Raw genomic sequence first — 57,671 nt, 5'->3', positions numbered from 1 at the left:
ACTTGTACAAGCAAGAGTAATCAAAGATTCATATTCTCTCGAAGATATCGGATATCTGGTTGTTAATGTAAAACCTGATTTATTGGATCAGATTTTCTGGGAAGCAGCAACCCTTAAGAAGGGGGATATTTTGCTGGTCAACAAGCTAGGAAATATCGTTTTTAATAAATCCGGTGAACATATTGGACAACGCACAGATTTCCCCTTTTTACAAAATGATTATGCTAAAGAACATGACTATTACATCGACAACTATCAGGGGGAAAAATCACTTATAACCTTCCTACCTTCTCATAATGCAGCCTGGTATTTAGTAGCCATTACACCTATGAATCTAATCTCGTCAGAATCTGTATCCATCCGGAATATTGCGATTATTTTAAGTACTGTTTCGCTGTTGTCCGCCATTTTGTTCGACCGCTATTTCGTACGGAGGCTCGTTCATAGTATTAATAGTGCGGTTAACGGGATGAAGCGGGTGAAGCAGGGGATATTTACACCGATCACTACACCCTATCGTGCTGATGATGAAAGTGATTTGCTGATTGATGGCTTTAATCGGATGAGCACGCAGATCAATGAGCTGCTTGTGCAGGTGGAGACTGAGCAGGGACGCAAGAAGGAAGCAGAAATGCAAGCGCTAATGGCGCAGATTAACCCTCATTTTATTTATAATTCACTCGAATCGATTAATTCGATGGCAGTGCTGCAAGGCAATAAAGATATTAGCAAAATGGTCATCTCACTCGGCAAGCTGCTGCGAATCAGCATCAGTCAGAATCAGGAGCTGATTCCGCTGCATATGGAGTTCGAACATGTCCGTCATTATTTGGATATCCAGAAGTTTCGTTTTGAAGATAAATTCTCGTATATCATAGATCTTTCGGATGGTCTTAAGACGTTCATGACACAAAAGCTGATTGTTCAGCCGATTGTTGAGAATGCGCTGTATCATGCGATTGAGCAGATGGAGGACCCAGGGATCATTGAGATTACGGCCTATGAAATGGGCACGGATATGATCATTATCGTAAAAGATAACGGCCCCGGCTTTGACCTTGCCAAGATGATGAGTCTTTGGGATAACGAGGGAAGTGCTCAGAAGAAATACAGTGATAGCGGCGTGGGGCTTAAAAATGTGCATGAACGCTTGAATATTCGATTCGGCAGTCCATACGGCATACTAGTGTGTTCTTCCCCCGGCTTTGGTTCAACCATCCGAATCCGAATACCAAAAATACTGCCGTAATCGACCGTGCGGAAAGAAGGGGGAGATTGTTATCAAAAAATGGTTATTGAAATGGGGCTGGATGTGGTTATATCTAGTGCTGATTTCGGGTGCTGTTTTATTTATAACTTTAGGAAAGCAAGAACCCATTGAAGATGATTCACCAGAAAAAATCACATTAACTTTCCGTCATTTCTGGATTAAAGAGCATGATCGGCCATTGTTGACTATTTATGAAGATATCGTGGACAAATATCAGTCAGAACATCCAAATGTGAAAGTTAACTTTGAAGGTTTAGATCAGACGTTGCACCGTGATCAAAAGCTGAAGAACGAGATGGTTACTGGCACCCCGCCAGATATGTTTGTTTTGTTCGGTGGAGCGGAAATTGAGCCATATGTGCGCTCTAAGCGCCTGATTGATCTGACTGATTTCGTCAGGGAGAATGCGCTGACCAATCAATTCAAGGATCTGGATCTCTGGACCTTTGACAACCATATTTATGGCTTGCCTATTGAAGGGAATGCTGAACCCTTATATTTTAATAAAACCATATTCGAAAAGCTGGGTTTGAAGCCGCCAGAAACGCTGCAAGAGCTTGATGCTGCCATACTAAAGCTGAAGTCGGCAGGGTATATTCCATTTGCACTTGGCAACGAGGATCGTTGGCCCGCAGGAATTTTTGCACATTATTTAATGGATCGTTATGCCGGCGCCGAGTTGATCGAGAAGCTGATCACTGGTGAAGATCAAGCCAGCTTTCAGAATGAGGCCTATTTAAAGGCTTTTCAGCACTTGGAGCAATGGATTAAAGAAGGTGCCTTCAGCACGAAATCGAATGTGTTATCCACAGAAAATGCGGTGGGACTATTTACGAGCGGCAAGGCTGCGATGTATCTAAACGGAAACTGGGATATCAATTTATTTGCCGGCGCAGCTGCTCCTACGGATTTTCAAAATGAGGTAGGTGTTATTCCGTTTCCCACATTGAAGAAGGGGGAACAACCTTCGATAGCCGGCGGTTATACATTTGGCATCGGCCTTTCCTCCGAACTAAGCGGAGCGAAGCGGGAGGCTGCGCTCGATCTCATGAAAGCTTTTTACACCCAGGAGGTTCAGACACGGATTGTATATGAAGGGTTGAGAATTCCGTCCATGCGCATCGCCTTTGATCCTGAGAAGACAGGACCCGTATTCGCGCAAGTCATGAATATGATGGAAGTTAACCGCAAGAGCTTTGTCCCTTATGATAATGTATTGTCACCAGAAGTGAAAAAAACGTTCCTGAGTGTTATAGAACAGATGATTAATGGAGAAATGTCTGCTGAGCAAGCGTTAAAGCAAGTGCAGGCATCCTCCATTCAATATTGGAATTTGATCCAAAGCTCAAGTGTACAATAATCCTGGAGGTGCAGGGAATGGATGAGTTACAAGAGAAATATAAAGTAATAATCGTGGATGATGAGCCGATTATTCTTCGTAGCTTAAAAGCAGCCATTCCATGGAATGATCTTCAGATGGAGATTGTGGGAGAGGCACGAAATGGAGAATTAGCTCTTCGCTTAATAGAAGACACTTCACCACATATCGTGATTAGTGATATTCGCATGCCCGTAATTGACGGGATTACGTTGATGAAGGAAGTATTGTCTAAAAATCCGAAGCTGGTGTTTATTTTTATAAGCGGGTACGGAGAGTTCGAATATGCAAGAGAAGCATTACGTCAAGGCGCTTTTGATTATTTATTGAAGCCGATCGATCATGATGAACTGGTTGAAATGTTAAACCGCGCGAGAACCAAGCTGGATGAACAGAAGCAAAATGATCAGCTGATTCATTCTGTGCAGATGCTGTCACTGCTTGCACGTGAACGTCTGTTTGCAGAAATCACTTTGGGAAATGCAAGGCCGCTTGAGCATCTGAAATGGCTGGAGAACAGTGAACTGGAGAGCGGATATTTCATGGCTGTTGTCCAGTTAGATGATTACTCCACACTGAGCAATCAATGGAGTGTAGAAGAAAAACGGCTATGGCTGTTTGCAATCCGCAATATTGTGGAAGAATGGTCACTGGAACATGGAGTGCTGACGGTTTTCCCGTTTCATAATGGAGAGTGGATACTACTGTTCCCTGGATCTTTAAGCGCCAGCAGGAGAGAACTTGGTGAACATTTGATAGCGGGGATCAAGAGATACTCCAAGCAGTCTTGTTCCGTAGGCATCAGCCGCACCACACAAGGCATTGATCAATTAAGTACGGTTTACCCTCTGGCTGCGAAGGCCTTATATCAACGGTTCTATTCGGGTCTTGCCGGGGTCTTTATTGATGAAGAGATATCGTTCCCTAGCAGTAAAGAGGTGAAATACCCAAAAGAGCTGGAAACCGCGTTGATTGAAAGTATACGTACCTTAAATAGAGACCGGATGTGGTCTTTATTTGATGAGCTTGCTTTATTTATTGAGTCACAAGCTGTTCCTAAGGATATGGCTGAACGTCTTCTTGTTGAAATGATCGTTGTGTTGTACAGAAATTATGAGTATTTGAATATAAATTCAGATTGGTCTTTACATGGATTGCTTAGCAAGATGCACAATCTTGGCACTTTAAATGAAGTGATCTCTGCTCTGAAAGAAGAATTTGGTGTGCGATTGGAGCAAGGGAACAAGCCTGTGAATCGCGAGGATACGCGTAGCGCCATCGAGAAAGCGAAACGTTATATTGAGAGTAATTACCATAAAGATTTGAGTATTGAGGAAGTAGCGGAGCTGGCTGATCTCAGTATCAGTCATTTCTGTACTTTATATAAACAAATAACGGGCTATACCTTTTTGGAGTATGTTACACACTGCCGGATGGAGAGGGCGAAGTATATTTTGCAGAGCAGCAACGTAAAAGTGTATCAGATAGCTCCTCTCGTCGGTTATCAGGACCCGCGTTATTTTACACAGGTTTTTAAAAAGGCTAGTGGTCAAACACCAACAGAATACCGAGAAGAGCATACTAAGCAGATCCATTAACAAGGAGGTAAGGGATGGAATTTCATTTGGAGATGATTGTTAAGTGTTTAACGAACCACAAGCTGCAGAAATATTGGAAAGGATTCGAGGCTGTTTCTTTTGCATTTTATAATAAGGATAACGTGTATCTGTACAATCATCCCAAATTTAAAACGGTAGGATATCATCCACATTTGCTTCCTTGGAGTAATGAATTCTCAGGAGATACAATCATTTTATATGAGGATCACCCTACAGCCATCGTTAATCTGGAATTACATGAAGAATTCGAAGACTTGTACGCCATTTGTGTACACGAATTATTTCACGGTTATCAATTCCTGATGGGAGATGAACGTTATGCAGATGAATTATTGATGATTACCTACCCTTTATCCCTCGAAAATATGGAATTGCGGATTCAAGAAAGACATCATTTATATCTTAGTGTAATGGCAGCTACTATTGAAGAGCGTAATCAAGCAATGTACAGATTTATTGCCTTACGTCAACAAAGAGAACAGCTGCTCGGGGAGTACGTGCTAAATGAATATCTTATTGAAACGCTGGAAGGACCCGCTTGGTATGTTGAATTAAATGCCTATGCCGAGAAATCCACACTTCCTAATGAGGAGGTATTGCAGAAGTTCAGTTCGTATTTAATAGATGAACTTGAATCATCGGCAAATATTAGAAGAAGCTGCTATGGTTCTGGACTGTTTATATGTTTGCTGCTGGATGAGCTTCGCACCGATTGGAAAGAAGAGTTTATGAAGTCGGAGTTAAGTTTATATGCGTTTTTTAAGCAATTTGTGGATCAAGTCATCATTCCCTTCGAGGAGATATCCATCAGCAAAGAAACGGAAGAAATTATGCAATCGGTCAAAACAATCAGGGAGAAGGAATTCATTGATTTTATCAGCCTTGAAGGGTACCACCTGTATATTGAAGGAGATATAAAATCTACGGGTTTTAATCCTATGGGTATTATTGGTGGAGATGAGAAATGTATTCATAAGAATAATTTACGAATCCAAATCAATGATGCGGAGTATTTTCTGGAAAAGCCAGTGATTAGCTACTATAAAGCTGACCTTCGAAATATTAATAAACTGCACTTAGTATTAGATGAACCTCCAACTTTTAATAAAGATTCGTTAATCCTTAATGGAATTGGTGAGATCAAAGGTCAATATGAAGTGAAGGAAGATGGATGTTGGCTGCAATGCTGACGGAAATTGATTAGAATGAGAGTATGACATTTGTCATACTCTCTACTTGATGTTTATGACTTATAGGATGATACTTCATCGCCTATACTTAGAGTAGATGAAAAGATCCTTAGCCGGACACATCAAGGAGGAAACGATATAGATGACTACAAAACAGACATCACAGCTCTCCAGCCTTAAAAAGAGTGTAGCCCCTTACGAGAAAAATGACCGCAACGCAAGTATAAGACAGCTCATCAATACTTTAGGACCACTTGTGCTGTTATGGGGCGGAGCTTATTTCTCTTTATCCGTTTCCTATTGGCTCACCCTTCTGTTAGCTATTCCTGCAGCAGGATTTGTAATTCGAACTTTTATTATTTTTCATGATTGCACACATGGATCGTTTTTTAAGAATCGTAAAGCGAATGATATTATCGGAACGATCACAGGTGTACTGACACTGGTTCCTTATCGGCAGTGGAAACATAGTCATTCCATTCACCACGCCAGCTCCAGTAATCTCGATAAAAGAGGGATCGGCGATATTTGGATTATGACGGTCGATGAATACGCAGCAGCTTCCTTCTGGAAACGTCTATATTACCGGATTTACCGCAATCCCATCGTGATGTTTGGTCTTGGACCGATTGCTGTTTTTATGATTCAGTATCGTTTTAATGTTAAAGGTGCTAGACGCAAAGAGCGGATGAATACCTATTTGACGAATATTTCAATCGCAGCCCTTTATGGCTTGCTGATATGGGCTATTGGCTGGCAGGCATTTCTTATGGTGCAGCTGCCTGTAGCATTTGTATCAGGGTTTCTCGGCATATGGTTGTTCTACGTCCAACATCAGTTTGAAGACTCTTATTTCGAGAATGAATCCGAATGGAGTTATGTGATGGCCGCGGTTGAAGGCAGCTCATATTATAAGCTGCCGAAGGTGCTGCAATGGATTACGGGCAACATCGGCTTCCACCATGTGCATCATTTAAGTCCAAAGGTGCCAAACTATAATTTGGAAAAAGCGCATAACGCGACTCCACCGCTACAAAAAGCAACAACGATTACGATTGGTACCAGCTTGAAGGCTCTTCACTTCCGTCTTTGGGATGAGGAAAATAAACGTTTCATCAGTTTCAAAGAGATGAAGTCCATATTAAATAAACCTAAAACAGCAGGCGAGGTCCTGCAAGTTCATAAGCCCAGACTCCAGGGAGAATAATGGTCCACATTGTAATCAAATAGCAGCAAAATGGAAGGTTAGAGCCGGAGAACTCATTCGCGCTCTAATCTTTTTTCTCTTTATCGTTGTGGTTCACCGGATTTTACCGGATTTATGCTAGAATAGGGTGAGTGGCATATGGCAAAAAGGAGAGCGAACATGCAGAAGTGGCATCATATTTTTCATAAAAGTACAGGTCTTAGCCCTTATGTATGGGTCGTATTTTATATTCTACCGTTTTATTTCATCTTTCGGTCCTCCTCTCCCTACCAGGTAGTTTCGGGAATCTTGATGATCGCTGTGTTTTTTGTTTGTTATGTGCTTTCTTTTGTCTCCAAGGGTTGGTTAGTTTATTTTTGGACGAGCGTGCAGATACTTGTCTCTATAACGATGACGTTGTTGTTTGGATATATGTATTTTGCGCTTTTTTTAGCCTTTTTTATTGGGAATATCCAGAATCGAGTAGGGTTTTTCACCCTATACTCCATTCATTTGCTGACTACGATTATTACGATCAATTATGAGCTGCTGTCGCGTAATCCCGTATTTATCAGCCAGCTTCCGTTTGTGCTTGTCAGTATGATTGCAGTGATCCTGCTGCCAATCAGTACCTATAACCGCAATAATCAAGGGAAGCTGCAAGACCAATTGGAGGATGCTAATAAGCGAATCTCTGAATTGGTTAAGCTCGAGGAACGCCAGCGGATTTCACGTGATCTACACGATACATTAGGTCAGAAGCTTTCGTTAATTGGTCTGAAAAGTGATTTGGCAGGAAAGCTTATCGACAGTAATCCGACGCAAGCAAAAGCCGAGATCAATGATGTACGCCAGACGGCGAGAAGTGCACTGAAAGAGGTCCGGGAGATGATTACGCGAATGCGTGGCATTCGCCTTGAAGACGAGCTCGTTCATATTCAGCAGTTTCTTGCGGCTGCGGAGATCGATTATGTTTTGCAAGGCAATCCTAAACTTTCTAACACTTCATTGATTACGGAGAATGTGCTCAGCATGTGTATTAAGGAAGCTGTCACAAATGTTGTGAAGCATAGTAATGCACAGTCCTGCTCAATTATCATCGAACCTACGCGTACAGATCTGATCATTAAAGTGAAAGATGATGGAACCGGCATCCCGGGCAATGATCTTTATTTTAAAGGACATGGGCTGCAAGGCATGCGGGAACGTCTTGAATTTGTGAATGGCTGTATGGATATCGTGCAAGATGGGGGAACTACGATCGTGATTAAGGTCCCTAATGCATTTAAGCATCCGGAACAGGAGGTAACCTTATAATGATTAAGATTGTAATCGCTGAGGATCAGCGGATGCTCCTTGGAGCGCTGGCATCTTTGTTGGATTTAGAAGAGGATATGAAGGTAGTGGGCCGGGCAAGCAACGGGGAAGAAGCTGTAGCGATGGTTCAGCAGCATAAGCCGGATATCTGTATTATGGATATTGAAATGCCAGCGATGAGTGGTCTCGACGCTGCGGAAGCGCTGAAGAATAGCGGCTGCAAAACGATGATATTAACCACCTTTGCCCGTGCGGGATATTTCGAACGTGCGCTCAAGGCGGGAGTTCATGCTTATTTGCTGAAAGACAGTCCTAGCGAAGAACTGGCACTTTCGATACGTAATGTGATGGCAGGCCGACGCATGTATGCACCGGAGCTAATGGATGAAGCCTACAGCGGTGAAGTGAATCCTCTGACTCAGCGGGAGAAGGAAGTACTTGGACTCATTGCCGACGGCAAAAATACAAAAGAGATCGCCAGCCAATTGTACATTACCACGGGTACAGTCCGGAATTACATCTCTGTTATACTAGATAAGCTGGATGTAGGTAACCGCATCGAGGCAATCACTCGATTTAAGGAAAAAGGTTGGTTTAAATGAGCGTGGGTAAGAAACGATTAGTTGGCAGAAGCAGCTTGTAAACGTGAATCGCTAATCGCTGATCGCTAATCGCTGATCGCTAATCGCTGATTGCTAATCGCTGATTGCTAATCGCCAATCGCTGTTTATACTCACCAATCGCAAATAGATGTATTTCCTACAACTATATGCTATAAAATGCTCGGCAGATGCGATTTAGTTGCATTTCTTACATCTAAAAGTTCGCTTAGAGGGCATTTCCATTATTTTTCGGGGAAATAGTTGTAGAGAATGCAGTTAAAGAGTTGTCTAAGCAGAAAATATACTTATAATTGTACTGAGTGCAGCTATTTCTTTTATTCGCATTAATGAAATTCAATATAATCTGCTAAAAATAAAATTTTTAATGTTATTTTGATGTTAACACTCGCCAAATGTTCCCGCGCCGTATATCATTAATTATCGGCCTATTATTCACAATAGGACAGTTAATCAAAAGGAAGTGTATTTTCTGATGTCAAGAAAGCTAAGAGCCGGCATAGTTGGCGGCACAGGTATGGTAGGACAACGTTTTATTGCCCTTCTAGAGAATCATCCTTGGTTTGAAGTAACTGCGATTGCTGCCAGTGCTAGATCTGCTGGAAAAACGTATGAAGAATCGGCCAAGGGCAGATGGAAGTTATCTACTCCAATGCCTGAGAACGTAAAGAATATTATGGTCCAAGACGCTTCTAAGGTAGAGGAAGTAGCTGCGAATGTAGATTTGATCTTTTGTGCTGTTGACATGAAAAAAGATGAGATTAAAGCGCTCGAAGAGGCTTATGCTCGCACCGGAACGCCAGTAATCTCCAATAACTCAGCGCATCGCTGGACGCCTGACGTGCCTATGGTCATTCCTGAGATTAATCCGGAGCATCTTGAGGTTATTGCACAGCAAAGAAAACGTCTGGGAACAGAGACAGGGTTCATTGCAGTTAAACCTAACTGCTCCATTCAAAGTTATGTGCCTGCACTTCATGCGCTCAAAGACTTCAATCCATCTAAAGTGGTGGTCACTACCTACCAAGCTATTTCTGGTGCAGGAAAGACTTTTGCGGACTGGCCAGAAATGCTGGATAACGTGATTCCTTACATCGGTGGCGAAGAAGAGAAGAGTGAGCAAGAGCCTTTGCGGATCTGGGGAAGCGTTGAAGAAGAGGGTATCGTAAAGAGTGAAGCGCCAACGATTACTTCGCAGTGTATCCGTGTGCCTGTAGCGGATGGACATATGGCTGCTGTATTTGTTTCTTTTGAGAAAAAACCGTCCAAAGAAGAGATTCTGAATCTCTGGAAGAGCTTTAAAGGACGTCCTCAGGAGCTTGAACTGCCTAGCGCACCTAAACAGTTCATTACCTATTTTGAAGAGGACAATCGTCCACAGACCAAGCTGGATCGTGATATTGAGAACGGAATGGGCGTATCGACGGGCAGACTTCGCGAAGATGCCCTCTATGATTACAAATTCGTAGGTCTCTCCCATAACACGCTGCGCGGAGCAGCTGGCGGTGCTGTGTTGATCGCTGAGCTTCTGAAAGCAGAAGGTTATATTCAACCGAAATAAGTCCATGCATGAGCTGCAAAGCTGATGTGAATAGACACCTCATCAAAGCTTAGTCTTTGGTGGGGTGTTTTTATTTTAATTTTACATTTGGTAAAATAAGTTATGAAAGGAGAGGATACCTTTGAATAAATATTTATTAGCTTTTATTTGGTTACCATTAATCCTGTTTACAAGCGGTTGTACATCGTCAGCTCAAGAGTATGGAGTGTCATCTATAAATGCTGAAATTCCAATTCCGAAGAATGCCAAAGAAATCGAAGTGATAACAAATTCAAATAACCCTAATATAAAAATTGGAGCAAAGTACGAGTTGGATAATATAGGGGGAGAACAAGGTCTTTATCGGCCTGACAGCTATTTTAATAAATTAAGCGATGATGGATGGATAGAGCTGGAGGACAAGCGGTTAGGGCATGTGCAATTTTTTGAAAAAAAGGACACCGTCATCGCCATCGAAATACATGAGGATAGCTTTGATATTCATGAAATGAATAAAGATGCTAAATTCTAAACGGTGGCTAGTTAGATGAAGCTTTTGTTATTACTTAAACAGAAAGGTTGAGAGTGTGGTAAGATAGGTAAAGTGTATAAACTATACGAATTCTGAATGACTGACGGAGTGATATAATGGGTGCAAAAAGTAAAGGTGGCGGCACAGGCAGAGGTACGGGGAGTAAAGGCTGGACACGCTGGAACAAAACAGCAAAACCAGTTAAACCTGCTAAAGGTGACCCAACGACGGCTCCAGGTGCTAAAGGTGCAAGTGGAAGCAAGGGCAGTAACGTGAAAAAAAGCGGAAGCACCAAATAGCTCCAATAAACTGGGTTATTCCTGAAGGTTAACATCTGATTTTGATCGTTAAAATCAGGTGTTTTTTTATGACCAGATGTAAGTATATAGAGAGAAAGTAGGATCAGCAGTGAGAATCGATAAATATATAAGCGAAACAGGCTTTTGTTCCAGAAGGGAAACCAAACGATTAATTGCTGCAGGTCGAATCGCTGTGAATGGTATCGTCTGTGATGCGAACATTCTTATAGAGCCAGAGGATATCGTATGGATCGATGGGGAGCCGATAACAAGCAGTAAAGGGGAGCCAGTGTATCTCGCTTTGAATAAGCCGATAGGCATTACCTGTACAGCAGCCCCACATGTAGTTGGGAACATTATTGATTTTGTAGGGTATCCTTCACGGATCTTTGCGATCGGCAGATTAGATAAAAACTCGGAAGGCCTCATTTTGTTAACCAACGATGGAGAGATCGTAAATAAAATGATGCGTTCCGAGAATGGGCATGAAAAAGAATATGTAGTTAATGTAGACAAACCGGTTACATCAGAATTCTTACAAGCGATGTCTAGCGGCGTGAACATTCTTGGAATCACAACGAAACCTTGTGAGGTCTATCGGATCACAGAATGTCAGTTTAGAATTATCCTAACTCAAGGTCTTAATCTGCAAATACGCAGAATGAGCAAGGAGTTAGGATATAGAGTACTAAAGCTGGAGCGCATAAGAATTATGAATATTACATTAGACGGCTTGGAGCTAGGACAATGGCGGCATTTAAGCAGTGAAGAGCTGAATGAGCTTATGTCCCGCTTAAACTAACTTTGTCAACAAAGCCTCTGGCAGTTGGGGTAATGTCTACAGCTCCGGTAATCGCTGAGATAACAGAGATCCCATCCGCACCGGCTGCTAATACAGGTGCAACATTTTGCAGCGTGATTCCCCCAATGCCAACCAAAGGGATGGTAATGCCTTTATTTCTTAGTTCTTCAATAATCGCAGTGCCTTGAACAGCTTTGGCATCCTCCTTGGATGACGTAGGATAAATGGGACCCACGCCCAGATAGTCGGCTCCATCGGCAATCGCTTGCTGAGCTTCAACGAAAGAGTGAGCGGATACACCAATGATTTTATTCTCTCCAAGTAGCTGGCGGATTGCCAATGCAGGTGTATCCTCCTGTCCTACATGAATTCCGTCCGCATCAAGCGCGATCGCTAAATCAATGTCGTCATTCACGATAAAGGGCACGCCATTGGCATGACAAATCTTTTGAAGTCGTCTCCCAAGATTAAGTCGAGCCTTATCGCTTAAGGAACCGGTACCCTTTTCACGGAATTGAAACATGGTTATGCCCCCAGCAACCGCTTCCTGCAGCACCTTAACTGGAGCTTTACGGCAATTTACGCTGCCCATAATGAAATAGACTTTTAATAGATCTCGCAGATGTTCACTGTTCATTCGTTGCACTGTTTATCCCTCGCAGTCTGTTCTGATAAGCAAAATGATTGGTTGGTCCATGCCCAGCCCCTATGCTCAGCTCGTCCTCGATCGCCGCTTGTATAAATGCTTTGGCAGTTTGAATGGCCTCTGCTACGGATTTGCCTTTGGCTAGCTCGGCGGTGACTGCTGCTGAATAGGTGCAGCCTGTACCATGCGTATGTCTGGTCTGAATCCGGCTACTCTCCAATAAGGTATATTCGTCGCCATCATATAGAAGATCGGTTACGGCTGTGGTCGAGGTATCATGTCCCCCTTTTAGCACTACATATTTGGAGCCCATGCCATGAATGATTTTGGCTGCTTTTTTGCGTTCTTCGATGGTGGAGATCGTCATCTTTGTGATCATTTCGGCTTCGGGAATATTGGGTGTCGTCACCAATGCTAAGGGCAGCAGATGGCTGATTAAGGATTGAACCGCCTCCTGCAGCAGCAGTGTGGACCCTCCTTTAGCGACCATCACAGGATCAATTACAAGATTAGACCAGCCGTAATACTTAATTTTATCTGCCACAATGCGGATGATGTCACTGTTAAATAACATCCCGGTCTTTACGGCATCTGGTTGCAGGTCAAGTCCTATAGAATCAAGCTGCTGAATTATGGCGTCCAGAGTCACTGGATAAACCCCTTGGACACCAAGCGTATTCTGCGCTGTCACAGCTGTGAGGACGGACATGCCGTAGACAGAAAGCTCCTGAAAGGTTTTTAGATCGGCCTGAATGCCAGCACCACCGCCGCTATCGGAGCCGGCAATGGTTAGAGCTTTGGATATAATCATCGAATTCACTCCTTTGAGGGTCATTAACTGAGCTGTTTGATGCTGGATCTTTCTAGGAAGACTTCTGGTGTGACCCATGTCAGTTGATTTAGAAACTCAACCTGAAAGCTTCCCGGCCCTTGACCAGTTGTTAGTTCAGCGGCGATTTCAGCTGCTACTCCATAGAAGGAGAGGGCTTCCACTGCGGCCTCCAACGAGTCACCGCCACTTACCGCGAGAAATGCCCCCACAACAGCGCTGAGCAAGCAGCCAGTTCCTGTAACCTTCGTGAGAATAGGGTGACCGTTGCTAGCAATATAGGTGTTTTTTCCATTCGTGATCACATCGTCTTTTCCAGTTATGATGACCACACAGCTTAACTTCCTCGCAGCAGCTTCAGCCAAAAGGACTACATCGCCTTCACCTTCGCCAGCATCCACCCCTTTAATGGACCAACTCTCTCCAATGACATTAGCGACTTCAGCCACATTCCCCCGCAGTGCGGTGATTTGCATCTCATTCACTAGCTTTTGAGTGACAGCGGTCCGATAAGAAGTTGCGCCTGCACCTACCGGGTCAAGCACTAGGGGAACCCTGTGTTTATTAGCGGATTTACCAGCAAGCAACATAGATTGAATGGCGTAATCATTGAGTGTGCCGATATTTAGAACTACAGCAGACGACATAGCGGCGATGTCGATCACTTCTTCGTGGGCATCCGCCATAAAGGGAGAGGCGCCAAGCGCCAACAGACCGTTGGCTGAGAAATTGGCTACCACAATATTAGTGATGTTGTGGATCAACGGGTTGGATTCCCGTACTTTGGCTAAATAACTCATCATAATTCCTCCTCAAGCTTGTATGAACAACTAACTAAACATTACAGATTGATAAAAGCTTCCTGTGCTTTAATATCCTCTGGTAGAAGATTGTTGGTGGATAACCACTGCTGAACCTTTTCCCAAGATGTCGGGTCTTGATATCCAAAAGATTGATCGCCAGCATTCATCAGCGGCAGCAGAATCTCAAGACTTTTTTTCTCAATCTCCTTGTCGAGCGGTGAAGTTGCATCTTCATGTGCAACCAGTAAATCCAGGGCTTGTTCAGGATTCTGCTCCACAAATTCCTGTCCTTTTGTAATGGCATTTAGAAATTTTTTAAAGTAGGCTTCAGAATTTTGCAATCCTTGTTCGCTGGCCACCAGCACAAGCTCATAATAGTCAGGCACTCCGTAATCCGTTGGATTAAGCGAAGTGACCGGATGTCCCTCTTTTTCAAGGATTAGTTGTTCATGGTTGATGAACCCGCCCATTATTGCGTCTACTTGTCCAGTAGAGATCGCAGGGATGAGGTCAAAACCTACGTCAATCAGCTTGGCGGATGAAGGATCGCCTCCATCACTCTGGATCATTGTCCGAATCATCGCTTCATAGAGCGGAATGGAGGAATAGCCGATTTGTTTTCCCGCGAGCTCTTTTGGACTATGAATACTGCCAGCCTGAGGAACCATCAGATGATTCAGTGGATGCCGCACGATTGCTGCAATCGAACGTACAGGGATTTTCTCGCCGCGTGCCATAAGTACCTGAGGCTGATAACTGAGCGCTAGATCAATTTGATTCGCTGCAACAAGCTTTAGGGAATCATTGCTGTCTGCAGGCATTTTGATCTCGACATCCAAACCTTCCTCTTGGAAAAAACCTTGCTGTTGCGCAGCGTATAGAAAGGAATGAACGGCATTGGGATACCAATCAAGCATAATCGTCAGCTTGTGTGACTGCTTATTTTCGGTATTGGAGGGATCGGTTTGGGAGTTGTTATTTATCTTGTCTGCCTTCCCGCAGCTGCTTAAGAGCAAAAGTGTGCATACTAGAAATACAGAAATAAGTCCTCGTTGTGGGGATTTTAAATGATTCATTGGTTTGATCCTCTTTTCTTTAAAAATAATTGTTCGAGTAAAGCTATCGCCAGAAAAAGCACCACACCAAGCGCGGACAGCAGAAATACAGCCGCGAACATTTCATCGCTCTGCATATTTCCGGCCATTCTGCGGCTGAAGTAACCGAGTCCTTTACTGCCGCCGAGCCATTCCCCGATAGTAGCTCCGATGACGCAGTATACAATGGACAGCTTTAAGCCAGAGAAAAAAGCAGGCAACGCCAGTGGAATTTGGGTTTTGACAAGCAGCTGCCAGCGGTTTGCACCAAATGTTAATAATAAGTCCTTGTAAGTCTGGCCACTTGTACGAAGTCCATCATATGTACTCACTACGACTGGAAAAAAAGCCGTCAAAAACACCACAGCCACTTTGCTCCACAGCGAATATCCGAACCACATAATAAAAATGGGGGATAGCGCAATTAATGGGATCGTCTGGCTAATGATAAGAAAGGGATAGATGGCCTTTTCTATGGGGCGATACAGGAACATTCCAGTGCCCAGCAATACACCACAAATAACAGAAAGGACAAAACCCACCAGTATCTCCTGTAACGTCGCCAATAAATGCTGTCCAAATAATAATTGCCTGTGCTCGATCAATGCGATTCCAATAGAGGAAGGTGCAGGGAGAATAAAGGCTGGAATCATGTGAAGGCGAACAGCTGACTCCCAGATTACAAGAATGAGCAGTACCAGAAGAAGGAAGGGACCATAGTTGTCTAGATGTTTTTTAAAAGGTATAGGTCGCATGTAATCTCCGCTCCAGCTCTGCACGCAGTGCTATAAACCGGGGTTCGTAGTTCATCTTATAATGTCTTGGCCTTGGTAAATCCACAACGATCTCCTGTAATTCGCTGTGCGCACCGCCAGATAATAAATAAATCCGGTCACTGAGCAATAGTGCTTCCTCCAGATCATGAGTGATGAGCATAATCGTCTGATTCAATTCACCCCATAACTCCAACAGCCAACGGTGTATCTCGCGTTTGGTCATGGCATCGAGAGCGCCAAAGGGCTCATCCAGCAGCATAAGACCACTTCCGCCTCCAGCCACTAAGGTGCGCAGAAATGCGACTCGCTGTTTCATTCCACCCGAAAGTTCATGGGGATAAGCCTTCTCTACATCTGCTAAGCCGAAGCGGGTCAACATTTCCCGAATCTGAGTGATCGTTTCTTGTTTATTGAATCTGGGCTTGATCTCCCAAGGCAAAAGGCAGTTGTCGAGCACTGTCCTCCAAGGCAGCAATAAATCCTGCTGAGGCATATAAGCGATCTGGCCTAAACGACTAGCGGTTGACGGGTGCGTAGAGAGTTTTATTTTTCCGTGAGTAGGTTCGAGTAAACCGGCAATCGTTTTGAAAAATGTACTTTTCCCGCATCCGCTAGCACCTACTACGGAGACGAATTCCCCTTGCCTGATATCCATGGATAGATCTGCGAATACAGGGGGTTGCTCAGATTCCGGAAAAGAGTAGGTTAGGCCTTGAATAGATAAAATGGTCGTGATGATCAAACCTCCTAAAATTTTTGTGGAGCGCCTAAACAAATAAAAACCCATCCATTTCCAGAGGAAATGAATGGGTCAAAAAGTTCATTCTGCATAATAACACTTAACATGCTTGATGAAAATTCTGCTCCACTTCCCTCCGCTGGTATGATCCAGATCAGGTTCCAAGGGTCCGGAGCTTGAAGCTCCGTCTCAGTCGGCCGACTCCCCTAGTGAAATAACAGGTCCATATTAATTTGTTAATAAATATACCATATCTTTCTGAGAAGTAAAGAGAGAAAGAAGTGAAGGATTAATCCAAGATTGGGTAAGATATAGGTAGGAATCTAGTTAATATTATAATTCCGATGTATATAATCGGAAAAAAGTATTGACGATCATGTGATGGCAGTGTACTATTCAATTTACCGGAAAAAATCCGGGTAGAGAGAGGGGATTTAATAATGAAAAAATGGAGTTTAACTATTATATTGGCGTTAACCGTGGTCCTTATAGCGGCTTGCGGCAATAATTCGAATACCAATACGGCTGCTGAACCTACAGCTGGAACGAATGGTGGAGCAGCATCTTCAGCGCAAAACAGTTTGGAGGCTGTGAAAGCCAGCGGCAAATTGCGGATAGGTACAGAAGGGACTTATGCGCCTTTTACTTATCATGACACTGCGGGGAAATTGACTGGTTTTGACGTGGAAATTGCTGAAGAAGTAGCAAAACGTTTAGGTGTTAAAGCTGAATTTTTTGAAACTCAGTGGGATGGTATTTTCGCTGGAATGGATGCGAAACGGTTTGATGTAATCTTTAATGAAGTTTCCATTAACGAAGATCGCAAAGTGAAATATGATTTCTCTGAACCCTATATCGTATCCAAAGCAGTATTGATCGTGAGCGAAGACAATGAGGATATTAAGACCTTTGCCGATCTTAAGGGTAAAAAAGCCGGACAATCCCTGACAAGTAACTTATCCGACATCGCTCGTGAGAACGGTGCTGAAATCGTAGCTACGGACGGTTTCAATCAAGCGATGGATCTGCTGACTTCGGGACGTATTGATGCAACTGTGAATGATGGCTTGTCTTATCTGGATCTAAAAAAACAAAAACCAGATGCAAAAATTAAAGTGGTTGATGAGATTCCTGAAGGATCACAAAGTGCCGCAGTATTCCTGAAAGGCAATGATGAGCTGGTGAAAGCGGTCAGTGATGCGATTACAGAGATGAAGAGTGATGGAACGTACTTGAAAATTTCCGAGAAATACTTTGGAGCTGACGTTTCAAAATAATACAAGGCTAGCAAGGCTAATTAAGCCTGGAAGCTAAAAAGGATGTCTGAATAATGGATGACCGCAAAATACAAATTTTCTTAGACACACTGCTACCCCTGCTAAAAGCCGGGGTGGCTTTTACCATTCCGTTGGCGCTACTTTCCTTTGTGCTTGGATTGATTTTGGCGATCCTAACCGCGCTGGCACGTCTTTCACCGTGGGTAATTCCGAAGCTAATCGCCCGTTTTTATGTGTGGGTTATTCGAGGAACCCCATTGTTAGTGCAGCTATTTATTATATTTTATGGTTTGCCGGCTGTTGGTATTGTACTCGACCCCTTCATTGCCGCCACCATTGGATTTACTCTTAGCGTAGGGGCTTATTCATCGGAAATCGTACGCGCTGCTATCCTGTCGATACATAAAGGCCAATGGGAAGCTGCCTTCTCAGTCGGGATGACTCGTGGGCAGGCTCTGCGCCGCGTAATTCTGCCACAAGCTGCGCGCGTTTCTGTACCGCCGTTATCCAATTCCTTTATTAGCTTGGTTAAAGATACTTCGCTTGCAGCGATCATCACCTATACGGAGATGTTTAGAACCGCACAGCAGGTAGCCTCTACCACTTATGAGCCTCTGCTGGTATACTCCGAAGCAGGATTGTTTTATTTAGTGTTCTGTTCTGTGCTGTCGGCGCTGCAAAATTACTTGGAGAAACGACTCGATCGTTACTCTGCGACCTAAAGGAGAGATACTTGTGATTGAAATCATTAATTTGCATAAATCCTTCGGCGCACTCCAAGTGTTAAAGGGTATTGATCTGAAAATGGAGCATGGAAAGGTACTTGTCATTATTGGGCCATCTGGCTCCGGGAAGACTACACTGCTGCGCTGTTTTAATCTGTTGGAAATCCCGGATCAAGGCAGCCTGTCGCTCAGTGATATCACCATCAATTTTACAGATCATAAGAAAATTCCTCAGAATTCCGTATTGGCCCTTCGTCAGAAAACAGGGATGGTCTTTCAATCGTATAATTTATTTCCGCATATGACTGCGCTTGGCAATGTGATGGAGGGACAGGTAACTGTCCTGAAACGATCCAAGGAAGAAGCGCGCAAGCGGGGGCTTCAGCTGCTGGCTAAGGTGGGTTTGGCAGATAAAGCTGATAACTATCCACATCAGCTGTCAGGTGGACAGCAGCAGAGAGTGGCCATCGCCCGGGCTATGGCAGTAGATCCAGAAGTGTTATTGTTTGATGAGCCCACTTCGGCGCTCGATCCTGAGCTGGTAGGGGAAGTGCTTAAGGTTATCAAACAATTAGCGGCAGAAGGTATGACTATGGTGATTGTGACCCACGAGATGAAATTTGCCGCCGATGTAGCGGACCGGATCATTTTGATGGATGGTGGTCATATCTTAGAGCAAGGGACTCCGCAAGAAGTGCTGGAGCATCCGAAGAATCCCCGGGCTCTGCAATTTCTGAACAGACTGAATGGTGAAGAAGAGTAGAAAGACAATATACACGAAAAAGCGGCTCGGGAATCATCCGGAGCTGCTTTTTCATGTGTAGATTATTCAAATGAGAAGAGTATCTGAAATTTGGCTTATACTCCAGTTTTCAGAAATTCCAAAGCGTTGTAGAGCATAATCGCTGCTTCGGTGCGGGTGAGTTCGCTTTTTGGATTAAACTTTCCGTTAGCATCCAGGCTATTGATCTTGTATTTCAGGGAGCGCTGAATACTGCCTTGATACGCAGGAGTCAGAGAAGCTTCATCAGCGATATCTACTGGAACGATATTGATCATCGGCAGATTGCCAACGCCTTCGATCGCTTGCACTAGATAGTTAGTGAATTGCTCTTTGGTCATAATGAGGTTAGGATCAATGTCTTTAGGAAGCTTAACTTCATTGTAATAAGCATTGATAAAGGCTTCAGCGTACCAGGCTTTGTCTTTTACTTTTGTGAACAAGCCGCTGGCAACAGGAGCTTTGTTAAAATCAATGGCCGCGAGGCTAAGCTGGAGACCGCCGGAGATAAACTGAATCCCTTGGGCTGTAGTTACCTTAGAGCCAGGGAGAAATTGAGATTCGCTGACACCTTTAATTAACCCTTGATTTTTTAAAGAAATGATTTTTTCTTTGCCGTTTATGTTATCAATATCCTTAAAGGTGTTCCCAGCTGCAAACATCTGACCACCCAAAGAAAAGGAGAAAATGGCTACGGTTGTGATCGCTGCTAGTGTGCTTTTTTTCATGTTCATGTCTTTTCACCTCGTTGTATGGATAGGCTCCTTAGCCTTTGTCACTCCTTTAACGTTGTAAATTATGGAAAGGTTGCGGTCTAATCTGTATTATTTCACGAAAAAGTAGATTTTAATAGAAATATGGGCCAGATTGGGGTGTAGTACTTTGGATAAGTGGCATGAAATGATATAATGATGTCAGGCTCTTTTCATTCGTGGTTAATTTTGTTATGATTATATCGTAACGATTACTATTTATGTATTGTCCAAACTGCATAAATAGGAGCGTCTCAGAGGGTACGGATGTTAAATCGTTCCGGGAAGGTAGGAGACCAAATGGATCAAATATCAAATATCAGTCAATTGTTTGCGGCGCAAAAATATAAATTAACGCCTCAGCGTGAAGCTATAGTGAACGTTCTGCTCGACAATGAGAAGGATCATCTAAGCGTAGAAGAAGTATATATGCTTGTTAAGAACAGCTATCCACATCTGGGCCTGGCAACGGTATACCGTACACTTGAGCTTTTATGTGAGCTACACATTGTAGAGAAGATGAACTTCGGAGACGGAGTTGCCCGTTACGATTTGCGCGGGAACGATCATTCGCATATGCATCATCATTTGATATGCAGCGTATGCGGTCGGTTGGAGGAAATTAAGGACGACTGGCTTGTGGAGCTGGAGAGAAGAGTGGAACGTGAATATGGCTTTAACGTCACGGATCACCGCCTTGATTTCAAGGGTACTTATGGAACATGTAAACGTACAGGCTGCAAAAAAGCAAAAGCAGAAGCAGATAAAGCAGTCTCCTAAGATCGCTTTCTAACCTAAAGACACAGGCTTTCTCCAAGCCTGTGTCTTTTTTGATTACTGCGTTTTTGGAAGTCTAGCTTCGAGTAGGTACAAAGGATTTGATCCACGTTCCGAAGCTGCCAGGGTTACGGCTCTGAACGAGAATTACACCTTCTCCACGGAAGCGGCAGACAAGTGCTTCACCACTGGTTATGCTGTTTAGCCAGCCAGAGGCTGCCTTTTCTACCTTATAGTCCATATAATCTGGCCATGCTACGAGGTGTCCGTTATCGATAATCATTTCTTCACCAGGTCCTAAATTAATCGCATGGATAGCACCGAAGGAAGACAGGAACACCGTTCCTCTGCCACTGATTTCTACAATGAAGAAGCCTTCACCGGAGAAGAGCCCTCTGGTTAAATTCTGCATTTTGGTATTTACTTGAATGCCTTCAGTTCCGGCGAGAAATCCGTCTTTTTGAACTAACAGTTTATACGATCCGTCTAATTCTATCGCCTGAATATCGCCGAGTGAGCCAGGTGACAGCAATACCTCACTTTGACCACGGGTCGCTCTAAGTTCTTGAAAGAAGAATTTCTCACCGCTCAGCATTCTCCCGAGACCGCGCATTAAACCACCATCCACGGTTCCTTTTAATTCTACGTTAGGTGACATCGCGACCATTGCGCCCATTTCAGCCTTTACGCTTTCACCGGGATTTAGTTGGACCTTTAACATAGCAAAAGCACCTTCATACAAAACCTGGTAATTCATCCTTTAAACCTCCGCATCTATTTAGATAAGATAGAATACTAGCTTTGCTCTAAGTGTAACGGAATTCTTGCTTCGCTCATAGTCTGGAATATGTTAAAATGAAGTTGTCTTATAGATGTAAGATCAATAATCATTCACCCATGAATAGGAGAGTGGTGTCACATGGCACGAACCAAGACACAAAAAGCCTTGCGTAAGGCAGAGCGCTCCGGAGCCTGGTGCGCAGCACAAAGTCGTAGATCGAATAGTGATTATGGAGCCATTTCACAGCATGTACGGTTAACACCAAGCAAGCAGGAACAATTGAATAAGAATAGATATAAGGGGCAGATCTTCCAAGATGATGCTCCTTTTTTATTGGCTATTTGATAAGAGGACGTCGCTCAGCGTATAGTAATTGAAGAAATAATATATAGGAGATGTATCCCAGATGAAACAAAATAAATATGACGATTCGAATTTCTTCTCAGCTTACCAACAAATGCCTCGATCTATCGGAGGGCTTGCAGCAGCAGGAGAATGGCATGTATTAAAGGCGCTTCTTCCAGACTTACATAATAAAAGTGTGCTTGATCTAGGCTGCGGCTTCGGCTGGCATTGCCTATATGCCCGTGAGCAGCAGGCGAGTTCAGTTATAGGTGTGGATATCTCTGAAAAAATGCTGCAACAGGCGCGTGAAAAAACGAACGATCCTGCTATAACTTATATCCAGCTGCCGATTGAGGACATTGATTTTACGAGCGAGCAATTTGATGTGGTCCTCAGTTCATTGGCTTTCCACTATATTGAATCTTTTACAGCCATCTGCCGCAAAGTCCATGCGTTTCTTAAGCCTGGTGGGAGTTTTATTTTTTCAGTGGAGCATCCTATCTTTACTTCACGGGAAGAGCAAGACTGGTATACCGATGAACAAGGTAACCGCCTGCATTGGCCCGTAGATCATTATCAATCAGAAGGACTTCGTGAAACTAAATTCTTAACAGAAAATGTGATTAAATACCATCGCACGATTTCCACCTACTTTAATGACCTGATTGAAGCTGGCTTTACTATTAAAGCGGTTAAAGAACCAAAGCCTTCAGAAGAAATGAGTAATGATCCATGGATGAAGGATGAGGAGCGTAGACCGATGTTCCTGATCATTTCGGCTGTAAAAGAATAATTTCATTCTCATGTTTCTTCATTTACACCTGTTCTCTGCTGTGCACACGATATTCTCTTGGTGACATACCAAAACGGCTTCGGAAGACGCGGTGAAAATAGGTATAGTTCGCAAAACCACAAGTTTCTGCTACTTGCTCCAGCGGCATGGGACTGAAGGTTATCCGTTCTCTGGCCATTTCCAGTCGGACATCGTTTACATATTTAATAATACTGGTCCCAAAGGCTTCTTTAAATAAATGAACGGCTCGCGAGACGGATATACCCACAAAACCTGCTACATCCTCCAATAGAAAGGGTACGGTTGCGTGCTCCTCAACATATTGCTTCATTCGGTATGCCAAATAACCTTTTGGAGTAATTGCTGGCTGGTCTGTAATTAGCCGGTCGATTTCCATACATAGAATTTGCAGATAGCAGGCAGATATTTCTGGAGAGAAGTCGGAAAGTCGACGGTGCTCCAGAATTAACTGGCGAAACAAGCCAAGAAAATTCTCACTAAGCGGCACACTTAGGCGAGTGGGTCTTTGTGAACGTTGCCACCATTCATCAATCCATGTTCCCCCGCAAAAAATATGATAATCTCCGCTTTCAATTCGTGGCTTGCCTACAGGGTACTCTTCTTTATCTATGATCAAATAGTAAGGATCATTTGGAGCGAATAACATAATATCCCCGCTTTCCACAGGTGACATCACACCATCGATCAATGCACGGCTTCTTCCTTCCGTTTGCAGACGTATAAGAAAGTTCTGGTTCCCTTGACTTTGAGACATATGAAAAGGCTTGCGATGAAAAGAAAATCCGGCTGATAATACGTGACAGGTAGCAGAATGAGTCATAGGTCCTCCTAGGTGTATTGAAATGATAAGCAGATTGTTCATGTTTTAATCATATTCTTCATTTTAATATATACGCTTTCATATTACTATGTAGCTAAGCAATAAAGAAAGAAATCGACCATCAACGCTAGAAACAGTCGGTATTAGCTGTGCTTACAAGAATGACAGTTTAAGGAAACTGATGAGAATCAGATTAGTCAATTCTGTTACAGCATTATTGTTCAAGTGATTATCACTACAGAAAGCTAACTTTAAATCCAATTGGAGTGATTCGAAAATGCTGAAGATAGGCCTGCAATTGTATACGCTCAGAGAAGAACTGGAACAGGATTTTGAAGGGACACTGCGTAAAGTGGCAGCCCTTGGTTATAAAGGCGTGGAGTTTTTCCATTACTTCGGCCGTAGCGCAGCAGAAGTCAAACAACTGCTTGATGAACTAGGATTAGTTGCGCTGGGCGCACACCGTCCCTATGACGCGTTGTTAAATGATACAGAGGCAGAGATTGCGTACAACCTAGAGATTGGAAATCATAATCTGATTGTGCCGTATCTGTCAGAAGAACAACGTAACTATGAAGAAGTTGCTGCGAATCTGAAGATCATTGGAGAAAAGTGCAAGGCGCTTGGAGCGGTTCTTTTGTACCATAATCATGACTTTGAGTTAACTGATCGATATGGTGACCGTACAGCGTTTGACGGTTTGTTTGAAGAGGTGCCAGCTGATTTGCTGCAAGTTGAAATGGATACATGCTGGGTACATCACGCAGGTTATGATGCCGTAGAATATATCAACAAATACGCTGGTCGCTTGCCGATCATCCATCTGAAAGATTTGAAGAAACATGAGGATGGTTCACCGGAAACGGTTGTTCTAGGTGAAGGAGAAGTAAACCTTACAGCAATTCTTGATGCGGCTGTACAGGCAAAGGTAGAGTGGGCGGTAGTGGAGCAGGATTATTGCAGCCGTTCACCATTAGAAAGTGTAGAAGATAGTTTGAAATGGGTAAAAGCATACGCTAATCAAGGGGGAAATGTTCATGTCTAAAAAGTTGAGAATTGCTATTGTCGGTTGCGGTGGAATTGCTAATGGAAAACATATGCCAAGTTTGTCACGTCAAGCAGATGCTGAAATGGTAGCCTTCTGTGATATCGTCGAAGAACGTGCACAGGAAGCAGCAAAAACCTATGGTGCTGAAGGCGCGGCTGTATATACAGATTATCAAGAGCTTTTGAAAGCCGGAGGATTCGATATCGTGCATGTATGTACACCGAATGACAGTCACTCCGTGATCACAATCGCAGCATTGGAAGCTGGCAATCATGTAATGTGTGAGAAGCCTATGGCGAAGACTACAGCTCAAGCACAGGAAATGTTAGAGGCTGCCAAACGCACTGGCATGAAATTGTCTGTAGCTTATCAAAACCGTTATCGTGCGGATAGTGAATATCTTAAAGACGTTTGCGAAAACGGTGAGCTTGGTGAGATCTATTATGCAAAAGCGATTGCCGTTCGTCGTCGCGCGGTTCCTACATGGGGTGTATTCCTGGATGAAGAAAAGCAAGGCGGCGGTCCACTGATCGATATCGGTACGCATGCGCTTGATCTAACATTATGGATGATGGACAATTATAAACCGCGTAGTGTTATGGGCTCGACTTTTCATAAGCTAGGTAACCGTAAAAACGGCGGAAATGCCTTTGGTCCATGGGACCCTGAACAATTTAAAGTAGAAGATTCAGCATTTGGATTTATTACCATGGAAAATGGTGCTACAATTGTACTGGAATCAAGCTGGGCTCTTAATGTATCTGAATTTGGAGAAGCGAAGACGCTCCTAGCAGGTACAGAGGGTGGCGCAGATATGAAGGACGGGTTACGCTTAAATGGTGACCGTGGTGGCCGTCTATACGAGACTAAAATTGACTTGTCCGCAGGGGGAGTAGCTTTCTTTAACGGAGGACAAGAGAGTGAATCCGATCGTGAAGCTCGCTTGTGGCTTGAGGCAGTTAGGGAAGATAAAGAACCAGTAGTTAAACCTGAACAAGCCCTTGTCGTTACCCAAATTTTGGAGGCTATTTACGAATCTTCCCGTACAGGTCGTGCTGTGTATTTTGACGGAACATCAGATAACTAAACGAGAAGCAGGTGTGAAGTTCATGAGTTCAAACAGACATTCTGTAGTCATTGTTGGTTTTGGAGGAATGGGAAGTTATCACGCAGGATTGATAAAAGAGACCTCTACCTTAATCGTAGTTGGAACGTACGATGTGCTTGAAGCACGTCGTACCAATTCCAACGACGCTGGCTACAAGGCGTACCAAAGTTATGAAGAAGTATTGGCAGATTCTTCGGTCGAAATTATTCTAATTGCCACACCGAACGATGTGCACAAAGAAATTGCGATTCGTGCATTACAAGCTGGCAAACATGTCATTTGTGAGAAGCCAGTTACTCTATCGAAGGTTGAATTTCAAGAAATACTGGCAGCCGCTGATGAAGCTGGACGTGTGTTTATGGTGCATCAGAACAGACGTTGGGATGAAGATTTTTTAACCATCAAAAAAATGTACGATGAGGAGACGATTGGATCCCTATTCCAGATCGAATCCCGCGTGCATGGAGCGAACGGAATTCCTGGAGACTGGCGTCATGTTAAGGCACAAGGCGGAGGGATGCTGCTGGATTGGGGCGTTCACTTATTGGACCAGCTATTATTCATGATTGATAGCAAAATCACCAGTGTGAGCAGTAGTCTAAGCTTTATTTTAGGAAACGATGTCGATGACGGCTTTGAAGCTATTCTGCAATTTGAGAATGGAATTAAAGCGATCGTAGAGGTTGGGACGACTAACTTTATTACATTGCCAAGATGGTATGTGAAGGGTATCGAAGGCACTGGAATTATTGAAGACTGGTCATTAACCGGAAGATTGGTGACAAGAAATAACGCAGGTGAAAAAATCGAACCGAAGCCGATTCGTGCAGGTGTAGGACTAACTAAAACTATGGCACCTCCATCGGAGGGGGCAACGATCACTGAGGAATTACCTCAGCCGTCGGAGTTAAGCTCTAGCTTTTATGATAATTTCGCTGCTGTCATTGAGGGTACTGCAGAACCTATCGTTAAGAACGCTGAGGTTATGCGGGTACAGAATTTGATTGAAGTTATTTTTGAAGCTGCTGAGAGTAATCAAGTGGTGAAGAATTTTGATATCTACGGTAAATAATAAGTAAACTATTTCCAAGAGGAGGTGGCCTACAATGAAACTTGGAGTATTTATGGTCTTGTTTGGAGGTCGTAAGCTGGAGGATGCTCTTGATTATGTAGTATCCAAAGGGCTAAAGGCGGTAGAAATCGGTACGGGAGGCAATCCTGGCAACAGCCACTGCGACCCTAAAATGCTGCTGGAGAATGAAACAGCCTTACAAGAATTCAAACATGCTGTGGAATCTCGCGGACTTACAATCAGTGCTTTGAGCTGCCACGGTAACCCATTGCACCCGCAAAAAGAACTTGCTCAAAAGGATCATGAGGATTTCGTAAACTCGGTCAAATTGGCGCAGAAGCTAGGGGTTCCGGTTGTGAATACCTTCTCTGGATGTCCTGGAGATCATGAGGGTGCTAAATATCCGAACTGGCCTGTAGCTCCATGGCCCAATGATTATCAAGAAATTCTGGACTGGCAATGGGAGAACAAGGTTATTCCTTATTGGAAAGAATGGGGTGCCTTTGCCGCTCAGCACGATGTAAAGGTAGGTCTTGAGCTGCATGGCGGATTCTCTGTACACACACCAGGTACTTTGCTGCGGCTGAGAGAAGCAGCAGGTGAAGTGATCGGTGCGAACCTTGATCCGAGTCACATGTGGTGGCAAGGAATTGATCCTGTGCAAGCGATTCATATTTTGGGACGCCAAGGTGCAATCCATCACTTCCATGCGAAGGATACCGTTATTGATCCTGTGAATGTCAACATGCACGGATTAACTGATATGCAGTCGTATACCAAGATGCTTGACCGTGCTTGGCAGTTCCGTTCTGTCGGTTTTGGACATGATCTTAAGACTTGGGCTGACATTATTAGTGCACTTCGTTTGGTTGGGTATGACTATGTGGTTAGTATCGAGCATGAAGATGGGCTGATGTCTATTGAAGAAGGTTTCTCTAAAGCTGTAAGTAATCTTCAACAAGTATTGATTGAGGAGCCACTGACAGAAATGTGGTGGGTTTAAACGAAATGGAGAGCTTCACGAAAGTTAAATTAAATGATGAACAGCTGGATATTTTGGTGAAAGCGGTTTTCGGTTCAGAAACTGCGGTTAACCTTAGTTCAGAACTTACCGGAGGCTTTTTTAATACAGCCTATGATTTGGAACTTAGCACTGGGAAATCTGTCATTCTAAAGGTTGCCCCTGCTGTTGAGACAGATACGTTAAGTTACGAGAAGAACATTATGCGAACTGAAGTGGAAGCTCTCCGAATGGTTGCAGATAAGGGTGTCGTGCCCGTGCCTGCCGTCTACCATTATGATGAAAGTCTGCAGCTCATTCCTATTCCGTATTTCTTTATGGAGAAGGTGGAGGGCCAGCCCTACAGTGATGTGAAGGAGAGTCTTTCACTTCCGGAGAGAGATGCTATCGAAACTGAGCTGGGGCGTTACAATTGCATAATCAATGAGATACGCGGAGAACGTTTTGGCATTTTTGGAACGGATTCAGAGGAGCCAAGAGCCTCGTGGAGAGAGACCTTTTCATGCCTGATGGAAAGTGTACTTGCTGATGCCAAGAGGCTGAATGCACAGCTCCCTGCGTCCTATGAAGAGATTATGCAGGAGGTTTCCAAGTATCTCCCTGCATTAGATGCTGTAACCGAGCCACGACTGGTGCATTGGGATTTATGGAATGGGAATGTATTTGTGAAGGGATGGAGTCATCGTATCGCTGATTGACTGGGAGAGAGCCCTGTGGGGCGATGTGCTGATGGAGTATTATTTTAGGCATTTTGAGAATTCTGCCAGTTTCTATAAGGGGTACGGAACAACCTACGACAGTCCAAACGAGATTCAGCGGAAGAAGCTTTATGATCTTTATCTTGATCTTATTCTTGCTATTGAATGTTATTCACGCAAATATGCAGACGAAGGTTATGTCCGTTGGACGCACGATAACTTGACTGAGGGTTGGAACCGTTTCAAAGGCAGCAGTGAATGAAGGTTATAGGTGTGAAAAATGACGTGCGAAAGCACGTCATTTTCCTATATCTAATTAGATTGGAGGATTACCATGCAGCCGTTAAAAATACCGAGAGAACATAAGCTTCAGATTACAGCCAGTATTCAAGAATATTTTGATACAGAGCTGTCTAACGAAATTGGTCAATTAGCCAGCGAGAACCTTCTCGATTTTATGCTCAAAGAACTTTCGCCTTATATTTACAATCAAGCGTTGGCAGATGCACGAAAAGTGATTGAGCAAAAGATGATTTCTCTGGAAGAGGAAATGTATGCTCTCGAACAACCCTTATCCTCAGGCAGAAGATAATCCAAAAACACGATAAATTTTAGCGCAGATTTATAACAGTTACGTCTGGATCAGTATCAGCTTCGTAATCTACACCTTCAGTCTCGAAGCCAAATAGCTGGAAGAATTCCTGTTTATAGCTATGCAGATCCGTTAGGTCGTAGATATTGTCTGAAGTAAGCTGGTCCCAGATTTCGATAACTTCTTGCTGGACTGCCGGAGACAATTCCCAATCATCTATACGGATACGGCCTTCTTCATCCACAGGAGTTCCTTTCGCTGCATAGAGATGTTCAGCAAACAACCGATAGGTCTGCTCAATACAACCTTCATGAAGACTGTGCTCTTTCATGACTTTGTAAAGGGCGGAAATATAGAGAGGCACTACAGGAATCGCCGAGCTGGACTGTGTGACAAGACCTTTTGTGACCGCTACATAAGCTCTACCGTGAGTAACAGATAACGCTTCGTTAAGTGTTCTCGCCGTAGCTTCAAGATGGTCTTTAGCAAGTCCAATGGTTCCCTGGCGATATACCGCTTGAGTAAGCTCTGATCCGATATACGAATAAGCAATAGTGGTTGCGTGATCTGCTAATACTCCGGCTTGCTGGAGTGCTTCTATCCATAGCTGCCAATCATCACCGCCCATCACCCGTACGGTATCATGAACTTCCTTATCGGTCGCGGGTTCAATGGAGATTTGACTTACCTCACCGGTGTGAAAATTTACAGTTTTGTTGGTAAAGGTGTCGCCAATAGGTTTGAGAACAGAGTTATATACTTCACCTGTCTCCGGATCTGTACGGCGCCCAGAAGCAACACTGTAGATGACCAAATCGACTTGTCCTAATTCGCTGCGGATCAGCTGGATAGTTTTTTCTTTGGTCTCTTTGGAGTATGCATCTCCGGTAACGCTGTAGGATTGCAGGCCTGCAGACTCCGCAAGTTGTTCGAAGGCTGCAGAATTGTACCACCCAGCAGAGGCTGTACGGGTTCCATTGCTGCTGCTCGGCCGATATACGCCTACTGTGCTGGCTCCAGCCCCAAAGGCGGCTGTAATCCGTGAGGCGAGGCCGTAGCCTGTGGATGCGCCAATGACTAGCACCTTCTGTGGTCCTTTGATCTCGGGTTGTGCCTTAATATACTCAATTTGCCGCTCGACTTGACGAGCGCAGCCTTGCGGATGTGCGGTTGTACATATAAAGCCACGTGTTCTAGGTTTTATGATCATAATAATAGTTTCCTCTCTTTCATGAAAAGCAGCTAATGATACGTGTTATTTCTAATTTTAACAATTTTCATTCCAATGGAGAAGGATTGTTTATATTTCTTGTATCTAATACAATAAATCCTGGGCTTTTAAAAGGTTGGATTTTTGCATTTACTTAACTCTGTATGGTGGTGAAGTCTTGGAAAGTCAGACTAAAACAAAATTGACGGTTAAGCAGCAGGACATCCTGGTGGGTGCTGCTTTTGGAAGCCATGTGAAAATCATTCAAAGTACGGAATTGACGGGAGGTTATTTCAACGCAGCTTATGACCTCCTATTGTCAGATGGCAGGGCTACGATTCTTAAGATATCGCCATCTGATGAGACAGACACGCTAAGTTACGAGCACGATATCATGGCTACAGAGGTTGCGGCAATACAGCTAATGAAGTCTAAAGGAACGGTACCTGTGCCTGAGGTATACGCTTATGATAACAGCAGAAATTTAATATCTAGTGACTTTTTTTTCATGGAGAAAATAATCGGCCAGCCCTATAATGAAATTAAGGAAGAGCTTAGTCCGCAGCAAAGAAGTTGTATTGAGGAAGAATTAGGTCGTTATAGCCGGATTATTAATGAGATTCAAGGGGATCATTTCGGATTATTTAATGTATCCTCGAAGATAAAGGGGACTTCTTGGCGGGAAACCTTTCAAAATTTAATTGGCAACCTCCTTGATGATGCTCGGCGATTAGATGCAAAGATGCCCATTCCTTTAGAAACGATTGAGGCGGAGATCAACAGCCGTATACATGTGATGGATGTGGTGACTGAGCCACGTTTAGTTCACTGGGATCTATGGGATGGGAATGTGTTTGTACGAGAGGGAAGCATTGTTGCTTTAATCGATTGGGAACGGGCGTTATGGGGCGATCACCTTATGGAATATTATTTTCGCTATATTGAGAATTCTGAGTATTTCTGTAGAGGTTATGGGGACAGCTTTGATAGCCCTAATGAATGTGCACGCAAAAAGCTCTACGACTTATATATCGATTTAATTTATTTCATTGAGTGTTATTCGCGTAAATACGATAGCCAAGGCCATTTCCAGTGGGCACATGATAATCTGCTGGAAGGTTGGGACCGTTTCATGGGTTAGGACATTTTCAGCAAGATCACAACATAAGAAGGTAAGGAGGCTGAGTAGGAGAAGGGAGAGGATTCACATGTTTGAGTGGCTAAGTGTACATATAGATATCGTAAGTTTGCTGTGGCTGTTGCCGATCCTATTTATGTTTCATGATTTTGAAGAAATATTAACGATTGAAGCATGGGGTGCAAAGTATAGAACCAGGTTAGAGGCTGCAATTCCTTCGTTTATGCGCAAGACATATCATTCGATGTTACAAATGACTACACGTAATTTTGCAATGGACGTATTATTCGTGTATATTTTGATAGTGACGGTAACTTGTATTGCAGTTTTCTTTTCTAATTATTTATTGTACCTGGCAGTGCTTGCGGTATTTTTCTTACATGTATTTACTCATCTAGGACAGACGATATATTTAAAGGTATATGCACCAGGGGTAGTTACAGCAGTACTAGTAGTTCTTCCCTATTCTCTTTATGCGTATTATCGACTATTGAATGACAACTTGGTATCCCTTGGAGATATCGGATGGTCTCTACTGTTAGTTCTTTTGCTGCTTCCGCCAATATTGTGGTTGTTAGTGAAGAATAGAGCTCGCATTAAACAAAACTAGTACATAAGGCTGCTGCTGGCCATATCTTTTTCAGAAAAATCTTGACTAGAACCCTTAGAACTAGATAAAATAATACTTATTGCTTACAACTTGGTGAGAATCATTATCATAATTGACGAGGAAATGAGAGGGTGACAAGATGGAGCGCCTTTTAGAGGTAAAAGATCTAGCGATATCATTCAAAACACACGGTGGAGAAGTACAAGCGATCCGTGGTGTTAGCTTCCATGTAGATAAAGGTGAAACTCTAGCGATTGTTGGGGAATCCGGTTCCGGTAAAAGTGTAACTTCACAAGCGGTAATGAAGCTAGTTCCAACGCCGCCAGGAGAATATAAACGTGGACAAATTTTATTTGATGGACAAGATTTGATCGGTAAGACTGAAAAGCAAATGCAGAAGATTCGTGGTAAAGAGATCGGTATGATTTTTCAGGATCCGATGACTTCCTTGAACCCGATGATGAAGGTCGGCAGACAAATTACTGAAGTACTGCACAAACATGAGAAAATCTCCAAAGAAGCTGCAAATAAACGTGGGATTGAGCTGCTTACGCTAGTAGGTATTCCTTCACCAGAGCGCCGCTTCAATCAATATCCACATGAGTTCAGTGGCGGTATGCGTCAACGTGTCGTTATCGCAATGGCACTAGCAGCAAACCCAAAGCTTCTGATTGCGGATGAGCCAACTACAGCGCTCGACGTAACCATTCAGGCACAGATTCTTGACCTGATGAAGGAATTACAGAAGAAGATTGATACGGCGATTATTTTTATCACCCATGATCTTGGTGTTGTAGCAAGAATGGCGGATCGTGTAGCGGTAATGTATGCCGGACAAATTGTTGAAATGGGAACTGCAGAAGAGATCTTCTACGATCCAAGACATCCTTACACTTGGGGATTACTTGCATCCATGCCAAGTCTTGAGAGCAAAGGTTCTTTGCTTACCGCGATTCCTGGTACACCTCCAGATTTGATCAAACCGCCTAAGGGTGATGCCTTCGCACTTCGCAGCACCTATGCTATGCAAATCGATATGGAGAAAGAGCCTCCAATGTATAAGGTTTCGGATACCCATATGGTGAAATCTTGGCTAATGCATCCGATGGCTCCTAAGGTGGAACCACCAACAGTTGTTAAGAATAGACAACGTGTGCTTAAGAACGCTTATCCAGAGCCTGTTTTAGTGCAAGAAGGCGCTAAGTAAGCAATTTTTTTAACTAAATAATAAGAGGAAACGTTAGGCCATCTAGTTGGCTTAGCGTTTTTTTTATTTTCTAAAATGTTCACTATTATTTAAATAAGTATGAATTAATACGAACTTAATTAAATAAAAGGGTTGACTATTTATCGTTTTCATCTCAAAATGAAAAGGCATACATAGGGGGTATAACGATGAAGAAGATAATTATTACTACTTTACTTAGTGTTTCATTATTAGCTGTAACCGCATGCAACAACGACACGGCTAACTCTGGCAACACAAACAGCGGACCTGAGCCTGTTCAGCCTGTCTTTAAAAATGTTTCTGTACATGATCCATCCATTATTTTGGCTGATAATAAGTACTATGTGTTTGGCTCTCATTTGGCTTCTGCTAAATCCGACGACCTGATGTCCTGGACTCAATTATCCTCTGGAGTTGTTGATGGAAACGTACTCATCCCGAATGTCAAAGAGGAATTAAAAGAGGCCTTAACCTGGGGAAAGACGGACACCTTATGGGCTCCGGATGTCATTCAATTGGCGGATGACAAATATTATATGTATTACAACGCTTGTAAAGGCGATTCCCCATTATCAGCACTCGGTATAGCCGTGTCAGACCATATTGAAGGACCTTATAAGAACAAAGGGATCTTTCTGAAGTCCGGTATGGTGGGCGCAGGGGATGACGGAGAAACTTATGATGCCACACAAAAGCCGAATGTTGTAGATCCGGATGTGTTCTTTGATAAAGAAGGCAGATTGTGGATGGTGTATGGTTCTTATTCTGGTGGTATTTTTATTATGGAACTGGATACAAGCACAGGATTCCCACTGCCAGACCAAGGTTATGGCAAAAAGCTTCTAGGCGCAAATCATGCGCGGATAGAAGCTCCCTATATGCTGTACAGTCCTGAGACGGATTACTACTATCTGTTCTTATCCTACGGAGGTCTGGCTGCAGATGGCGGATATAACATCCGTGTAGCTCGCTCGAAGACACCTGATGGACCTTTTGAAGATTCTGAGGGCCAGGATATGATCCATTCACAGGGCACAGCTGGCGTATTGTTTGATGATCCTGCTTATGCTCCTTACGGAGTTAAACTCATGGGGAATTTCGAATTCCTGAATAATGACGATGAGCTCCCAGTAAGTGGGGAAGGATATGTATCACCAGGACATAACTCCGCATTTTACGATGAAGAGACTGGCAAGTATTATTTGATCTTCCATACACGGTTCCCGAATCGTGGTGAAAAGCATGAGGTTAGAGTACATCAAATGTTCATGAACGCTGATGGCTGGCCGGTGGTCGCACCACACCGTTATGGCGGCGAGAGCATTGATAAATATACGAAAGAGCAAATCGCAGGCGAATACAAATATGTGAATCATAATAAAGAAATTACGGCAGATATCGTGCAATCGGAGCTAATTCAATTGACGAAGAGTGGTAAAATCAAAGGCGCAGTAAAGGGCAAGTGGAAGCTTATCGACGATCATACTGCAGAGTTAACGATAGGTGGTTCTACTTATAAGGGTGTGTTCCTGAAAGAGTGGAATGAAGCTACAGCCAGTAATGTTATGACGTTCACCGCGGTTTCTAATGAAGGGATCTCTATCTGGGGAAGTCATGTATCACCTTCGGAATAAGATAGTTTAAAAGGATTAACAGCAGAAGGGGTTTCAACTAGTCATGTGTAATGGCTAAGTTGAAACCCCTTTTATAATGTAAGATTAGTCTACGAACTTTCGGATCACAATAACAGCATTATGGCCGCCGAAGCCAAATGAATTGGAGATGCCTATTTCGAGATTAGCTTTTCGTGCATTGTTAGGTACGTAATCCAAATCACAGATGGAATCAGGCGTGTCCTGATTGATGGTAGGAGGAATGATCCCTTCTTGGATACTCTTAACTAACGCAATGGCTTCTAAGCCGCCAGCGGCCCCCAAAGCATGTCCAGTCATGGACTTATTAGCGGTTACGGGGATGTGGTACGCATGCTCGCCAAATAATTTTTTAATCGCTAGTGTTTCAGAGTGGTCTCCTACTACTGTACTTGTCGCGTGTGCGCTGATTACATCTACATTGTGAGGCTGGAGATTAGCTTCATTTAGCGCTAACTTCATAGCTTGATAGGCACCAATTCCCTCTGGATGAGTGGCAACCATATGATAAGCATCAGAGCTAGCACCATACCCGATCACTTCGCCGTGAATCTTGGCGTTTCTACGCTGAGCATGGGAGAGTGACTCTAGAATGACTATGCCGCCGCCTTCACCGATTACAAAGCCATCCCGTTCTCCATCGAAAGGACGACTCGCTTTCGTAGGCTCCTCATTTCGTGTAGATAAAGAGGTGGCATTCCCAAAGCTGGCCAGCGAGATGCCAGTAATAGCAGCTTCAGAACCCCCGGCTATAACGATGTCCGCACCGCCATAACGAATTAAACGGAAAGCCTCGCCAATCGCAGTATTGCCAATAGAACAAGCTGTTACTGGAGACATGGTCGGGCCGAGAGCTCCAAATTTAATGCTGATCATTGCCGCAGCCATATTGGAGATCATCATGGGAATTAAGGTAGGGCTAACTCGATCAGGACCACGATCCTTCAGGACCGTACCTTGATCCATCAAGGTCTGAATTCCTCCAACGCCAGATCCTACATAAACGCCAAGTCTCTCCTTGTCAATCTTATCAAGCTGGAGACCAGAATGTTTCCAAGCCTCTTCAGTAGCTGCGAGGGCAAACTGACTGAATCTGTCCATTCGGCGTGCCTCTTTACGGCCAAATCTGCCCTCGGCATCGAAATCACGTACTTCGCCAGCAATCCTCGTCTTAAAACCTGTTGTATCAAATGAAGTAATCGGGGATATACCCGACTCACCAGAAATTAGCCGATCCCAAAATTGCCCGATTGTATTCCCAAGTGGTGAGATTAAGCCCATGCCTGTAATCACTACGCGTTCCATAATGAACCTCCTCAGCTAGTGTATACTAGTATTTTTTCATTTTACTTATCCTATTACAAGTTATCGTTTATCCTAGTATAATTTGTACTATACTAAAGGAACAGGAATCCCAAAGTGGAGGTAGCTTATGGCTAATCAAACAAGATTACAAGCATTATCCGATTTTTTGAAAGCACGTCGTGCGGCCATTTCACCAAGCTCTGTAGGCTTGCCGGAAGGCACACGCAGAAGGACGCCAGGACTCCGCAGGGAAGAGGTTGCACAGCTTGCAGGGGTAAGCAGCACCTGGTATACGTGGCTTGAACAAGGCAGAGATATAAAAGTCTCGTCATCTGTTTTGGACTGTATTGCCACTGCACTTAGGCTGACTAAAGACGAGCGGAAGTATCTTTTTGCACTGGCTTTAGAAACTGGAACCGGCACCACACCCTATCCGCAAGATGAATCTTCTGTAATTAGTCCTTCGCTGCAGAAAATTTTACAGGAACTCAAATATTGTCCTACGATAATTTCTGATAGACGTTGCGGGATCGTCGGTTGGAATGATGCTGCCGCGCATGTTTTTCTTGATTTCTCAAAGCTGCCCATCGAAGAGCGGAATATGATCCGATTGTTATTTGTTCGTAAGGAGTTCAGACGCTTAGCGGTGAATTGGGAACAGTTCGTCAGCGGTTATCTTTCTATCTTCAGAGCGTATTACGGACAGTATGTAGAGGATTATTGGTATGATGAATTTATAGAGGAATTGAAAGAATTGCATCCGGCTTTTAATGAGATGTGGGAGCAAAGTCGGGTTAGTTCGGCCCCGGATGTGTTACTAGAATTCAGACATGCCAAGGCGGGGAAAATGTTATTTCATCTTACCTCTTTGCAGGTTCATGGCAGTGCCGATTTACGGTGCAGCATCTATACTCCTGCGGGAGATTCGAATACTGAAACCAAGCTAAAGCAGCTTATGGAGCAGCATACAATAGAAGGATTAAGCTAGATTCACATAGAGAAGCATCCCTAGCTGAACTTCCAGCTAGAGATGCTTAATACTACACTATTAGAAATCTGATGTTGAAATTTCAATAGTTCCGAATGTGGTGCCAGCAGGAGTGCTTAAGAGTGCAGCTACCAAAAGGGCATGAACTGCAAGCGTAAGGCTATTGAACGCTGGAATCGTGTATGTGATAACTGGAGCATTCACACGAGTGATTACTAAATCTACTGGGAAGTTGGAGTTATTGTTCACAGTAACAGCAGCGTTAATACCACCTGCAAGGTTTTCATAATAAGATTTACCAATGACAGGGGCTAAATTGAAATATTGAATCGGTAATACGATGGCCATAGTAACGACCTCCTTTTCGTTTGATAGGATATTCTATGTTGAAAATCTATTAATGCTAGAGCGAATGCCATGGTGAATTAGCACTTTTTAATAGAAAAAACCGGGGATGTCCTATAGCCATTTAGAAAGTGGCTGGGACAACCCCGGTTTATTTTGGTACACTTAATTCGTTTTTTTTCGATAAATCAGATACAGTATCAATCCGAACAGCATGCCGACAAACGACATCGCGGAGATCGTTAAGTAAAGAGCTTTACCCCCAAAGGCATCATATAATGCCCCGCCAGCATAAGAAGCCAGGATACCTGATACACCGAAGAACAACAGTGCAAGTACGGTCTGGCCTGTAGCACGCCATTCCTCGGGTACAATACTGTACAGGTATTGAATAGCAGCCGAGTAGAACACAGGGAAGGTAAGAATTTGTAGAATCTGCAAATAGGCTAATAAGTGTGGATCAGTGATCCAAGCTGAAATAAAGAAACGAAGGAAATAGAAGCCTCCGGAAATCGATATGATGATCAGTTCTTTTCCTTTACGCAACCACCAGAAGCTTAATGCAAAGACAATGATTTCACTTATTGCCGCGAGGAAAAACGATTGGCCTACCAATTGAGGACTGCCACCAAGCTCACGAATATAAACTCCAATAAATGTATCGTTCATTCGTGCGGGTACAGAGCTAATAAATATGAGCACCAGAAACATCAATGTCTTTTTGTTGCCAAAAAAGTGCTTGAGACTATCCAGCGTGACCGGTTTACCTGTGACGGGGGCATCTGGCATGTTCCAGCTTACTATAAAGCTTATAAGGCAAATGGCAACAAACAGAAGAGCTATACCATGAGAGCCGAAAAAGCCGAGCACATAGCCAGTAATCAAAGCCATTACACCATAACCTAGCGCACCATATGTACGGATAGAACCATAGCTAATTCCAGCCGCCTCAGAGACTCGGAAATTCAAGCTTTCTGTCAGCGGATCAATGGGCATCAAGAAGAAATACAGCAGCATAGCAAAAAGAATGAGAACAGCATAACTGCTGGAATCGAACAAAAAGTATCCGGTCACCGCTGAGCATAACAGCAGAGCTAACAGCACTTTGCGGATGGTTTTTGTTTTATCACTAATCATCCCCCATAAAGGTTGAGCAATGATGGTAACAAAACCACCAGTTCCAATAATGAAGCCGATTTGTGATGGGCTTAGACCTTGTTCACTTAGATAGACTGGCAGAAAGGGAATAAACATGGCCAGCAGAGCAAAATACAAAAAGTTAAACCCTCGTAAAAGATTTGGTGCATTCATAAGTTTTTTTACCTCACGTGTTAGAAAATTTGTATAGAGTCAATTTTGCTATTGTATCATGGATAGTAAATGATTAGGATATAAATCTATTCGCGGAATTGCTCAAGATGACCCTAATCCTCTATAAATTTCTGGTCGTTATATGATAAACTGGTTACTATCAAAGCAAAATGCAAGGAGAAACGTTAATGATAAAGTTGGTATCATGGAATGTGAATGGCCTTCGGGCCTGTGTGAAAAAAGGGTTTGATGAATATTTTAAGGAAGTAGAAGCAGATATTTTCTGTGTTCAGGAGACAAAGCTGCAAGAAGGGCAGATTGTTCTGGAACAGGGTGAAGAATACAATCAATATTGGAATTATGCAGTGAAAAAAGGGTATTCAGGCACAGCTATATTCACCAAAATCAAGCCGATCTCTGCGAGATACGGAATGGAAGAGGATGAAGAAGCGGAAGGCCGGATTATTACGCTGGAGTTCGAACATTTTTATCTAGTGAATGTTTATACACCAAATGCCAAACGAGATCTGGCTAGATTGGATTACAGAATGGAATGGGAGTACCGCTTCCGCAATTACCTTCTGGAACTGGACAAGCTAAAACCAGTCGTTGTATGCGGCGATATGAACGTAGCCCATCAGGATATTGATATCAAAAATGCTAAAGCTAACCGCGGAAACTCTGGCTTTACCGATGAAGAAAGAGGAAAAATGAGTACGCTGCTGGAGTCCGGCTTCATAGATACCTTTAGATATTTTCATCCAGAGCTTGAAGGCGTTTATTCATGGTGGTCTTATATGCCGAAGGTGAGAGAACGGAATGTAGGCTGGCGGATTGATTATTTCCTAGCTTCTTCTAGACTTGCACCTAATCTGCTGGATGCCCAAATTGATTGCCACATTATGGGGAGCGATCATTGCCCGGTCATCCTCAAGCTTGCTGATTTCACTGACTAGGATCGAATATTTAAAAGGCCGCTAAGTCTCTTTAAAGGACGAAGCGGCCTTTTTTATTCATTAAGAATTATAGTCTGCCAATGATCTCAGGGAATTCAGTCGGTCCCATATTCACATTAAACTTTTGTTTAAGAATTAGCTGCTTCTCTAGTAAGATTATTTCAAGAGTTATGCAAAAAGGCATTTCAATAAACAATAAAGTGAGCTGTAGCTGATCATCAGCAACCCAAGTAAAGCTGGACATGATTCGGTTCATGGAAGCATCAATGACCTGTGCGAAGCTTTCGAGCCATTTCCCTCGACCAAGACAGATCACAGAATCCTCTCCAGTCTTAAATTGTAAAGTAACTGCAGCTTCGTTGTTATTGAAAGAGATAGAGAAGGTGTCCAAGGCAAATTGGTTGTCATCGAGCTTATAGGTTAAGCTGTTTATTCGTTCTTCTTGTGATGAAGATGGCTGCAGTTGTGGCGGTTGGATAGATAAATACTTTAATTGTTCAACCAAGTGGGTAGAAGCAGCAGGCTCTAATGGCAAGGGTGCTTGCTCCATCGCGGGAAGCAGATGTTCCCACACAGCATTCAACATTCCTTGTATACTGTCTGATGCAGCAGTAGTAATAATTACGGCATCTTGCTCCGGAAGCACGACACAGAGTTGACCGAAGGCGCCATCTGCCCGGTAGGCACCGTGCTGGCATTGCCAGAACTGATACCCATATCCCATTGCCCAGTCATGATCGCCTTCGCCATTGGAAATATGTTTGGAAGTAGCCTCATTAATCCACTTTTCAGGCAGAACCCGTTGATTATTCCAGATTCCTTTTTGTAAGTATAGCTGGCCGAATTTAGCGATATCCTCGGTTGTAATGTTTAAGCCAAATCCCCCTGTGTTAATTCCGCGTGGACAAGACTCCCACGTTGCGCTGTGAATGCCCAGAGGAACGAAGAGGCGTGGTTCTAAATATTCTAGCAGTGTTTGGCTAGTAACCCGCTGAAGGATCGCGGCCAGCATGTAAGTAGCACCGGTATTATATAGGAAATGTGTACCTGGTTGTTTCTCGACCGGGACGGAGAAGAAAGCCTTCACCCAATTCCCGTCTGCACTTTTGCGAAGTGTGTCCATAGTATCCACGACATGTCCGGTACCCATCATCAATAGATGTCTGATTGTCATATTGGTTAGATTGTCTGTGATTGGATCAGGAGCATCTTCAGGGAAAAAGGATAGGACAGAATCATCGAGGGTGACGAGTTTCTCTGTAACAGCAAACCCGATTGCGGTTGAGGTGAAACTTTTGCTAAGTGAAAATAACATATGCGGAAGATCGGACCTGTAAGGGGCCCACCAGCCTTCAGAGACCACATAACCATGTCGAAGTAGCATAAAGCTGTGCAGGCCTAAATTTTGTTCCTCTACTGCACTAATAAAGCTGGATATTGCGGTTGATGAAATGCCCTGTTCTTCTGGAAGACTTCTAGATAACCGCAAGCTGCTTGTAGTTTCCATACGCTCATCTCCTAAATTTTGAGAATGCTCACCTCCTAATTCTATAATAATTTCCAATGTTAAAATACCCTTTAAAAAATAACTAGTTTAGCTTTCTACAGGGCTGTTGCTGGATACATCAGATTGGAGCCGTTTCTCTGGCCAAGAAATAACATGAGAAGTTTGACTTAGTTTCTCATATATTAACTGAGTTTCTTTTTTGAATATACTAATGACTAAATGAATAAAGAAAGCCAAGTCTATCAATAGAACAAACAGATGAATAAGCATATTCCATACGGAGGAAAGATGCCCTAGAAGCGCGGAATCAAGCAAAAGAGCGTGAATCCCAAGCAGCAACCAATATAGCAGGCCATATCTGAGCATCAGAGCCCAGAAAAAAGCATGATTCCCGCTGCTCTTCACCCGAATCCGCACCATCCATTTCCCTAAGGTCCGTCCGCCCGTGAGAGCCGGAACAAGCATGAAGTAAATACCAGTTACAATCCAGAAGGCAGCTTTTATATCGAATCCGAAGAGTACCCCAAACCCGATGCTCCACACCATACTATCGATTAGAAAAGCTATTCCTCTGCGGGTATAGGAGACTCTTTTGGCAGAGCGGTCAATGTTTGTATCCAGTTGTTCTATACGTGGCAATAGCCCGGAGATCCAAATGGAAATTCGAAATCCAAAAATCCCTCCGATTGTGTTGGTAATGAGATCATCGACATCAAAAAGACGGTAAGGATGATCGAAGAAACCATAAATTCCTGTAATCTGCGTGATCTCAAAGGACAGGGAAAAGGCAAAGGATAGTAGAATGCACACGACCCAGCGTGTACGAAAATAATAGCCCAGAAACATTCCAAACGGTACGGTCAATGCAACGTTAAAAATGACCTGTAAAAATGCAGGCTCACGCAGTAATGACCAGTAGGTCGAGATTTGATCAGGGATGATCGACGATCCATCCACAATATCCTGAATAAACTGAAGGGGTATGAATTGGACGATACTCCCAGAAGGTGCAGCATTGTGCCGGGAGGATGGAAAAGGAAGCAAGACAAGAAAATAAGCGTTCATCAGATAGAGCAGCAGCAGATATAGGATTAAAGCTCTGAGCTTATGTATATAGCCATGTCTGCGGTATTGTACGATAAGAAAAGGAAGTGTGAAGAACAGCGCTGCTATTGGAAACATCATGAACGCATACGAAATTGGAAAAAAGTACGAATGAAACATAAGTCACCTGCCGTGGAATTGTTTTTATAAGAAATTTGACTCTACTTGGAAATTAGCTATCCCCGGCTCATTATAAGTTTTTATGATAGGGAACTCAACTAATTTATCGAACGTTTCCGGCATACATATGTCTATGAAGGAGCGTGAAGTGGATGGAGAAAAAGGTTCAGCAGTATTATCGGCTCAAGCAAAAGCAAAAAGATATTGAAAAAGAATTGGCCGAGCTTCGTCAGGATATTTTAAATTATTGTAGTGAGCAGGAAACCACCGAGACTGAAATTGGCAGCTATAAAGTGAAGCTGGTCGTGCAAAACCGCAAAGAATATGATGATGCAAAGTTATATGAGACCTTATCGGACCCTGAAGTGTGGCGTTTGCTCTCCAAATCAGATCCGGCAAAGGTGGCAAGCTTGACCAAGTTGAATGTAATTTCAGAGGATAAAATCATGCATACTTATACTTTGAAGACCGTAACACTGCTGCAGGTGGATAAAAAATAGTGATTCAAGTGAGCGGTTCCTTGTGGGAGCCGCTTTATTTGGCTGATAACTGTCCAGATTAAGGGAATATGTTACAGTATTAGGGTGGATGGGAGGTTGAATAGTGAAAAAAATAATCATCGGAGGCGTCATGGGCTTAACGATTTTACTTTTTTTCTTGTTTATCTTGCGGCATGATAATCAATCACTTGAGGTAAAACCGGATGTTATGTTCCCAACAGCGGAATACAGGGTGACTGATAGTAGTGCTCCAGGATTACCTATGCTTATAACTGCTGAAGGGGCGAATGTTATTAAGATACAGGTTACGTCCGGCAATTTATTGTTATGGAACCCCCCTGACTACAAGGTGCATAACAAAGGTCTTGAGCTGAAAATCAAATCTGGAGATCAAATTTATTGGAGTCCAATGGATGGAAATAATAAACAAATAGATGAGCCTCAGGATACCAAGATCATAGTGATTGCTTACCATAATGATAAGCAGATCGGAATGTCCAACGTAGAGATTCATAAGAATGATCTAGGTGTCTATACAGGGGAAATACCTGAAGTGAAGTAACTGAGAATCTAAATCGAATCGCAACTATCCTCGTTTTGCGTTAAAATAAGAAGTGAAGCTGACCGAGTGCTTATAGCAACCCTAGAGATGGAGGAAGAGAATTCATGAAAGATTTTGAAGTAATGCTGGAGAAATACGCGAACCTAGTTGTAAAAGTAGGAGTAAATGTACAGCCTGGACAAGTCCTTATGGTACATGCACCGATAGAAACCGCAGAACTTACTCGCTTGATTGTAGCGAAAGCCTATGAAGCGGGAGCTAAATATGTAATTGTTGACTGGGACGATGAAGCAACTACACGGATCCGTTATGAAAAAGCCCCAGAGGATTCTTTCGATTACTATCCACAGTGGCAGGCTGAGATGATGGAGAAATTCGCGGAAGAAAATGGTGCCATCTTACATATTAAAGTACCTGATCCGGAACTGTTTAATGGCATTGATTCTTCTAAGGTATCTAGAGCAGTCAAAGCAGCAGCTATTGCTCGCAAGAACTACTCCAAATATACTCGGAACAGCAAAATCAGCTGGTCTCTGGTCAAAGCGCCAACACGTGCTTGGGCGAACAAGGTTTTTGCCGATCTTCCTGAAGAAGAACGGGTAGAGGCGATGTGGGAAGCTGTATTCCAGATGAATCGTGTGGGCAGCGATGATCCGGTAGCTGCTTGGAGAGAGCATATTGGTCAGTTGAAAGAAAGTCAGGATAGAATGAACGCTAAACGTTATAAAAGCCTGCATTACCGTGCTCCGGGAACGGATTTGCATGTAGAGCTTCCGGAAGGCCATTTATGGCGCGGGGGTGGCGGTGAGAATGATAAAGGTGTTTATTTTGTTGCTAATATGCCAACGGAAGAAATTTATTCCATGCCCCATCGTACTGGAGTGAATGGCACAGTTAGAAGCACGCTCCCTCTTAATTTGAATGGACGTTTAGTTGAAGGACTTTCATTCACTTTTGAAAAGGGGAAAGTCGTAGCTTATGAAGCTGAATCCGGACGCGAGCATTTAACCTCACTGCTGGCAACGGATGAAGGTGCATCTTATCTAGGAGAAGTAGCCTTAGTGCAGCATGATTCTCCAATCTCTCGCTTGAACCGCATTTTTTACAATACAGGGATTGATGAGAATGCCTCCTGCCATTTCGCGCTAGGAAGTGCTTATCCTGTAAATATTGAAGGCGGCACAAAGCTTACGAACGAAGAACTTGTGGCTAGAGGAGCTAATGTCAGCTTAACTCATGTCGATTTTATGATCGGTTCAGCAGAGCTGGATATTGACGGAGAGCTGGCGGACGGCACGATTGAACCCGTATTCCGTAAGGGAAATTGGGTGTTGTAAGGAGAAGAAAAAAGCCGGATCTCTTCCAATGAGCTTCCGGCTTTTTTGAGTACCTATAAATATCATTTTTAGATTGAAAAATAGTTAAGACTCATAGCCTCACGTACTTCGGCCATTGTTTCCTGAGCAATGCTGCGAGCATGCTGTGTTCCAGAGATTAAGATTTCCTGCACAAGCTTGGGCTTAGTAGCATAATAGGAACGTCGCTCTCGCATCGGTTCTATAAGCTGATCTAGAGCTGTCGAAATCAACTGTTTGCAAGCAGAACAACCCATGGTACCCCGCTCACAGCCTTCACGAATTTCGGTTACCCCCGCTGAGCGAAAAGCACCATGATAAGCAAAAATAGGACAGATATCTGGATGTCCAGGAGCATTTTTATGCACACGCGCAGGATCGGTTGTGGCTTTTCTTATCTTGAAGGTGATTTCTTCCTTAGTGGAGTCCAACTCGATGGCATTGCCAAGGCTTTTACTCATTTTAGCGTTGCCATCCGTACCCACAAGTCTCGGCGTCTCACTGATCAGCGCTTTGGGTTCCACCAGTATCGGGCTGTACAGCTCGTTGAATCTGCGGACGATTTTGCGGGTTAATTCCAGATGGGGGAGCTGGTCTTCTCCTACAGGAATGATCGTTGCTTTACAAAAAGTTATGTCAGCAGTCTGACTAACTGGATAACCTAGAAAACCGTAATACAATTCATCTAAGCTGGAATTTTTTGATTCGGCTTTAATCGTGGGATTATGCCGTAAAGAATTCACAGTAACAAACATAGAGAACAAGATGGTCAGCTCTGCGATTTCAGGGATCATCGATTGAATAAATATAGTTGTTTTCTCCGGATTTATACCCGCAGATAAATAGTCCAGTGTGATCTCATGCAGATTTTGACCCAGCAGCTGCGGACGATCAAAATGGGTCGTTAGGGCTTGAATATCCGCTAAAAACACAAAAGTTTCATATTGCTCCTGAAGGGCTACTCGGGTCTGCAAGCTGCCGGCGTAATGGCCAAGGTGAAGCTTTCCAGTCACTCGATCTCCAGTTAAGACACGTTCGTTCATCATATAAAAATTCCTCCTGTTATTTAGCATTTGGTTACACTCGAGTCGCCACCACCAGCCATCATCCATGGCCATCACCTCCTTTAAATGACAAAAAAACCTCATCCAATAAGGACGAAGTTGTCGTGGTACCACCTTAAATGATCGTGTCACCTTACGATTCTTGGCTTTCGATCTTCTCTTACCTGTACGGAGAGGTTGAATTAATTCTCGATACAGGTCCCTTGATAACGGCGGGAACCCCGGTTTTCCCTACTGCATCCATTAAGATAGTTCGGAAAAACAACTATAAAGGCCATTCGAGCATACGCTGGTCACCGGTTCGCACCTACCACCGGCTCTCTGAAGACCATGTTCGTCTGTCTACTTACCCTTTGTCATCGTTGTTCATGATATGTGAATTATTGTAATTCTGAACAGGGGTGTTGTCAATGAGTGGAAATCGTATGGTGATTGACAAGGTATCTAGGTTTATATGATCTAGCAAAGTATACCTTAAATGTATATAATCATCAGGAATTTAGTCCAATCTATCATTGCGGATTCACAATATACTACTCTATAACCTTGAAATGGAGTGATGATAAATGGCGACAATAATAAGTTATGGGTCACAGGCAAAAATCCCGTTAGATCCGTTTACTACAGCTATAACGGTTGCAGGGATTCCTGGAGCTGGAGCGGGTCTAGCCACAGCGCAAGTAAATATTAGTCCGGCTAATCCGGCTTCTTTCTCCAGTAGAGTCGAGTTAAATGGTAGTTTTAGTCTTACTGCACTTGCTAATAGCCAATTTCTTGTTATCATCCGACGAGCTGGAGTCGATATTTATAGATCCTTTTATCGTTTTACTACTATTACTGATATTCAATTAAGTGCTCAGTGGGTTGATGGTGCTTATATTGGAGTCCACAACTATGAATTGGTAATTCAGAATGATAGCAACTTGCCTATAAATCTATTTGGACCCATATCATTCACAGCAACTGCTATTGGAGGAGAGGGCGTAATTTAAGTTATGTTCCTATGCGCCATTCAAGGGACGGGTGAATCAAAGCTTTGGACAGTTGAATCGATCTGATTCAGCTGTCCTTTTTTCATGAACGTATAATTGAAGTGCAACTCTCGCAGCATAAATATCCAACCATACCCTTGATAGAGCGGTTTATTTATTTAAAATGTTATCCTCTAAAACAGCGTATTTATCGCCGAATTGCTTAATGATATGTTGTTCTCCCCAATTACATAATGCAGTCAAAATATCGCTTAAACTATCACCATATTCACTAAGCTCGTATTCTACTTTTGGTGGAACCTGATTATAAACAATTCGGTTGATGATTCCATCTGCCTCAAGCTCGCGTAGCTGCTGGGTTAACATTTTTTGAGTAATGCCGGGCATCAACTGTTTTAACTCGGAGGTGCGTTTTTTGCCATGAGTTAAATGACATAGAATTACGCATTTCCATTTCCCTCCGATGACCTCTAGTGTGGCTTCAACAGAAATATTGTATTTTTTCTTGACAGTTGTTGTTGGTGTTGTTGTCATGATAACCTCCATGGTATGGGTACTTTTTAGTACCTATGGCACTTTTAAGTGCGTACTATTGATTATGTCCAATTTAACCTATCATAACATTTTTCGTTCAATTTTTATAGAATGCTATAATTTAGAGAGCTTTTGGCAAAAAAGTTAAACGAAACAAAAACCGTTTCTATACCTCCCCCGTCTTAATCTATGAAAGGTTGAAGAGGGGAGGCTAAGGAAGGACATGACGATGACTAATGCAGAAATGAAAAAAGTAACGATTCTTGATACTCGGAGCGAGACGGATTTTTACGATTCGATATTGGTACATAGAGAACAACTGTACAGTATTGCTTATAGTTACTTGCGGAACCGAAACGATGCGCTGGAAGCGATGCAGGAAATGACTTGCCGGGCCTGGATTAAAAGAAAAACATTAAAGGACCCCAAAGCATTCAAATCATGGATTATTCGAATTCTAATTTATGTCTGTATAGATGAACAAAGACGAAGAAAACGTTCCATGCCGCTGGTAGATGAAAGAATAGGAGAACAGGTCACACATATTGGCCATCATAGGATGGAAATGTTGTGGGCACTTGAGCAGGTTAAGCCCAAGTATCGCCATGTGCTGCTGCTAAAATACTACAACGATATGACCTTGACTGAGATCGCTAACATTATGAATAAACCCGAGGGAACGGTTAAGACTTGGCAACATAAAGGGCTCAAGCAGTTGCGAACCATCATAAAGAATCGGGGTGAATGGAACAATGAGTAGTCAAGAGGAGCTTGCCATGTTAAGCGATGCCGAACGTATCCCACAAGAACAAAAAATAGAGAATGCAGCCGCTCAAATCTATGCGATCCAAGCAGGCTTGGAATTAGGCAAGAAACGTGGCAGAAGGTTAATGTTCACAAAAAGCGCGATGTCTGTGCTGGCGGCTGCAGTGATGATAGCGGGCCTGCTGTTCTTCAATCCAACCCAGCTGATGCCACAGCAAGGGACTTCGAGTGCTGAAACGTTCGATTGGGGCGTGTTGGAGCCTTTTAAAACATTGGCTGCAGCTGATATTGATGCTCTTACTTTAGAGTCTGCAATCCGGAATGATTATGTACAAATCGTTAATAAGAGTGCTGAATCAAATGGATATAAAATTACTCTGAATGCTGTGCTTGCTGATGAAAACAAAATCATGCTGCTGTATACAGGAACAACAAGTGATGGTCAGGAAGTGTACAGTGTAAATAGTGTGAAGCTGACAGATGCTGAAACTGGACGAGATGTAATGGAGGAGAATGGGAATAGAGGCGGAATGGGAGCACACGCAGAGGGAACCATATATACTTGGCTCGGCAAAACTGTATTTTCACTGGACCGAAATAAACCAAGGCCAACAGACGTAGTGGCGGATTTTCAGATTGCCTCTGTAGACCCGGGAATGTTAAGTAAACCGAAAACAGGAACGGTTTTATCTGACATGCGGTATTCTGATCGTTTAAAAGTAAACTTCTCTATTGATCCTAAGTTTTGGGAGCTGAAGACGGAGACGTTAGTTGTGGACCACCCTTTCAAAATTGACGGACAGGAAGTAAAACTAGCCGAAGTCGAGCTTTCTCCGTTAAGCATAGCGCTCAAATATACGATAAATGAGGAATTGCAAACGGATTGGATCGTCCGAAATGAACTGTTTCAAAAGCTCCCCTATGAATTAACTGCGCAGGTTGGGAAGCACGACATTAAAATTAATCCGAATTCTGGTAGTGGAGCTGATGATGGATTTATAAGTTACTTCAGCAGTAATGTGTTGGATCACCCGAAGTCACTGCGTTTGAAGCTTAGTGCGGGGGCAGATCGAGAGAAAGAAGAGTATATTGATATTCTGAAAAAATGAGCGGTAAGCGATATTAGTGAATATGCGTTGGAAGTCGTAATATAGAAAAAGGCCGCTGGTTGCGGCCTTTTTGTTATTGTTGGGACATTATACTAACTTTGTGAGTTACCATTAACACCAAACGCATCACTTGTTAATGAGAACAAACTCCTAATGCTCCTATCGGGACTATATGTGCTTAATGCTCCTCACGGGCTACAGGCTCTTAATGTTCCTCAGGCTTCTCACGTTTCACAGGCTTCTCACGTTTCACAGGCTCTTCATGTTCTCAGGCTCCACATGTTTCACAGGCTCTTCATGTTTCACAGGCTCCTCACGTTTCTCATGTTTCTCACGCGCGTAACACTCCTAACGGACTGTATTGCAACTATTTTGGCTTTTTTGACCATTTTGCTGAGTTTTCGGACTGCATAGCTCTTATTGGTCTAAATCCACACCAAAATTAAGCATATTGGGTTGAATAGCTGCATCTGAGTCCGATAGCACTGCGAAATGCCCGGATTCTTCGAAATAAGGGCTCCTGAGTCCGAACCATCTGGCCTCGTAAATACTGCACAGTAAACTGTAAATAACTGTCTGAGCGTCTTAGCTATTTCGGCGGAACAAAAGTGGCGTTAGTGCGGTACAAAAGTGGTGCTAATGTGGTGCTAATGTGGTGTTAATATGGCGCTAATATGGTGCAAAGGTGGCGCTAATGTGGCAACTAAGTTAGTAACTTTTCTCGTTGTAGTTATGGGAGTATGTGTTCAGTGATTAGTTAGTCGCATTAGTCGAATTAGTTACTGTAACTTGTTTTCAACCATTCCTCGTTTGACCAGGACAATTTGCCAGCCCCTGAACCGTCAACAGCGGTAAGTCTAGATTTTAGACTAACTGGGTCATCTGAAGTGTAGCTATAAGGTAGTGTTGTGAATCCGTTCCATGCAAATGCTTTAACGGCAGCGGGTGCAGGGGAGAGAGGGCTGTTCTTAGATGTACTGTCTCCTCTGAATGTTGCTCCATCTAGTGAATAGATCGTATCTAAAGCTGCGATTGCACCCGTATATTTGCTATTACTCGCATCCGCTTGATTGTTGCGAAGTGGATTCACTACATCAATGATTACAGAACTTTCAAGTAATACAGCTCCTCCTTCTGTCGAGATTGCTCCGTTACTTGTAACCCCGAAATGATACCCCTTGCTTGAGATCGCTTTTTCCATAGCGGAGGTTAGACGTTTTTTAGCCAATCTGGTATCTTCGTTGTCCATTACAATGTTATAGGCATGCGCATTACCACTACGAAGGCGGGGCATGCGGTCTTGTATATCTTTATAGTAGTTGTGATGGAGCGTCACAGAAAGAAGCGCATTATCAGCTGCAAATTCTGTTGCGCCTATTAAATGGCCCTTTTTTTGACTAGCGGCAATCGCAATGATGTCGTCTTTACTTAGGCCAACTGAGCTGCTTCTTAAATAAGCGTACATGGGATAAGCAGCCTTGTTGGCTTCCATAGCATTAATTTGCTGAGTAACCCAGCTGTTTGCGTTTCTATCATCCCCTAAGAAGGAAGACCATGAAATGGTGACGCCGTTGCTGCCTTTTTTAACATCGACAACTCCGTCATAAGATTTATTGAAGGTGCAGTGGTCGATCCATACGTTGTTGCTATTCTCAATGGTGATGTAGTCCCAGTCGTTTTTATCGTAATTTCCTTTGGTTGCTTCATCCCATTCCCACAGCTCATCAAATTCAAGGTTGCGGATGATGACGTTAGAGCTTCTTTTAAAAGTAAAAGCGGCATGTTTAATGGTTGCACCCTTAGCAGAGAAAATGGTCAAACCGTCGAAGTTGTCTATAGACACTTTGCTGACACCAGTCTCTATTAATACGGGATGTGTTAAAGCACTGTTATGAGCGCTAAATGGGGAGATCTTTGCCGCATCAGAAATTTCATTCCATCCCAGATCCAAGTCGTTCATAATTTCAATAACCTTTATTTTGGATCCTTTTCTCAGTGCAGTGGCAAGATCTTCTGCGCTATATACCTTTTTATAGAGTGGACTGGTTTCTTGGATATTTCCACCACCTGTTGTTCCTGTGGCAAACCCAGCCAAATCATATTCACTAACCTGTACCGGTGTAGGCGTTGGTGAAACAGTTGGTATCGGCGTAGCAGTAGGTGTTGGTGTGACAGTCGGAGTCGGTATTGCAGTCGGTATCGGTGCAGCAGTAGGTGTTGGTGTAGCAGTAGGTGTCGGTGAAGCAGTTGGTGTCTGTGAAGCAGTCGGAGTCGGTATTGTAGTTGGTGTTGGTATAGCAGTCGGAGTCGGTATAGCAGTTGGTGACGGCGTGACAGTCGGTGTCGGTGTAGTGCCATTGGTGTCAGAAACGGTCACGTTGTCGAACATCGTAATTGTCTTAAAGGTAACGAGCCCTGCTGTACCTTTTTTTAATTTGGAATCGGAAGCTGAGAGCTCCAGCGTATCATTTACATACATGTTGATGGTATTTCCGCTCATTTCAAGTTTTACATTATACCAAACTCCTGTTTGCAGAGTGTAGGGTTTGCTGGTCAAAGTTGTAGTAGATCCAGAAACCTTTTTTCTGATTTCCAGCATGCCATCATTATTATTATACAAAGAAGCTGCATAAAAATTATTTCCATCTATGTATCTGCCTGCAACATAAGTTCTGTTTGAGCCATTAAAATCAACTACTTTTACATCCGCTTCCACAGTGTAATCGCTCCAGGCTGAATCACCTGCAGAAGTACGTCCTTCTTTTGTGGCAGACTGGTAATATACGCTGTTGCCTTCGTCCTCAACAATAGTCCAATTCCCACTAGTGGATGTCCATAGATTATCGCCCTCTTCAAAGCGGTCTTGGAAGAAGGTAGAAGCACTTGCCGGATACACAATAAAAAGAGAAAATAGCAGGGTTATGCACATAGTAACACTCACATTTTTCTTGATTGATTTTAGCAAACTCATTGTAATCCTCCTTATGTATTTATAAATTTATATTAATATAAATACATATATCGGAAATAAATATAAGTAATAATATGATTATAAAGTCCTTTTTTTAATTAGTGCTATAATAGCTTTTTGGGTATTCAACGATGAATTCTGATCTATACGAACTAGGAGTGATAGACTTGAGCGTAATCCGAATGGAGAACGTAACTAAGAAATATGAGAATACATTAATCTTTCGAGATATTTATTTTCGTGTGAGCAAGGGTGAACGTATTGGCTTAATCGGACGAAATGGAGCAGGTAAATCTACTGTTTTTAAGCTAATAATGGGAAAAGAGGAGCCAACGGCAGGAAAAGTAGAATTAGATCCCAATGTGAAGATCAGCTACTTCTCTCAATTCTCGGAGCTTTCCGGGTCTTTGTCTGTACAACAAGAGTTAGAACTTTGCTTCGAAGAGGTAGCACGCATTGAACAGGAGCTTAACCAAATAGGAGAACAGCTAGGGCAGGTGTCGGATGATGTCCAGATGAATGTACTTTTAGAGCGCCAAGCTGAGCTTTTTGGACAAATGGAGCATTTGGATGGCTGGAATGTATCTGTGGAAATCAATACGGTGCTGACTAAATTAGGATTCGATGAGAGATCGCGGCATCAACCTGTAGAGGAGTTATCCGGAGGCTGGAGGAACCGCGCGGCACTGGCTAAAGTCTTAATTGAAGGGCCTGATGTTGTATTGCTCGATGAGCCTACTAACTTTTTGGATATGGAAGGGATCGTATGGTTGGAGCAGTGGCTGCACCGTTTCAATGGGGCGATGCTTCTGGTCTCTCATGATCGGCAATTTATTGACAGAGTGGTCACGCGGACGATAGAAATCGAGAACTATCATTTCCAGGAATATGAAGGGAATTATACCGATTACGTTCGTAAAAAGAAGATGCGCAAAAAAGTGCTCGATCGGCAATTTGAGTGGGAAGAAGAACTTCTCCTTATGGAGTCTGAGGCCATTGAAAACCGCGGTAGTAAGAAGTCCTCTAAGGATCGTCTTTCGCGTAAGCTAACGGATATGAAAAAACGAGTGGAACCTCATCCTGTTAACGTATTAATCACTGATATCTATAGCAATTTACGTTTTCCTGACAAGCTGGGGGAAGTGAAGCGGGTTGGACAAAGTTATGATGGCCGCTCCATCTTCCAGAACATTAGCTTCGATATTCAAAAGGAAGACCGGATAGCAATCGTGGGTCCGAACGGCAGCGGAAAGTCGACACTCATCAAAGTACTGACTGGACAAGAAGCACCGGAATCGGGGGAAGTGACTTGGGAACGCGGGGTCAGCTATGCGTACTTTAATCAGATGTGGGATGAGCTGGATCATAAAGATACCGTCAGCCATGCCGTAAATGTTTATGGACTGGGACTGGACGCACCGCGGAAAAAGGTGAATAAATTTCTATCGATGCTGCAATTCTCGGAAATGGATCTGAGTAAAACGATTGGCAGCCTTTCAGGTGGACAGCAGGCCAGAGTGGCTTTAGCGAAATGCCTTCTCTCCGGAGCTGCTGTCATTATTTTAGATGAGCCCACTAACCATTTGGATTTAACTAGTATTCAGGTGATGGAGCAGGCGTTGATTCATTTTCCTGGCGCTGTAGTAACAGTTAGTCATGATCGGTTTTTTATTGATAAAATAGCGACGAAAATGCTCACCTTTGATCCTGAATTAGGCATTACTGAGCAAAATGTCTAGGATTACGCGGGAAGACGGATGATCACTGTCGTTCCTTCACCTACGTGACTGGAAATTTCAATTCCATATTTTTCGCCAAAATGAAATTGAATACGATCATGAACATTTTTAATGCCAATATGTTCCTCATCTAAGGTATCTGAGGGTTGAGAGAGACGGAAACGAAGCTGTTTAAGTTTCTCTTCCTCGATGCCAATGCCGTTATCTTTAACGATAATCAGCATATCATCCCCCGATATCACCGAGGATACCTCAAGCAGACCTGGTTCACTGCGACTTTCTAGGCCGTGTACGATAGCATTCTCTACGATGGGCTGCAAGGAGAAGTGCATGACCTTAACGATCTCGCATTGCGGATCTAGCTGTTCCATATACTGTAATTTATCCCCAAAACGTAACTGCTGAATTTTCACATATAGCCGGACATGCTCAAGTTCTTCGCGCAAGGTAACGGTGATTTTCCCAGTCTGAATATGAATCCGAAACAATCTGCCCACGATTCCCACCATCTCGCCAATCTCTCTTTGCCCATTGATGATGGCTTTCATTTGAATTGATTCAAGGACATTTGCCAGAAAATGAGGATTGATTTGGCTTTTGAGCGCACCATACTGGGCTACCTTTTGTTGAGCCTTGGCCATCGATGATCGCTCAATATAGTTTTGCAAATCTTTTACCATTTTACGAATTCCATTATATAGAACCCCAAATTCATCTTGGCGGTTACTGTACAAATCCACATCGAAATTACCCATCCCCACCAGCTTCACCTTCCGGCTTAACAGAATAATAGGTTTGGTTACACGTTCCGAGAGGATATACATAAATAAGAGTGCAGTGACAAGCGATAAGAGCGCCAAAGTTAAAATGATTTTGCCAAGAAAAGAAGCCTGCTTAGTCATCTCTTTTTCATCAATATATTGAATGACCTTCCAGTTGGAGTAAGGAGAAGTAACAAAATTAATGTACGAATCCTTGTCATCAAAAGTACCATATAAGCTCCCGGCGTCATTGTTCATAAAAGTGTTAAGCGCCTGTTTGTCGATGGGGATAGGCTCTAAAGGACTCGTCTCCAATGAATCTGAGCTATAAACGTTGCCTCCTTTATCGTCTAAAATAATGAATTTCCGCTTGCTATTCTCGGACAGCTTTAAGATTTCACGTAATGAATCCAGCCGGATATCAATTAACATGACACCTAAGGGCTGCTTGCTTCCTTTTTTATTAATGACTCTGGCGATGGAGATGACGGATTGTTTAGAATTGGTGCGATAGAAGGGGAGATGACTTCCAAATAGGATTACACCACCCTTTTTTTGTTGCGTCTGTAAATACCAATCCTCTTGGGTGTAGTCCTTCACATCATAATCCGCACGATTGAAATTGGCGGAGTAGAATACACGTGACCCCGCGAAAATCTGCACACTGTCGACATTTTTAATCGTCATTTCAATCCCGCTGATGAACTGTTCAATCGTGTTTCCATACTGAATACTTAGATCATTCCCGATATTATCTTTGTTGATAGTCCAATGCTCGAGGGCGGTTTGTAATTGACTATCTACTTGGGCATTAAGGGTCCCTTTTTCAATACTTTGCAGATACTGGTCGATGTTGAAAGAAAGATTATTAAGGATGAGATTAGAGCTGCTTTGATATTCATTTTTGACGGCTTGATTTGAAAAAATATAGATAATCGCGGATATAATCAGCAAAGGAATGGTAATGGTCAGGATCATCAGCACAAAAATCTGCCGATTGACATGCCGCATCCGATAACGCTTTTTTGGCTGGTTTATTTGCATCATTTTGCTTACCACCCCGATTGTTTTCTATAGTCTGATGGGGTCATGTTGGTAAAAATCCGGAACGTTTTAACGAAATGCTTATAGCTTTTGTAACCACACATTGTGCAGACATCGGTCACCAGAATCTCCGGTTTTTTTAAGCATTCCTGCGCGTATTCCATACGGATTTCGGTTACAAATCGCATATAGTTCTTATCGAGTTTTCTTTTGAACAGACGACTTAAATAAGAAGGGTTATAGAAGAATCGATCCGCTACCATTTGTAGAGTAATATCTTGATCAATATTAGCTCTAATGAAGGATTTAATATGTTCAAAGATAATTACATCCTGCTGATGGTTATCCGTCAGACCTTCGGTATAAATGTTTCCCAAATGAACCATCCAATTCCCCAGCCACTCGAACATGACCTCAAGGGAGTGGAAATCCTCTACAAAAGTGAGGTTTAAGAGTTTATCGCTGTACACACCATCCATATGAATCTGATTTTTATTAGCGAAGCGGATAATGACACTTATAATTTCTTGTAAATACGCAAGCCATAGATCAGGTGAAGGGCCATCTGTTTTATGCAAAATATCTTGTGCCAATCGTTGCATTAATTGTAGAATCTCTTGTTTATTGGCATTTTCGATGCAGGAGATTATTCGTTTCTTATCGTTGTCATCTAGTTGAATAAGCGTTGGTTTAGTAGCTGTGGCGCCTGCCTTTATGGATGAGATATGGAATATATTGCGCTCTTTCTGATAGAAGCGCTGATATAACAGCTTTTCAGACTCGTGAAGTAATGAAGTGATTTGAGATAGTTCGTTCGTTACTGTGCCTATAGCAAGATAAAGGGCAAAATGATGTTCTAGTGTAAGCTTGTTAAAATGCTGATCGAGTTCAGTAAGTACTTGTGTCTCAAAAGGGATAGTGCTCGTTGCAGTCTGTGATCCCATGACTATTAGCCCGTATAGTTTGGATTTAGCAGAATATGTAAAAATAGATCGTGGCAGATCTGCCGGGAGATAGGCCTCCGTAGCAAGATGTATAAACTTAGTAGCCTGTTCTCTCATCCACAAGGTGGATTGTGAAGGAGTTTCTCTGATAAGGAAACCTGCCAAAACAAAAGGGAGATACAAATAATGTTTACTTTTGAAACTACATAATTCAGCGATTAAATTAGTGTCCATTGCAGGTTGTTCTTCTTCCAGTAGTAGCTTTATGAGTTGTGAGCCTTCCAGAGTAGAACGTTTTCTTTGTTCTTGTTGTTTAAGTTGCAGCTTGTTCATGCATTCTTGAATCACGGTTAGACTTTCTTCATATTCCAAAGGTTTGAGCAAAAAAGCATGTACACTCCCAAGTTTGATGGCTCGTTGAGCGTATTCGAAATCATTAAATCCCGTCAAAATGATAAACAAAGTATCAGGAAGGAATTGGCGAAGCTCTTCGATCATCTGAAGACCATCCATTTCGGGCATGCGAATATCAGTGATCACTAAATCTGGCTGCTCACGCAGTGCGGTAACGAAGCCTTCTTTTCCATTCTCCGCTTCAACAATACT

The 57,671-nt window shown here is 43.1% G+C and carries 57 protein-coding genes, 1 riboswitch and 1 other annotated feature (2 of these 59 only partly in view); of the genes, 37 read left to right on the top strand and 20 right to left on the bottom strand.

Annotation, left to right across the window (positions count from 1 at the left end):
- The 11 genes from MKY63_RS28470 to MKY63_RS28420 all read left to right on the top strand — a co-directional run.
- Positions 1-1,249 carry the 3' portion of a sensor histidine kinase gene (locus MKY63_RS28470; RefSeq protein WP_036686283.1) on the top strand. 476 nt of this gene lie to the left of the window's left edge, so 1,249 of the gene's 1,725 nt are visible here — the last part of the coding sequence; the start codon falls outside the window, past its left edge; the stop codon is at positions 1,247-1,249.
- A 61-nt stretch (positions 1,250-1,310) separates the two neighbouring features.
- The gene (locus MKY63_RS28465; RefSeq protein ID WP_036686593.1) at positions 1,311-2,630 is read left to right on the top strand and encodes an extracellular solute-binding protein; all 1,320 of its coding nucleotides are present in this window, start codon (positions 1,311-1,313) and stop codon (positions 2,628-2,630) included.
- 17 nt (positions 2,631-2,647) lie between these two features.
- Positions 2,648-4,246, top strand: coding sequence for a response regulator (locus MKY63_RS28460; protein ID WP_036686284.1), 1,599 nt, complete (start codon positions 2,648-2,650; stop codon positions 4,244-4,246).
- A 14-nt stretch (positions 4,247-4,260) separates the two neighbouring features.
- A complete protein-coding gene (locus MKY63_RS28455; RefSeq protein ID WP_076213033.1) occupies positions 4,261-5,457 on the top strand; it encodes a hypothetical protein in 1,197 nt (398 codons plus the stop codon).
- Positions 5,458-5,599: 142 nt separating this feature from the next.
- Complete coding sequence (locus tag MKY63_RS28450) at positions 5,600-6,664, top strand: fatty acid desaturase (RefSeq protein WP_036686288.1); 1,065 nt, start codon at positions 5,600-5,602, stop codon at positions 6,662-6,664.
- A gap of 159 nt (positions 6,665-6,823) precedes the next feature.
- The gene (locus MKY63_RS28445) at positions 6,824-7,960 is read left to right on the top strand and encodes a sensor histidine kinase (protein ID WP_036686290.1); all 1,137 of its coding nucleotides are present in this window, start codon (positions 6,824-6,826) and stop codon (positions 7,958-7,960) included.
- Positions 7,960-8,562 carry a response regulator transcription factor gene (locus tag MKY63_RS28440; RefSeq protein WP_036686291.1) on the top strand — a complete coding sequence of 201 codons (603 nt, stop codon included), beginning with the start codon at positions 7,960-7,962 and terminating at the stop codon, positions 8,560-8,562. The genes MKY63_RS28445 and MKY63_RS28440 overlap by 1 nt, the downstream gene beginning before the upstream one ends.
- 493 nt (positions 8,563-9,055) lie before the next feature.
- A complete protein-coding gene (gene asd / locus MKY63_RS28435) occupies positions 9,056-10,141 on the top strand; it encodes an aspartate-semialdehyde dehydrogenase (protein ID WP_339810711.1) in 1,086 nt (361 codons plus the stop codon).
- 121 nt (positions 10,142-10,262) lie between these two features.
- A complete protein-coding gene (locus MKY63_RS28430; RefSeq protein ID WP_076141503.1) occupies positions 10,263-10,652 on the top strand; it encodes a hypothetical protein in 390 nt (129 codons plus the stop codon).
- A 116-nt stretch (positions 10,653-10,768) separates the two neighbouring features.
- Positions 10,769-10,951 (top strand): DUF3934 family protein, encoded by a 183-nt coding sequence (locus tag MKY63_RS28425; protein WP_076141502.1) that lies wholly within the window; start codon positions 10,769-10,771, stop codon positions 10,949-10,951.
- 109 nt (positions 10,952-11,060) lie between these two features.
- Positions 11,061-11,753 (top strand): pseudouridine synthase, encoded by a 693-nt coding sequence (locus MKY63_RS28420; RefSeq protein WP_038570422.1) that lies wholly within the window; start codon positions 11,061-11,063, stop codon positions 11,751-11,753.
- On the opposite strand, the gene thiE is transcribed toward MKY63_RS28420, so the two are convergent.
- The 6 genes from thiE to MKY63_RS28390 are packed head-to-tail and all read right to left on the bottom strand — an operon-like array spanning position 11,734 to position 16,643.
- On the bottom strand, positions 11,734-12,390 hold the full coding sequence (gene thiE, locus MKY63_RS28415) for a thiamine phosphate synthase (protein ID WP_038570424.1): 657 nt from the start codon (positions 12,388-12,390) through the stop codon (positions 11,734-11,736). The two genes, MKY63_RS28420 and thiE, sit on opposite strands and share 20 nt — an antisense overlap.
- Complete coding sequence (gene thiD / locus MKY63_RS28410; RefSeq protein WP_170914225.1) at positions 12,380-13,210, bottom strand: bifunctional hydroxymethylpyrimidine kinase/phosphomethylpyrimidine kinase; 831 nt, start codon at positions 13,208-13,210, stop codon at positions 12,380-12,382. Before thiD ends, thiE begins: the two co-directional genes overlap by 11 nt.
- A 23-nt stretch (positions 13,211-13,233) precedes the next feature.
- Positions 13,234-14,028 (bottom strand): hydroxyethylthiazole kinase, encoded by a 795-nt coding sequence (thiM, locus tag MKY63_RS28405; RefSeq protein WP_038570426.1) that lies wholly within the window; start codon positions 14,026-14,028, stop codon positions 13,234-13,236.
- Between the two features lie 41 nt (positions 14,029-14,069).
- On the bottom strand, positions 14,070-15,107 hold the full coding sequence (locus tag MKY63_RS28400; RefSeq protein ID WP_038570429.1) for an ABC transporter substrate-binding protein: 1,038 nt from the start codon (positions 15,105-15,107) through the stop codon (positions 14,070-14,072).
- The gene (locus MKY63_RS28395) at positions 15,104-15,880 is read right to left on the bottom strand and encodes an ABC transporter permease (protein ID WP_081383570.1); all 777 of its coding nucleotides are present in this window, start codon (positions 15,878-15,880) and stop codon (positions 15,104-15,106) included. Before MKY63_RS28395 ends, MKY63_RS28400 begins: the two co-directional genes overlap by 4 nt.
- Positions 15,861-16,643, bottom strand: coding sequence for an ABC transporter ATP-binding protein (locus MKY63_RS28390; protein ID WP_249267717.1), 783 nt, complete (start codon positions 16,641-16,643; stop codon positions 15,861-15,863). Before MKY63_RS28390 ends, MKY63_RS28395 begins: the two co-directional genes overlap by 20 nt.
- Before the next feature lie 111 nt (positions 16,644-16,754).
- Positions 16,755-16,858, bottom strand: a riboswitch (TPP riboswitch).
- 222 nt (positions 16,859-17,080) lie between these two features.
- Here MKY63_RS28390 and MKY63_RS28385 point away from each other — a divergent pair.
- The 3 genes from MKY63_RS28385 to MKY63_RS28375 are packed head-to-tail and all read left to right on the top strand — an operon-like array spanning position 17,081 to position 19,405.
- Positions 17,081-17,917 (top strand): amino acid ABC transporter substrate-binding protein, encoded by an 837-nt coding sequence (locus tag MKY63_RS28385; RefSeq protein ID WP_036686308.1) that lies wholly within the window; start codon positions 17,081-17,083, stop codon positions 17,915-17,917.
- 53 nt (positions 17,918-17,970) lie between these two features.
- On the top strand, positions 17,971-18,639 hold the full coding sequence (locus tag MKY63_RS28380) for an amino acid ABC transporter permease (protein WP_036686309.1): 669 nt from the start codon (positions 17,971-17,973) through the stop codon (positions 18,637-18,639).
- 13 nt (positions 18,640-18,652) lie between these two features.
- Positions 18,653-19,405 carry an amino acid ABC transporter ATP-binding protein gene (locus MKY63_RS28375; protein WP_036686311.1) on the top strand — a complete coding sequence of 251 codons (753 nt, stop codon included), beginning with the start codon at positions 18,653-18,655 and terminating at the stop codon, positions 19,403-19,405.
- Positions 19,406-19,500: 95 nt separating this feature from the next.
- Here MKY63_RS28375 and MKY63_RS28370 read toward each other — a convergent pair whose 3' ends face one another.
- The gene (locus MKY63_RS28370; RefSeq protein ID WP_339810705.1) at positions 19,501-20,157 is read right to left on the bottom strand and encodes an S-layer homology domain-containing protein; all 657 of its coding nucleotides are present in this window, start codon (positions 20,155-20,157) and stop codon (positions 19,501-19,503) included.
- Between the two features lie 318 nt (positions 20,158-20,475).
- On the opposite strand from MKY63_RS28370, the gene MKY63_RS28365 reads away from it, so the two are divergent.
- Positions 20,476-20,955: a transcriptional repressor gene (locus tag MKY63_RS28365; protein ID WP_036686314.1), complete on the top strand. Its 480-nt coding sequence runs from the start codon at positions 20,476-20,478 to the stop codon at positions 20,953-20,955.
- Between the two features lie 73 nt (positions 20,956-21,028).
- Here the strand turns inward: MKY63_RS28365 and MKY63_RS28360 are convergent, their stop codons facing one another.
- Positions 21,029-21,709 (bottom strand): TIGR00266 family protein, encoded by a 681-nt coding sequence (locus MKY63_RS28360; RefSeq protein WP_036686316.1) that lies wholly within the window; start codon positions 21,707-21,709, stop codon positions 21,029-21,031.
- A 162-nt stretch (positions 21,710-21,871) separates the two neighbouring features.
- Between MKY63_RS28360 and MKY63_RS28355 the strand changes: the two genes are divergently transcribed.
- Together MKY63_RS28355 and MKY63_RS28350 are read left to right on the top strand one after the other, a co-directional pair.
- Positions 21,872-22,078: a hypothetical protein gene (locus MKY63_RS28355; protein ID WP_036686317.1), complete on the top strand. Its 207-nt coding sequence runs from the start codon at positions 21,872-21,874 to the stop codon at positions 22,076-22,078.
- Positions 22,079-22,139: 61 nt separating this feature from the next.
- Positions 22,140-22,871, top strand: a complete 732-nt coding sequence (locus tag MKY63_RS28350; protein ID WP_076275543.1) for a class I SAM-dependent methyltransferase — start codon at positions 22,140-22,142, stop codon at positions 22,869-22,871.
- 22 nt (positions 22,872-22,893) lie between these two features.
- Here MKY63_RS28350 and MKY63_RS28345 read toward each other — a convergent pair whose 3' ends face one another.
- On the bottom strand, positions 22,894-23,712 hold the full coding sequence (locus MKY63_RS28345) for an AraC family transcriptional regulator (RefSeq protein ID WP_036686319.1): 819 nt from the start codon (positions 23,710-23,712) through the stop codon (positions 22,894-22,896).
- Between the two features lie 277 nt (positions 23,713-23,989).
- On the opposite strand from MKY63_RS28345, the gene MKY63_RS28340 reads away from it, so the two are divergent.
- The 7 genes from MKY63_RS28340 to MKY63_RS28310 all read left to right on the top strand — a co-directional run bounded on the left by MKY63_RS28340 (position 23,990) and on the right by MKY63_RS28310 (position 29,251).
- Entirely contained in the window at positions 23,990-24,757 is a 768-nt protein-coding gene (locus tag MKY63_RS28340) for a sugar phosphate isomerase/epimerase (protein WP_339810703.1), read from the top strand.
- Complete coding sequence (locus tag MKY63_RS28335) at positions 24,750-25,847, top strand: Gfo/Idh/MocA family oxidoreductase (protein WP_036686323.1); 1,098 nt, start codon at positions 24,750-24,752, stop codon at positions 25,845-25,847. Before MKY63_RS28340 ends, MKY63_RS28335 begins: the two co-directional genes overlap by 8 nt.
- Positions 25,848-25,869: 22 nt before the next feature.
- Positions 25,870-26,940 (top strand): Gfo/Idh/MocA family oxidoreductase, encoded by a 1,071-nt coding sequence (locus tag MKY63_RS28330; RefSeq protein WP_038570443.1) that lies wholly within the window; start codon positions 25,870-25,872, stop codon positions 26,938-26,940.
- Between the two features lie 34 nt (positions 26,941-26,974).
- Positions 26,975-27,943: a sugar phosphate isomerase/epimerase gene (locus MKY63_RS28325; RefSeq protein ID WP_076101695.1), complete on the top strand. Its 969-nt coding sequence runs from the start codon at positions 26,975-26,977 to the stop codon at positions 27,941-27,943.
- Positions 27,931-28,659 carry an aminoglycoside phosphotransferase family protein gene (locus tag MKY63_RS28320; protein WP_339810698.1) on the top strand — a complete coding sequence of 243 codons (729 nt, stop codon included), beginning with the start codon at positions 27,931-27,933 and terminating at the stop codon, positions 28,657-28,659. Before MKY63_RS28325 ends, MKY63_RS28320 begins: the two co-directional genes overlap by 13 nt.
- Positions 28,660-28,690: 31 nt before the next feature.
- The gene (locus tag MKY63_RS28315) at positions 28,691-28,921 is read left to right on the top strand and encodes a hypothetical protein (protein WP_339810696.1); all 231 of its coding nucleotides are present in this window, start codon (positions 28,691-28,693) and stop codon (positions 28,919-28,921) included.
- 72 nt (positions 28,922-28,993) lie between these two features.
- Positions 28,994-29,251, top strand: coding sequence for a DUF2164 domain-containing protein (locus tag MKY63_RS28310; RefSeq protein ID WP_076105022.1), 258 nt, complete (start codon positions 28,994-28,996; stop codon positions 29,249-29,251).
- A gap of 19 nt (positions 29,252-29,270) precedes the next feature.
- On the opposite strand, the gene fabV is transcribed toward MKY63_RS28310, so the two are convergent.
- The gene (fabV, locus tag MKY63_RS28305) at positions 29,271-30,461 is read right to left on the bottom strand and encodes an enoyl-ACP reductase FabV (protein ID WP_036686328.1); all 1,191 of its coding nucleotides are present in this window, start codon (positions 30,459-30,461) and stop codon (positions 29,271-29,273) included.
- Between the two features lie 178 nt (positions 30,462-30,639).
- On the opposite strand from fabV, the gene MKY63_RS28300 reads away from it, so the two are divergent.
- From MKY63_RS28300 to MKY63_RS28285, 4 genes are all read left to right on the top strand, one after another.
- The gene (locus MKY63_RS28300; protein ID WP_076105023.1) at positions 30,640-31,602 is read left to right on the top strand and encodes an aminoglycoside phosphotransferase family protein; all 963 of its coding nucleotides are present in this window, start codon (positions 30,640-30,642) and stop codon (positions 31,600-31,602) included.
- Between the two features lie 67 nt (positions 31,603-31,669).
- The gene (locus tag MKY63_RS28295; protein WP_076179024.1) at positions 31,670-32,209 is read left to right on the top strand and encodes an HXXEE domain-containing protein; all 540 of its coding nucleotides are present in this window, start codon (positions 31,670-31,672) and stop codon (positions 32,207-32,209) included.
- 139 nt (positions 32,210-32,348) lie between these two features.
- Positions 32,349-33,416 (top strand): ABC transporter ATP-binding protein, encoded by a 1,068-nt coding sequence (locus MKY63_RS28290; protein WP_036686331.1) that lies wholly within the window; start codon positions 32,349-32,351, stop codon positions 33,414-33,416.
- Between the two features lie 188 nt (positions 33,417-33,604).
- The gene (locus tag MKY63_RS28285; protein ID WP_339810693.1) at positions 33,605-35,071 is read left to right on the top strand and encodes a family 43 glycosylhydrolase; all 1,467 of its coding nucleotides are present in this window, start codon (positions 33,605-33,607) and stop codon (positions 35,069-35,071) included.
- An 84-nt stretch (positions 35,072-35,155) separates the two neighbouring features.
- Here MKY63_RS28285 and fabF read toward each other — a convergent pair whose 3' ends face one another.
- Positions 35,156-36,394, bottom strand: coding sequence for a beta-ketoacyl-ACP synthase II (gene fabF / locus MKY63_RS28280; RefSeq protein WP_036686335.1), 1,239 nt, complete (start codon positions 36,392-36,394; stop codon positions 35,156-35,158).
- Between the two features lie 127 nt (positions 36,395-36,521).
- Between fabF and MKY63_RS28275 the strand changes: the two genes are divergently transcribed.
- Positions 36,522-37,382: a helix-turn-helix transcriptional regulator gene (locus MKY63_RS28275; protein ID WP_076141497.1), complete on the top strand. Its 861-nt coding sequence runs from the start codon at positions 36,522-36,524 to the stop codon at positions 37,380-37,382.
- A 60-nt stretch (positions 37,383-37,442) separates the two neighbouring features.
- Here the strand turns inward: MKY63_RS28275 and MKY63_RS28270 are convergent, their stop codons facing one another.
- Together MKY63_RS28270 and MKY63_RS28265 are read right to left on the bottom strand one after the other, a co-directional pair.
- Positions 37,443-37,730: a hypothetical protein gene (locus MKY63_RS28270; protein WP_036686338.1), complete on the bottom strand. Its 288-nt coding sequence runs from the start codon at positions 37,728-37,730 to the stop codon at positions 37,443-37,445.
- A gap of 162 nt (positions 37,731-37,892) precedes the next feature.
- Complete coding sequence (locus tag MKY63_RS28265) at positions 37,893-39,038, bottom strand: MFS transporter (RefSeq protein WP_076179028.1); 1,146 nt, start codon at positions 39,036-39,038, stop codon at positions 37,893-37,895.
- A 191-nt stretch (positions 39,039-39,229) separates the two neighbouring features.
- Between MKY63_RS28265 and MKY63_RS28260 the strand changes: the two genes are divergently transcribed.
- On the top strand, positions 39,230-39,994 hold the full coding sequence (locus tag MKY63_RS28260) for an exodeoxyribonuclease III (protein ID WP_339813639.1): 765 nt from the start codon (positions 39,230-39,232) through the stop codon (positions 39,992-39,994).
- 67 nt (positions 39,995-40,061) lie between these two features.
- Here MKY63_RS28260 and MKY63_RS28255 read toward each other — a convergent pair whose 3' ends face one another.
- Together MKY63_RS28255 and MKY63_RS28250 are read right to left on the bottom strand one after the other, a co-directional pair.
- Complete coding sequence (locus MKY63_RS28255; protein ID WP_339810690.1) at positions 40,062-41,501, bottom strand: serine hydrolase; 1,440 nt, start codon at positions 41,499-41,501, stop codon at positions 40,062-40,064.
- Positions 41,502-41,588: 87 nt separating this feature from the next.
- Complete coding sequence (locus MKY63_RS28250; protein ID WP_036686342.1) at positions 41,589-42,725, bottom strand: VanZ family protein; 1,137 nt, start codon at positions 42,723-42,725, stop codon at positions 41,589-41,591.
- A gap of 152 nt (positions 42,726-42,877) precedes the next feature.
- Between MKY63_RS28250 and MKY63_RS28245 the strand changes: the two genes are divergently transcribed.
- From MKY63_RS28245 to MKY63_RS28235, 3 genes are all read left to right on the top strand, one after another.
- On the top strand, positions 42,878-43,225 hold the full coding sequence (locus MKY63_RS28245) for a hypothetical protein (RefSeq protein ID WP_036686343.1): 348 nt from the start codon (positions 42,878-42,880) through the stop codon (positions 43,223-43,225).
- 103 nt (positions 43,226-43,328) lie between these two features.
- On the top strand, positions 43,329-43,787 hold the full coding sequence (locus MKY63_RS28240; RefSeq protein WP_036686345.1) for a hypothetical protein: 459 nt from the start codon (positions 43,329-43,331) through the stop codon (positions 43,785-43,787).
- 104 nt (positions 43,788-43,891) lie between these two features.
- Positions 43,892-45,124, top strand: coding sequence for an aminopeptidase (locus MKY63_RS28235; protein WP_036686346.1), 1,233 nt, complete (start codon positions 43,892-43,894; stop codon positions 45,122-45,124).
- Positions 45,125-45,192: 68 nt separating this feature from the next.
- Here MKY63_RS28235 and trpS read toward each other — a convergent pair whose 3' ends face one another.
- Positions 45,193-46,188 carry a tryptophan--tRNA ligase gene (trpS, locus tag MKY63_RS28230; protein ID WP_036686348.1) on the bottom strand — a complete coding sequence of 332 codons (996 nt, stop codon included), beginning with the start codon at positions 46,186-46,188 and terminating at the stop codon, positions 45,193-45,195.
- A gap of 104 nt (positions 46,189-46,292) precedes the next feature.
- Positions 46,293-46,575: a binding site (T-box leader), on the bottom strand.
- A 197-nt stretch (positions 46,576-46,772) separates the two neighbouring features.
- Between trpS and MKY63_RS28225 the strand changes: the two genes are divergently transcribed.
- Complete coding sequence (locus MKY63_RS28225; protein WP_036686349.1) at positions 46,773-47,198, top strand: hypothetical protein; 426 nt, start codon at positions 46,773-46,775, stop codon at positions 47,196-47,198.
- A 150-nt stretch (positions 47,199-47,348) separates the two neighbouring features.
- Here the strand turns inward: MKY63_RS28225 and MKY63_RS28220 are convergent, their stop codons facing one another.
- Positions 47,349-47,732 carry a winged helix-turn-helix transcriptional regulator gene (locus MKY63_RS28220; protein WP_036686351.1) on the bottom strand — a complete coding sequence of 128 codons (384 nt, stop codon included), beginning with the start codon at positions 47,730-47,732 and terminating at the stop codon, positions 47,349-47,351.
- 223 nt (positions 47,733-47,955) lie between these two features.
- Here MKY63_RS28220 and MKY63_RS28215 point away from each other — a divergent pair, with 223 nt between their 5' ends.
- Together MKY63_RS28215 and MKY63_RS28210 are read left to right on the top strand one after the other, a co-directional pair.
- Complete coding sequence (locus MKY63_RS28215) at positions 47,956-48,492, top strand: sigma-70 family RNA polymerase sigma factor (protein ID WP_036686352.1); 537 nt, start codon at positions 47,956-47,958, stop codon at positions 48,490-48,492.
- Positions 48,485-49,606: a DUF4179 domain-containing protein gene (locus MKY63_RS28210; RefSeq protein ID WP_036686354.1), complete on the top strand. Its 1,122-nt coding sequence runs from the start codon at positions 48,485-48,487 to the stop codon at positions 49,604-49,606. The genes MKY63_RS28215 and MKY63_RS28210 overlap by 8 nt, the downstream gene beginning before the upstream one ends.
- Positions 49,607-50,381: 775 nt before the next feature.
- Here MKY63_RS28210 and MKY63_RS28205 read toward each other — a convergent pair.
- On the bottom strand, positions 50,382-52,577 hold the full coding sequence (locus tag MKY63_RS28205) for a pectate lyase (protein WP_326046600.1): 2,196 nt from the start codon (positions 52,575-52,577) through the stop codon (positions 50,382-50,384).
- Positions 52,578-52,744: 167 nt separating this feature from the next.
- Here MKY63_RS28205 and MKY63_RS28200 point away from each other — a divergent pair, with 167 nt between their 5' ends.
- A complete protein-coding gene (locus MKY63_RS28200; protein ID WP_076104302.1) occupies positions 52,745-54,316 on the top strand; it encodes an ABC-F family ATP-binding cassette domain-containing protein in 1,572 nt (523 codons plus the stop codon).
- A 2-nt stretch (positions 54,317-54,318) separates the two neighbouring features.
- Here the strand turns inward: MKY63_RS28200 and MKY63_RS28195 are convergent, their stop codons facing one another.
- Together MKY63_RS28195 and MKY63_RS28190 are read right to left on the bottom strand one after the other, a co-directional pair.
- Positions 54,319-56,124 (bottom strand): sensor histidine kinase, encoded by a 1,806-nt coding sequence (locus MKY63_RS28195; RefSeq protein ID WP_036686357.1) that lies wholly within the window; start codon positions 56,122-56,124, stop codon positions 54,319-54,321.
- A gap of 5 nt (positions 56,125-56,129) precedes the next feature.
- Positions 56,130-57,671: the 3' portion of a response regulator gene (locus MKY63_RS28190; protein ID WP_326046597.1), read on the bottom strand. The gene runs 87 nt beyond the window's last position; 1,542 of the gene's 1,629 nt are visible here — the last part of the coding sequence; its start codon lies beyond the right edge, outside the window; it ends in the stop codon at positions 56,130-56,132.

This window comes from Paenibacillus sp. FSL R7-0189, from assembly GCF_037969925.1.
In the GTDB taxonomy this organism is placed as follows: Bacteria; Bacillota; Bacilli; order Paenibacillales; family Paenibacillaceae; genus Paenibacillus_AQ; species Paenibacillus_AQ odorifer.
Note: the sequence above shows the minus strand (reverse complement) of the source record. Positions and strands in the feature narration are given on the sequence as shown.

What these genes read in the sequence shown, in the direction of transcription:
- MKY63_RS28465 (WP_036686593.1), top strand. Translation starts at nt 1,311, where the DNA reads ATGTGGTTATATCTAGTGCTGATTTCGGGTGCTGTTTTATTTATAACT.
- MKY63_RS28460 (WP_036686284.1), top strand. Translation starts at nt 2,648, where the DNA reads ATGGATGAGTTACAAGAGAAATATAAAGTAATAATCGTGGATGATGAG.
- MKY63_RS28455 (WP_076213033.1), top strand. Translation starts at nt 4,261, where the DNA reads ATGGAATTTCATTTGGAGATGATTGTTAAGTGTTTAACGAACCACAAG.
- MKY63_RS28450 (WP_036686288.1), top strand. Translation starts at nt 5,600, where the DNA reads ATGACTACAAAACAGACATCACAGCTCTCCAGCCTTAAAAAGAGTGTA.
- MKY63_RS28445 (WP_036686290.1), top strand. Translation starts at nt 6,824, where the DNA reads ATGCAGAAGTGGCATCATATTTTTCATAAAAGTACAGGTCTTAGCCCT.
- MKY63_RS28440 (WP_036686291.1), top strand. Translation starts at nt 7,960, where the DNA reads ATGATTAAGATTGTAATCGCTGAGGATCAGCGGATGCTCCTTGGAGCG.
- asd (WP_339810711.1), top strand. Translation starts at nt 9,056, where the DNA reads ATGTCAAGAAAGCTAAGAGCCGGCATAGTTGGCGGCACAGGTATGGTA.
- MKY63_RS28425 (WP_076141502.1), top strand. Translation starts at nt 10,769, where the DNA reads ATGGGTGCAAAAAGTAAAGGTGGCGGCACAGGCAGAGGTACGGGGAGT.
- thiE (WP_038570424.1), bottom strand. Translation starts at nt 12,390, where the DNA reads ATGAACAGTGAACATCTGCGAGATCTATTAAAAGTCTATTTCATTATG.
- thiD (WP_170914225.1), bottom strand. Translation starts at nt 13,210, where the DNA reads ATGATTATATCCAAAGCTCTAACCATTGCCGGCTCCGATAGCGGCGGT.
- thiM (WP_038570426.1), bottom strand. Translation starts at nt 14,028, where the DNA reads ATGAGTTATTTAGCCAAAGTACGGGAATCCAACCCGTTGATCCACAAC.
- MKY63_RS28400 (WP_038570429.1), bottom strand. Translation starts at nt 15,107, where the DNA reads ATGAATCATTTAAAATCCCCACAACGAGGACTTATTTCTGTATTTCTA.
- MKY63_RS28395 (WP_081383570.1), bottom strand. Translation starts at nt 15,880, where the DNA reads ATGCGACCTATACCTTTTAAAAAACATCTAGACAACTATGGTCCCTTC.
- MKY63_RS28385 (WP_036686308.1), top strand. Translation starts at nt 17,081, where the DNA reads ATGAAAAAATGGAGTTTAACTATTATATTGGCGTTAACCGTGGTCCTT.
- MKY63_RS28380 (WP_036686309.1), top strand. Translation starts at nt 17,971, where the DNA reads ATGGATGACCGCAAAATACAAATTTTCTTAGACACACTGCTACCCCTG.
- MKY63_RS28370 (WP_339810705.1), bottom strand. Translation starts at nt 20,157, where the DNA reads ATGAACATGAAAAAAAGCACACTAGCAGCGATCACAACCGTAGCCATT.
- MKY63_RS28365 (WP_036686314.1), top strand. Translation starts at nt 20,476, where the DNA reads ATGGATCAAATATCAAATATCAGTCAATTGTTTGCGGCGCAAAAATAT.
- MKY63_RS28360 (WP_036686316.1), bottom strand. Translation starts at nt 21,709, where the DNA reads ATGAATTACCAGGTTTTGTATGAAGGTGCTTTTGCTATGTTAAAGGTC.
- MKY63_RS28355 (WP_036686317.1), top strand. Translation starts at nt 21,872, where the DNA reads ATGGCACGAACCAAGACACAAAAAGCCTTGCGTAAGGCAGAGCGCTCC.
- MKY63_RS28350 (WP_076275543.1), top strand. Translation starts at nt 22,140, where the DNA reads ATGAAACAAAATAAATATGACGATTCGAATTTCTTCTCAGCTTACCAA.
- MKY63_RS28345 (WP_036686319.1), bottom strand. Translation starts at nt 23,712, where the DNA reads ATGACTCATTCTGCTACCTGTCACGTATTATCAGCCGGATTTTCTTTT.
- MKY63_RS28340 (WP_339810703.1), top strand. Translation starts at nt 23,990, where the DNA reads ATGCTGAAGATAGGCCTGCAATTGTATACGCTCAGAGAAGAACTGGAA.
- MKY63_RS28335 (WP_036686323.1), top strand. Translation starts at nt 24,750, where the DNA reads ATGTCTAAAAAGTTGAGAATTGCTATTGTCGGTTGCGGTGGAATTGCT.
- MKY63_RS28330 (WP_038570443.1), top strand. Translation starts at nt 25,870, where the DNA reads ATGAGTTCAAACAGACATTCTGTAGTCATTGTTGGTTTTGGAGGAATG.
- MKY63_RS28325 (WP_076101695.1), top strand. Translation starts at nt 26,975, where the DNA reads ATGAAACTTGGAGTATTTATGGTCTTGTTTGGAGGTCGTAAGCTGGAG.
- MKY63_RS28315 (WP_339810696.1), top strand. Translation starts at nt 28,691, where the DNA reads ATGGAGTATTATTTTAGGCATTTTGAGAATTCTGCCAGTTTCTATAAG.
- MKY63_RS28310 (WP_076105022.1), top strand. Translation starts at nt 28,994, where the DNA reads ATGCAGCCGTTAAAAATACCGAGAGAACATAAGCTTCAGATTACAGCC.
- fabV (WP_036686328.1), bottom strand. Translation starts at nt 30,461, where the DNA reads ATGATCATAAAACCTAGAACACGTGGCTTTATATGTACAACCGCACAT.
- MKY63_RS28295 (WP_076179024.1), top strand. Translation starts at nt 31,670, where the DNA reads ATGTTTGAGTGGCTAAGTGTACATATAGATATCGTAAGTTTGCTGTGG.
- MKY63_RS28290 (WP_036686331.1), top strand. Translation starts at nt 32,349, where the DNA reads ATGGAGCGCCTTTTAGAGGTAAAAGATCTAGCGATATCATTCAAAACA.
- MKY63_RS28285 (WP_339810693.1), top strand. Translation starts at nt 33,605, where the DNA reads ATGAAGAAGATAATTATTACTACTTTACTTAGTGTTTCATTATTAGCT.
- fabF (WP_036686335.1), bottom strand. Translation starts at nt 36,394, where the DNA reads ATGGAACGCGTAGTGATTACAGGCATGGGCTTAATCTCACCACTTGGG.
- MKY63_RS28275 (WP_076141497.1), top strand. Translation starts at nt 36,522, where the DNA reads ATGGCTAATCAAACAAGATTACAAGCATTATCCGATTTTTTGAAAGCA.
- MKY63_RS28270 (WP_036686338.1), bottom strand. Translation starts at nt 37,730, where the DNA reads ATGGCCATCGTATTACCGATTCAATATTTCAATTTAGCCCCTGTCATT.
- MKY63_RS28265 (WP_076179028.1), bottom strand. Translation starts at nt 39,038, where the DNA reads ATGAATGCACCAAATCTTTTACGAGGGTTTAACTTTTTGTATTTTGCT.
- MKY63_RS28255 (WP_339810690.1), bottom strand. Translation starts at nt 41,501, where the DNA reads ATGGAAACTACAAGCAGCTTGCGGTTATCTAGAAGTCTTCCAGAAGAA.
- MKY63_RS28250 (WP_036686342.1), bottom strand. Translation starts at nt 42,725, where the DNA reads ATGTTTCATTCGTACTTTTTTCCAATTTCGTATGCGTTCATGATGTTT.
- MKY63_RS28245 (WP_036686343.1), top strand. Translation starts at nt 42,878, where the DNA reads ATGGAGAAAAAGGTTCAGCAGTATTATCGGCTCAAGCAAAAGCAAAAA.
- MKY63_RS28235 (WP_036686346.1), top strand. Translation starts at nt 43,892, where the DNA reads ATGAAAGATTTTGAAGTAATGCTGGAGAAATACGCGAACCTAGTTGTA.
- trpS (WP_036686348.1), bottom strand. Translation starts at nt 46,188, where the DNA reads ATGATGAACGAACGTGTCTTAACTGGAGATCGAGTGACTGGAAAGCTT.
- MKY63_RS28225 (WP_036686349.1), top strand. Translation starts at nt 46,773, where the DNA reads ATGGCGACAATAATAAGTTATGGGTCACAGGCAAAAATCCCGTTAGAT.
- MKY63_RS28220 (WP_036686351.1), bottom strand. Translation starts at nt 47,732, where the DNA reads ATGACAACAACACCAACAACAACTGTCAAGAAAAAATACAATATTTCT.
- MKY63_RS28215 (WP_036686352.1), top strand. Translation starts at nt 47,956, where the DNA reads ATGACGATGACTAATGCAGAAATGAAAAAAGTAACGATTCTTGATACT.
- MKY63_RS28210 (WP_036686354.1), top strand. Translation starts at nt 48,485, where the DNA reads ATGAGTAGTCAAGAGGAGCTTGCCATGTTAAGCGATGCCGAACGTATC.
- MKY63_RS28205 (WP_326046600.1), bottom strand. Translation starts at nt 52,577, where the DNA reads ATGAGTTTGCTAAAATCAATCAAGAAAAATGTGAGTGTTACTATGTGC.
- MKY63_RS28195 (WP_036686357.1), bottom strand. Translation starts at nt 56,124, where the DNA reads ATGATGCAAATAAACCAGCCAAAAAAGCGTTATCGGATGCGGCATGTC.